At 60.1% G+C, this 57,671-nt stretch carries 49 protein-coding genes and 1 pseudogene (1 of these 50 running past the window's edge); 28 read left to right on the forward strand and 22 right to left on the reverse strand.

The genetic code is table 11. From position 1 onward, the window contains the following. Window positions 1-185: pseudogene (locus AA0535_RS00005) on the reverse strand (hypothetical protein); the annotation flags it as partial. 560 nt (window positions 186-745) lie between these two features. On the opposite strand from AA0535_RS00005, the gene AA0535_RS00010 reads away from it, so the two are divergent. The 5 genes from AA0535_RS00010 (at window position 746) to AA0535_RS00030 (ending at window position 11,155) form a co-directional block, all read left to right on the forward strand. Next, window positions 746-3,559 (forward strand): TonB-dependent receptor plug domain-containing protein, encoded by a 2,814-nt coding sequence (locus tag AA0535_RS00010; RefSeq protein ID WP_264813821.1) that lies wholly within the window; start codon window positions 746-748, stop codon window positions 3,557-3,559. A 55-nt stretch (window positions 3,560-3,614) separates the two neighbouring features. Next, window positions 3,615-6,095: a zinc-dependent metalloprotease gene (locus AA0535_RS00015; RefSeq protein ID WP_264813822.1), complete on the forward strand. Its 2,481-nt coding sequence runs from the start codon at window positions 3,615-3,617 to the stop codon at window positions 6,093-6,095. A 29-nt stretch (window positions 6,096-6,124) separates the two neighbouring features. Then, window positions 6,125-7,921 carry an amidohydrolase family protein gene (locus tag AA0535_RS00020; protein WP_264813823.1) on the forward strand — a complete coding sequence of 599 codons (1,797 nt, stop codon included), beginning with the start codon at window positions 6,125-6,127 and terminating at the stop codon, window positions 7,919-7,921. A 118-nt stretch (window positions 7,922-8,039) separates the two neighbouring features. Further along, window positions 8,040-8,696 (forward strand): SGNH/GDSL hydrolase family protein, encoded by a 657-nt coding sequence (locus AA0535_RS00025; RefSeq protein ID WP_264813824.1) that lies wholly within the window; start codon window positions 8,040-8,042, stop codon window positions 8,694-8,696. 266 nt (window positions 8,697-8,962) lie between these two features. Further along, window positions 8,963-11,155, forward strand: a complete 2,193-nt coding sequence (locus AA0535_RS00030; RefSeq protein ID WP_264813825.1) for a TonB-dependent siderophore receptor — start codon at window positions 8,963-8,965, stop codon at window positions 11,153-11,155. A 99-nt stretch (window positions 11,156-11,254) separates the two neighbouring features. Here the strand turns inward: AA0535_RS00030 and AA0535_RS00035 are convergent, their stop codons facing one another. The 3 genes from AA0535_RS00035 to AA0535_RS00045 all read right to left on the reverse strand — a co-directional run bounded on the left by AA0535_RS00035 (window position 11,255) and on the right by AA0535_RS00045 (window position 14,181). Beyond that, complete coding sequence (locus AA0535_RS00035; protein ID WP_264813826.1) at window positions 11,255-12,199, reverse strand: nucleoside hydrolase; 945 nt, start codon at window positions 12,197-12,199, stop codon at window positions 11,255-11,257. A 21-nt stretch (window positions 12,200-12,220) separates the two neighbouring features. Continuing rightward, complete coding sequence (locus AA0535_RS00040; RefSeq protein WP_127101621.1) at window positions 12,221-12,493, reverse strand: DUF3297 family protein; 273 nt, start codon at window positions 12,491-12,493, stop codon at window positions 12,221-12,223. 191 nt (window positions 12,494-12,684) lie between these two features. Then, window positions 12,685-14,181 (reverse strand): CoA-acylating methylmalonate-semialdehyde dehydrogenase, encoded by a 1,497-nt coding sequence (locus AA0535_RS00045; RefSeq protein WP_264813827.1) that lies wholly within the window; start codon window positions 14,179-14,181, stop codon window positions 12,685-12,687. A gap of 659 nt (window positions 14,182-14,840) precedes the next feature. On the opposite strand from AA0535_RS00045, the gene AA0535_RS00050 reads away from it, so the two are divergent. Next, the gene (locus AA0535_RS00050; RefSeq protein WP_264813828.1) at window positions 14,841-15,992 is read left to right on the forward strand and encodes a lipase family protein; all 1,152 of its coding nucleotides are present in this window, start codon (window positions 14,841-14,843) and stop codon (window positions 15,990-15,992) included. A gap of 84 nt (window positions 15,993-16,076) precedes the next feature. Here the strand turns inward: AA0535_RS00050 and AA0535_RS00055 are convergent, their stop codons facing one another. Beyond that, window positions 16,077-16,571 carry a hypothetical protein gene (locus AA0535_RS00055; RefSeq protein WP_264813829.1) on the reverse strand — a complete coding sequence of 165 codons (495 nt, stop codon included), beginning with the start codon at window positions 16,569-16,571 and terminating at the stop codon, window positions 16,077-16,079. A gap of 313 nt (window positions 16,572-16,884) precedes the next feature. On the opposite strand from AA0535_RS00055, the gene AA0535_RS00060 reads away from it, so the two are divergent. Beyond that, window positions 16,885-17,265, forward strand: coding sequence for a hypothetical protein (locus tag AA0535_RS00060; protein WP_264813830.1), 381 nt, complete (start codon window positions 16,885-16,887; stop codon window positions 17,263-17,265). Continuing rightward, window positions 17,262-17,459, forward strand: coding sequence for a helix-turn-helix transcriptional regulator (locus AA0535_RS00065; protein ID WP_264813831.1), 198 nt, complete (start codon window positions 17,262-17,264; stop codon window positions 17,457-17,459). Before AA0535_RS00060 ends, AA0535_RS00065 begins: the two co-directional genes overlap by 4 nt. On the opposite strand, the gene AA0535_RS00070 is transcribed toward AA0535_RS00065, so the two are convergent. Next, window positions 17,460-18,068: a nucleotidyltransferase family protein gene (locus AA0535_RS00070; protein ID WP_264813832.1), complete on the reverse strand. Its 609-nt coding sequence runs from the start codon at window positions 18,066-18,068 to the stop codon at window positions 17,460-17,462. It lies immediately after the preceding gene. Then, window positions 18,065-19,000: an XdhC family protein gene (locus AA0535_RS00075; protein ID WP_264813833.1), complete on the reverse strand. Its 936-nt coding sequence runs from the start codon at window positions 18,998-19,000 to the stop codon at window positions 18,065-18,067. The genes AA0535_RS00070 and AA0535_RS00075 overlap by 4 nt, the downstream gene beginning before the upstream one ends. Before the next feature lie 551 nt (window positions 19,001-19,551). On the opposite strand from AA0535_RS00075, the gene AA0535_RS00080 reads away from it, so the two are divergent. Genes AA0535_RS00080 through AA0535_RS00090 form a run of 3 tightly spaced genes read left to right on the forward strand, consistent with a single transcriptional unit; the run spans window position 19,552 to window position 22,179 of the window. Then, complete coding sequence (locus tag AA0535_RS00080; RefSeq protein WP_264813952.1) at window positions 19,552-21,120, forward strand: TonB-dependent receptor; 1,569 nt, start codon at window positions 19,552-19,554, stop codon at window positions 21,118-21,120. After that, window positions 21,027-21,548: a DUF3237 domain-containing protein gene (locus AA0535_RS00085; protein ID WP_264813835.1), complete on the forward strand. Its 522-nt coding sequence runs from the start codon at window positions 21,027-21,029 to the stop codon at window positions 21,546-21,548. Before AA0535_RS00080 ends, AA0535_RS00085 begins: the two co-directional genes overlap by 94 nt. A 46-nt stretch (window positions 21,549-21,594) precedes the next feature. Further along, window positions 21,595-22,179, forward strand: coding sequence for a cupin domain-containing protein (locus AA0535_RS00090; RefSeq protein ID WP_264813836.1), 585 nt, complete (start codon window positions 21,595-21,597; stop codon window positions 22,177-22,179). A 55-nt stretch (window positions 22,180-22,234) separates the two neighbouring features. Here AA0535_RS00090 and AA0535_RS00095 read toward each other — a convergent pair whose 3' ends face one another. Genes AA0535_RS00095 through AA0535_RS00105 form a run of 3 tightly spaced genes read right to left on the reverse strand, consistent with a single transcriptional unit; the run spans window position 22,235 to window position 26,155 of the window. Continuing rightward, window positions 22,235-23,515, reverse strand: coding sequence for a cytochrome c (locus tag AA0535_RS00095; protein WP_264813838.1), 1,281 nt, complete (start codon window positions 23,513-23,515; stop codon window positions 22,235-22,237). 8 nt (window positions 23,516-23,523) lie between these two features. Next, window positions 23,524-25,707 carry a xanthine dehydrogenase family protein molybdopterin-binding subunit gene (locus AA0535_RS00100; protein ID WP_264813839.1) on the reverse strand — a complete coding sequence of 728 codons (2,184 nt, stop codon included), beginning with the start codon at window positions 25,705-25,707 and terminating at the stop codon, window positions 23,524-23,526. Then, the gene (locus tag AA0535_RS00105; protein ID WP_264813840.1) at window positions 25,700-26,155 is read right to left on the reverse strand and encodes a (2Fe-2S)-binding protein; all 456 of its coding nucleotides are present in this window, start codon (window positions 26,153-26,155) and stop codon (window positions 25,700-25,702) included. Before AA0535_RS00105 ends, AA0535_RS00100 begins: the two co-directional genes overlap by 8 nt. Window positions 26,156-26,323: 168 nt before the next feature. Here AA0535_RS00105 and petA point away from each other — a divergent pair, with 168 nt between their 5' ends. Genes petA through AA0535_RS00125 form a run of 4 tightly spaced genes read left to right on the forward strand, consistent with a single transcriptional unit; the run spans window position 26,324 to window position 29,501 of the window. Continuing rightward, on the forward strand, window positions 26,324-26,980 hold the full coding sequence (petA, locus tag AA0535_RS00110) for a ubiquinol-cytochrome c reductase iron-sulfur subunit (RefSeq protein WP_264813841.1): 657 nt from the start codon (window positions 26,324-26,326) through the stop codon (window positions 26,978-26,980). 9 nt (window positions 26,981-26,989) lie between these two features. Next, complete coding sequence (locus AA0535_RS00115; RefSeq protein ID WP_264813842.1) at window positions 26,990-28,189, forward strand: cytochrome b; 1,200 nt, start codon at window positions 26,990-26,992, stop codon at window positions 28,187-28,189. Further along, a complete protein-coding gene (locus AA0535_RS00120) occupies window positions 28,186-28,899 on the forward strand; it encodes a cytochrome c1 (protein ID WP_264813843.1) in 714 nt (237 codons plus the stop codon). Before AA0535_RS00115 ends, AA0535_RS00120 begins: the two co-directional genes overlap by 4 nt. Then, complete coding sequence (locus AA0535_RS00125) at window positions 28,896-29,501, forward strand: thioredoxin domain-containing protein (RefSeq protein WP_264813844.1); 606 nt, start codon at window positions 28,896-28,898, stop codon at window positions 29,499-29,501. Before AA0535_RS00120 ends, AA0535_RS00125 begins: the two co-directional genes overlap by 4 nt. Window positions 29,502-29,680: 179 nt before the next feature. Here AA0535_RS00125 and AA0535_RS00130 read toward each other — a convergent pair whose 3' ends face one another. The 8 genes from AA0535_RS00130 to AA0535_RS00165 all read right to left on the reverse strand — a co-directional run bounded on the left by AA0535_RS00130 (window position 29,681) and on the right by AA0535_RS00165 (window position 37,717). Further along, entirely contained in the window at window positions 29,681-30,139 is a 459-nt protein-coding gene (locus AA0535_RS00130; RefSeq protein WP_264813845.1) for a c-type cytochrome, read from the reverse strand. Continuing rightward, on the reverse strand, window positions 30,117-30,581 hold the full coding sequence (locus AA0535_RS00135; protein ID WP_264813846.1) for a c-type cytochrome: 465 nt from the start codon (window positions 30,579-30,581) through the stop codon (window positions 30,117-30,119). The genes AA0535_RS00130 and AA0535_RS00135 overlap by 23 nt, the downstream gene beginning before the upstream one ends. Then, window positions 30,578-31,198: a methylamine dehydrogenase (amicyanin) small subunit gene (gene mauA, locus AA0535_RS00140; RefSeq protein ID WP_264813847.1), complete on the reverse strand. Its 621-nt coding sequence runs from the start codon at window positions 31,196-31,198 to the stop codon at window positions 30,578-30,580. Before mauA ends, AA0535_RS00135 begins: the two co-directional genes overlap by 4 nt. Further along, a complete protein-coding gene (locus tag AA0535_RS00145; RefSeq protein ID WP_264813848.1) occupies window positions 31,185-31,784 on the reverse strand; it encodes a thioredoxin domain-containing protein in 600 nt (199 codons plus the stop codon). Before AA0535_RS00145 ends, mauA begins: the two co-directional genes overlap by 14 nt. Next, complete coding sequence (locus AA0535_RS00150; protein WP_264813849.1) at window positions 31,781-32,299, reverse strand: MauE/DoxX family redox-associated membrane protein; 519 nt, start codon at window positions 32,297-32,299, stop codon at window positions 31,781-31,783. The genes AA0535_RS00145 and AA0535_RS00150 overlap by 4 nt, the downstream gene beginning before the upstream one ends. Continuing rightward, window positions 32,299-33,492 (reverse strand): amine dehydrogenase large subunit, encoded by a 1,194-nt coding sequence (locus AA0535_RS00155; protein ID WP_264813850.1) that lies wholly within the window; start codon window positions 33,490-33,492, stop codon window positions 32,299-32,301. The genes AA0535_RS00150 and AA0535_RS00155 overlap by 1 nt, the downstream gene beginning before the upstream one ends. A gap of 109 nt (window positions 33,493-33,601) precedes the next feature. Next, entirely contained in the window at window positions 33,602-35,785 is a 2,184-nt protein-coding gene (locus AA0535_RS00160; RefSeq protein ID WP_264813851.1) for a TonB-dependent receptor, read from the reverse strand. Between the two features lie 510 nt (window positions 35,786-36,295). Beyond that, complete coding sequence (locus AA0535_RS00165; protein WP_264813852.1) at window positions 36,296-37,717, reverse strand: aminotransferase-like domain-containing protein; 1,422 nt, start codon at window positions 37,715-37,717, stop codon at window positions 36,296-36,298. Window positions 37,718-37,945: 228 nt separating this feature from the next. Here AA0535_RS00165 and AA0535_RS00170 point away from each other — a divergent pair, with 228 nt between their 5' ends. From AA0535_RS00170 to AA0535_RS00190, 5 genes are read left to right on the forward strand one after another with little or no spacing between them, the layout of a single operon-like run. Further along, a complete protein-coding gene (locus tag AA0535_RS00170; RefSeq protein ID WP_264813953.1) occupies window positions 37,946-39,298 on the forward strand; it encodes an aspartate aminotransferase family protein in 1,353 nt (450 codons plus the stop codon). A 37-nt stretch (window positions 39,299-39,335) separates the two neighbouring features. Next, window positions 39,336-39,743, forward strand: a complete 408-nt coding sequence (locus AA0535_RS00175; protein ID WP_264813853.1) for a tautomerase family protein — start codon at window positions 39,336-39,338, stop codon at window positions 39,741-39,743. 36 nt (window positions 39,744-39,779) lie between these two features. Further along, window positions 39,780-41,108: an amino acid permease gene (locus AA0535_RS00180; RefSeq protein WP_264813854.1), complete on the forward strand. Its 1,329-nt coding sequence runs from the start codon at window positions 39,780-39,782 to the stop codon at window positions 41,106-41,108. A gap of 42 nt (window positions 41,109-41,150) precedes the next feature. Then, entirely contained in the window at window positions 41,151-42,578 is a 1,428-nt protein-coding gene (locus AA0535_RS00185; RefSeq protein WP_264813855.1) for an aldehyde dehydrogenase family protein, read from the forward strand. A 22-nt stretch (window positions 42,579-42,600) separates the two neighbouring features. Then, complete coding sequence (locus AA0535_RS00190) at window positions 42,601-43,857, forward strand: NAD(P)/FAD-dependent oxidoreductase (protein WP_264813856.1); 1,257 nt, start codon at window positions 42,601-42,603, stop codon at window positions 43,855-43,857. Between the two features lie 30 nt (window positions 43,858-43,887). Here the strand turns inward: AA0535_RS00190 and serB are convergent, their stop codons facing one another. Beyond that, complete coding sequence (gene serB / locus AA0535_RS00195; RefSeq protein WP_264813857.1) at window positions 43,888-44,778, reverse strand: phosphoserine phosphatase SerB; 891 nt, start codon at window positions 44,776-44,778, stop codon at window positions 43,888-43,890. Between the two features lie 41 nt (window positions 44,779-44,819). Here serB and miaA point away from each other — a divergent pair, with 41 nt between their 5' ends. Genes miaA through ilvC form a run of 4 tightly spaced genes read left to right on the forward strand, consistent with a single transcriptional unit; the run spans window position 44,820 to window position 49,193 of the window. Next, window positions 44,820-45,818, forward strand: a complete 999-nt coding sequence (gene miaA / locus AA0535_RS00200; protein WP_264813858.1) for a tRNA (adenosine(37)-N6)-dimethylallyltransferase MiaA — start codon at window positions 44,820-44,822, stop codon at window positions 45,816-45,818. Window positions 45,819-45,850: 32 nt separating this feature from the next. Then, window positions 45,851-47,647: a biosynthetic-type acetolactate synthase large subunit gene (ilvB, locus tag AA0535_RS00205; protein WP_264813859.1), complete on the forward strand. Its 1,797-nt coding sequence runs from the start codon at window positions 45,851-45,853 to the stop codon at window positions 47,645-47,647. Beyond that, window positions 47,647-48,174, forward strand: a complete 528-nt coding sequence (ilvN, locus tag AA0535_RS00210; protein ID WP_264813860.1) for an acetolactate synthase small subunit — start codon at window positions 47,647-47,649, stop codon at window positions 48,172-48,174. The genes ilvB and ilvN overlap by 1 nt, the downstream gene beginning before the upstream one ends. Then, window positions 48,174-49,193, forward strand: coding sequence for a ketol-acid reductoisomerase (gene ilvC / locus AA0535_RS00215; protein WP_264813861.1), 1,020 nt, complete (start codon window positions 48,174-48,176; stop codon window positions 49,191-49,193). The genes ilvN and ilvC overlap by 1 nt, the downstream gene beginning before the upstream one ends. Before the next feature lie 247 nt (window positions 49,194-49,440). On the opposite strand, the gene AA0535_RS00220 is transcribed toward ilvC, so the two are convergent. From AA0535_RS00220 to AA0535_RS00230, 3 genes are all read right to left on the reverse strand, one after another. Then, window positions 49,441-49,887 (reverse strand): DMT family transporter, encoded by a 447-nt coding sequence (locus AA0535_RS00220; protein ID WP_264813862.1) that lies wholly within the window; start codon window positions 49,885-49,887, stop codon window positions 49,441-49,443. 159 nt (window positions 49,888-50,046) lie between these two features. Continuing rightward, the gene (locus tag AA0535_RS00225) at window positions 50,047-51,234 is read right to left on the reverse strand and encodes an aspartyl protease family protein (RefSeq protein ID WP_264813863.1); all 1,188 of its coding nucleotides are present in this window, start codon (window positions 51,232-51,234) and stop codon (window positions 50,047-50,049) included. A 376-nt stretch (window positions 51,235-51,610) separates the two neighbouring features. Then, window positions 51,611-52,327: an SDR family oxidoreductase gene (locus AA0535_RS00230; RefSeq protein ID WP_264813864.1), complete on the reverse strand. Its 717-nt coding sequence runs from the start codon at window positions 52,325-52,327 to the stop codon at window positions 51,611-51,613. 139 nt (window positions 52,328-52,466) lie between these two features. Between AA0535_RS00230 and AA0535_RS00235 the strand changes: the two genes are divergently transcribed. From AA0535_RS00235 to AA0535_RS00250, 4 genes are all read left to right on the forward strand, one after another. Beyond that, a complete protein-coding gene (locus tag AA0535_RS00235; protein WP_264813865.1) occupies window positions 52,467-53,393 on the forward strand; it encodes a LysR family transcriptional regulator in 927 nt (308 codons plus the stop codon). A gap of 199 nt (window positions 53,394-53,592) precedes the next feature. After that, window positions 53,593-55,713: a hypothetical protein gene (locus AA0535_RS00240; RefSeq protein WP_264813866.1), complete on the forward strand. Its 2,121-nt coding sequence runs from the start codon at window positions 53,593-53,595 to the stop codon at window positions 55,711-55,713. Then, the gene (locus tag AA0535_RS00245) at window positions 55,710-56,432 is read left to right on the forward strand and encodes a histidine phosphatase family protein (RefSeq protein ID WP_264813867.1); all 723 of its coding nucleotides are present in this window, start codon (window positions 55,710-55,712) and stop codon (window positions 56,430-56,432) included. The genes AA0535_RS00240 and AA0535_RS00245 overlap by 4 nt, the downstream gene beginning before the upstream one ends. A gap of 403 nt (window positions 56,433-56,835) precedes the next feature. Beyond that, window positions 56,836-57,671 carry the 5' portion of a polysaccharide deacetylase family protein gene (locus AA0535_RS00250; protein ID WP_264813868.1) on the forward strand. It continues 190 nt past the right edge of the window, so only the first 836 of its 1,026 coding nucleotides appear in the window; the start codon lies at window positions 56,836-56,838; the stop codon falls past the right edge of the window.

Raw genomic sequence — 57,671 nt, forward strand, 5'->3', positions numbered from 1 at the left:
GCTGTGATCCCGCCCTCGATCAGCCCTGTGAGGACGATATCCTGCAGCCACGGGCTCTGGGCCGATTTGAACACGGCAATCTGGGCATGGGCAGGTTTCTGCATCGCCGTCGTGGCTAAAAGTGACAGGGCGCCAACCGCAACTGTTTTGCGAAGTCGACGCGAGGCGTGGCGAAGCAGGTTCATGACCGATCCCTATCTCAAGGCCCACAGGGCAATGGCGATAACAACAGGTCCAACTTATTTTGGAACGATAATTGTATCAAGAAGGCAACATAATTCAATTATTGCTGTGTCTTTTCGATGACATATCCACATCGATACCAGTCAAATTGGATTTGTAACGCGCCATTTCCAACCGATATGACAAACTATGTCAATAATGGGGCAGGCATCGCGTTGGCGCTTCTGTCCGCCTGTTACTCGCCCGGCATTGCGGGGAAATAAGGAATTTCATGCGCGCTGTATTGTTATTTATTCGGAACGATAATACGTTTCGTTAAGATACTGACCGCAACATTATGGAATATGATGAGATGACGCGCCGCAACCTTCTCCGCTCCTGCCCCGTCTGGGTTTTGCTTTGCGGTGTGGCCGGTCAGTGTCTGACGTCATCGCCTGCGCTGTCTGCTGCGCGGCCTGCGTCGCAAGGTGTCGTTCCGGATGACAGGACTGCGCCCAACGGCAATCCATCATACCGTAAGATGCTAGGTTCAGGTGCCGGGGCAGGGAGTGCGCGACCGACTGTGGCCGCATCTGCTGCACAGCGCCGTAAAAAGGCTCTGCGACATGTTGCCGACCAACCAAAGGCCTCACCCGAGCAGATTACGGTCACGGGCAGTCATATCATTCGCAACGGGTTCAGTTCGCCCACACCTGTCACCGTACTTGGCAGCGAGGATATCGCGGCCCAGGTGCCCGCCAACCTGTCTGACCTTGTCAATCAGCTTCCCTCTGTCACTCAGGGCAGTACTTCTGCCACGAGTTCCGGATTTCTCTCCTCCGGTCTGGCGGGGATCAATTCAGTCAATTTGCGCGGGCTCGGAGCTAATCGTACCCTGATCCTGATTGACGGCCAGAGATCGGTCGCATCCTCCATCACGGGACTGGTGGATGTGAACACCATTCCGCAGAATTTGGTAGAGCGTGTCGAGGTGGTGACGGGCGGGGCATCGGCCCAGTATGGTTCCGATGCGGTCGGCGGCGTGATCAACTTCATCCTGAACAAGAAGTTTAACGGCGTTAAGGTGTCGGCCAATACAGGCTTCACCACCTATGCCGACAACCCGAATTACACGCTCAACGCGACGATGGGAAAAACATTCCTCAACCACCGCCTGCATGTGTTGCTCGATGCGCAATACTACCAGCAATTCGGCGTCAACACGATCGACCGCTCCTGGAACGACAGCGGCTATTTCCAGATCAACAACCCGCTCTACACGGCGACCAATGGCCAGCCCCAGCGTCTTGTTGGCTCCAATTTTGCGCCTTCAACCTATACATCAGGTGGATTGATCGGCTCCGGACCGCTGGCTGGCACCTATTTTGGTGCGCCCGGCCAGACCGGGAAGCTCAATTACGGCCAGCGCAGTGCTGCATCGAGCCCCTACATGATTGGCGGTGACACCGCCGAGACATTGCGTGGCCATGTAGGGACGAACTCCCTCACCCCGAGCGAGCAGCGCATCAGCATTTTCGAGCGCACAGCCTATGATATCAGCGACAAGACCGAGATTTTCGGGCAGTTCTCATGGAATAAGTACATAGGGAGCAGCTTCTATCAGCAGACCCCGAGCACGGGTGTGGTGATCAATGCGGATAATGCCTATCTGAATGCGAATTATCCCCAGATCGCGCGGCAGATGGCGGCCTCGGGGCTTCGTTCCTTCACCATGGGCACCAGCAATGGCGGCTTTCCCGTGCCCGGTAGCGATGTCGACCGCGAAGTGTTTCGCTATGTCGGCGGCATGAATGGCAAGTTCAAGTTCTTCACCAATAACTGGCACTGGGGGTGGTACTACCAATATGGTCGTACCCAGGAGAATGTGACGCTCAAGAACACCTGGAACCTGTCGCGCATGGCGCTGGCGCAGGATGCGGTGTTCTCGAACGGGCAGATCGTCTGCCGCTCCTCAATCGCCAATCCCGGCAATGGCTGCGTACCGATCAACCGTCTCGGGACATCGGGGCCGTCTGCGGCGGCGCTCAATTACATCTATGGTGGTCAGGGCGGCCAGCCGAGCCGCGACCAGACCTTGCAGCAGCACGTGGCCTCCATCGATATCGGGGGCGACATGTTCAAGCTGCCGGGGGGCAAGGCCGCCATCGCCATGGGCGGTGACTGGCGCCGTGAATCGGTCAAGGGTGCCGTGGACCCTGCTTATCAGTCCGGCTGGCTCTACGGCAATTATCTGGTCACCAAGGGGGCCTATAACGTCAAGGAAGGCTTTATCGAAATCGATCTGCCCGTTCTCAAGGGCGTCGATATCAACAGTGCCGGACGGTACACGGATTATTCCACGTCGGGCAGCGTCGAGACCTGGAAGACGGGCGCGACCTGGGCCCCGATCGAGGATATCAAGTTCCGCGGTACGTACAGCCACGATATCCGCGCGCCCAATCTCAACGAGCTTTTTGCGGCCGGGACTTCGCTCAACAATACGGTGGTGCTGCCTGCGAATGCCCCGACACCGGGCTCCCAAAGCTTCACCCAGATCCGTACGGGCAACACCAATCTGACGCCCGAAGTCGCCAATACCTGGACCGTAGGGACCATCGTGACACCGCGCTTCGCGCCCGGCTTCAGCGCCTCATTCGACTATTACGATATCGATATCAAGCATGCGATCGGCACGGTCACGGGCCAGAATGCGGTCGATTTCTGTTATTCGGGTGGCACGGTCTGGTGCAATAATATCCATTACGCCAATGGTGTGCTGCAAAGCATCCTGCTCCAGCCGTTCAATTTCGCCAGCCAGAAAGAACGCGGAATCGATATCGAGGCAAGCTATCGCCTGCGTCTGTCGCAACTGTGGAACAGGCTGCCGGGCGTATTCTCAGTTCATGGCGAGATCACCCATTACATCTCGAATGTGGTGAATAACAACGTCTATCCCATCAACTACGCCGGGGTGAATGGTGGCGGGCTGGCGGGCACCTATAATGCGCCGCGCTGGACCTATCGCATCAGTTCTTTCTATCGGGTCGACAACCTGACCTTCAATCTCGTCGCGCGTGGCTTCGGCAATGGTGTGTATGGCAATGACTACGTGCAGTGCACGAGCAATTGCCCGGCTTCGACCCCACAATACCGCACCATCAACAATAATCGCATCAAGGGCGCGGTCTATTTCGACACCTCGATCGCTTATGGCTTTGAGCTTTATCGTCATCCTGCCAAGCTGACATTCGTGATGAACAACATGCTCAATACCAGCCCTGTTCTGGTCGGGAGCGGCCCCGATGGCAACAACGTTCCTGCCTTCGCCCAGACCAATCAGGGGCTCTATGATTATCTGGGGCGCAATTTCCGCCTCGCCTTCAGCACCAGTTTTTGAGCCGGGCAGGGGCGCCAGGCCCTGCCAGAGTACCGACATCCTGCCGGGAGGGATCATGACCCGTCGCTATAGTATGGCCCTACGGGCACTTCTCCTTGCAGGGGGGCTCATGGGTTCTGCGCCCTTGGCCTGTCAGGCCGCGCCGCGGGACGTGGCGTCTTTGTTGCCGGTGCGTGTTGAAACCAGAATCGGCAAGGTATTTCTCACGCTGCCCGCCCCCGATCGTGACGGCGTGATGGGACGATTTCTCTACGCCAGCGCGCTACGAACCGGGGTGGGGTCAGCTAATATCACGCTCGATCATGGCATGGTCGGGCCCACGCGCATTCTGGCTTTTCGACAGATCGGCGGGCGTGTGGCCGTGGTGTTCGAAAATCCCCGCTTCATGTCGCGCGGGGGGGCTGCTGTCGCTGAAGGCGTAAGCCGCAGTTTCCCCTTCAGCGTCATTGCCATGCTCGATACGGTATCGACGACGCCGGGCGGCGGGGCCGTCGTCGATCTCTCGCCATTTTACCTGCATGACACCATGGCCATCGCCACCACGCTCAACGGCGGAGGGATGAAGCTGCCGGACACGCCCGGTGTGGAGTCGAAGGGATTTCGTCAGGTCGGGGAGCTAAGCCGCGTCGACACGGCGAGCGTGAAGGCATTTCCCGATAATATCGAAGCCGAATCGCTTCTGACATTCGCCTCTGACACCCCCGGCAAGGAACTGGCTCTTCTGGCGCCGGATGCGCGCCAGATCGGGTTTATCGTTCACCACTCCCTCGTGCGCCTGCCCGATGCCGGTTACGTGCCGCGTCGTCTCGACATCAGGTCTGGCAGCCATGGCACGGCTGTTTATGATTTCGGCGCGCCTCTGGGCGAGAATGTGCTGATCGAATACGCCAACCGCTTCCGCCTCACCAAGACCGATCCCGCAGCCGCGCGCTCGCGCGTGGTCAAGCCGATTATCTACTACATCGATAATGCAGCCCCCGAACCGGTCCGCTCCGCCTTGGCGGAAGGCGTGGCGTGGTGGAACAGGGCTTTCGAGGCGGCAGGCTATATCGACGCGTTTCAGGTGCGTATCCTGCCAGAGGGCGTCGATCCACAGGACATACGCTACAATATCGTGAACTGGAACGAGCGTCAGACACGCAGCTATTCCTATGGCATTGGCGTGATCGATCCGCGCACGGGTGAGGTGATACGCGGCAATGTCGTGCTCGAAGGGCTGCGGCTGCGTCAGGATATCATCATCTTCGAGGCCCTTGCCGGGGTGAAGGACGAGAATACCGGCAAGCAGGATGATCCGGTCAGGATCTCGCTTGACCGGATCCGCCAGCTTGGCGTGCACGAGGTGGGCCATACTTTGGGTCTCGTGCATAATTTCATGGCCAGCACGCAGGATCGCGCTTCGGTAATGGATTATCCCGGCCCGCGTATCGGGCTCCATGATGGCACACTCGATTTCTCGGACGCCTATGCGAAGGGTGTTGGCGCGTGGGATCGCTATGCCATCGACTGGCTCTATGGGGAACCGAAACCGGGCACGGATCGTGAGGCCGCAGCACGTGACAAGGCGCTCGAGGCGGAGCGTCAGTCAATGCGTTTCGGGACTGATATCGATGGACGCGACCCCGATACGGCGCTTGCAGGCAACAGCATGTGGACCGATGGCGCGGACGAGCCCGATGATCTCAAGCGGATGATGCAGATACGCGCCATCGCCCTCGCTCATTTCGGCCCGGGCGTGCTGCACACGGGCGAGAGATTATCGGATCTGAGGCGTAAATTCGTGCCGCTATGGCTTGTGCACCGCTATGAGGTGGAGGCAGTGGGCAAGCTCCTGGGTGGGTTGGCCTATCGTTACGCTGTGGTTGATGGTCAGAGTCCGGCACCCGTTCCGGTCGCGCCTGAAAGGCAGAAGGCGGCACTCGATGCGCTGATCGATACCTTGTCGGCACAGGCACTCACCATCTCGCCCGCCCTGACACTCATGCTGTCGAGCGGTAGCAACGGCACGGTCGATCCGCAATTCGAGACCGAGATTTTCCGTACGGCCGGGTCGAGCGTTTTCGATCCTCTGAATGCGGCGGAATCGGCGGCGCAGATCACCCTCAACACGCTTCTGGGGCCAAACAGGCTGGAGCGTCTGGTGCTGCAGCATGCCAGCGACCCTGCCCAGCCCGGGCTCGATATCGTGCTCGGACGTCTCGTCATACAGGTGGCAGGGCATCATGACACGGCGCTGGCGCGGCGCATTGCCTATCGTACGGTCATGGCCATGGTGCAGGCGCGCGACAACCCCAAAGCGTCTCCGGATGTGGCTCTTGCCCTCTCCGGCCAGTTGCGCGGGCTTGCTGCGAGCTATGGCGCCGTACAGGGGAATGACGAGGAAGGACACTGGTGCCAGGATATGACGGCATTGCTGCATGATGCACCGCGTCTTGCCCGCGAAGCCGCAAAAGGAACGCGCCCGGCACCCGCCGTTCCGCCGGGCACGCCGATCGGTGGTGAAGGAGGATGGCTGTCCGAGGATTTGCCGTTGTGAAAGGGCAGGAAATGAGCAGGGAGAGTATTTTGAAAAAGCGCCGTTTGAGCCGCATGGCTCGTCAGATCCCGCTCATCATGCTTGGGCTGTCCTTCGTTACGGCCCGGGCAGCCGAGATGACAAAGCCCGATCTCGCGCTGACAGGCGGCATGGTGTTCGACGGAACAGGCGCGCCCGCGCGGGAGGAGACGATCCTGATCGGTGGCGGCAGGATCGTGGCGATCGGGCCTGATGTGACAGTGCCCTCCGGCCTGCGCGTGATTGCCCTGCATGGCGCGGCCGTGACACCGGGGCTCTACGATTTGCACACTCACTGGACGCCCGCGGGGAGTCCTGCCGATATCCCCGGTATTGCACAAGCCTATCTGCGCTCCGGTGTGACCACCGTCAGCGATTTCAATGAGGCGCCAGAGGCTTTTGCGCCCTTGCGCGAATGGCTCTCTCATATTCCTTCACCGCATGTGAATTATGCCGCGCGTATCAGCACACCCGGCGGACATGGCGCGGATTGGGCCGATGAGAACACGACGCGCTGGATCAGCTCTCCGGACAGCGCGCGCGCAGCCCTTGATGCAGTGGCGGCCTATCACCCCGATCTGATCAAGATCTTTACCGATGGCTGGCGTTACGGCCACATGCCCGACAATACCAGCATGAACGAGGCGACGCTCGGCGCCGCCGTGGCGCAGGCGCATCGTCACGGGCTCAAGGTCATGACCCATACGGTCACGATCGAGCGGGGGCTGATTGCCGCGCGTGCCGGGGTGGATGCGCTGGCCCATGGTCTTCAGGACCATGTCCTTACCCCGGATGAGGCACAATTCATCCGGTCACGGAACATGGGCGATATTCCCACCTTATCGGTCTATGACCCCGCACCCTGGGCCCAGAGCGGCGCGAAGAAGGTCGTTTCCGATACGCATCTTTTCGATAACGCGCTTGCCAATGTCGGCATCCTCTATCGGGCCGGGGTCGTGATCGGGGTCGGGACCGATGCCGGTATGCCAGCCACCCCCCATGGCGCTTCGACGCTGCACGAGCTCGAATTGCTGGTGCGCGCCGGGCTGACGCCCGCCGAGGCCCTCGTGGCGGCCACACGATCGAGCGCGTACCTCCTTGCGCAGGATCATGACAGAGGCACGCTCGCCCCGGGCATGCGGGCAGATCTGGCCGTTTTCGACGGGCGACCATGGGAGAAAATCGGCGATATCCATCATCTGCTCATGACCTTCGTGGATGGCCATATGGTTTTTGGGCCGCAGAGCGAGAGCAGCCTCCGCGACTGGATGCCTGTTCCGCCAGCGCGTGCCCTGCCGGCAGGCAGTGTGATCGATGATTTCGAGCGCATCGACGGACGCACTCCGCTCGACACATTGCCCACCGAGGCGATGGATCGTGGGCCGGATCGAAGCGTCGAAGTGTTGTCTGTCATCCCGCGGGAGAGTGGCGAGGGGCATATTCTGGTCATGACGGCCCAGATGGCTGCGCAGAAAGCGCCTTATGCTGGAGTGGTCTTCCCGCTGTCACGCGGTGCAGTGCTGCCGGTGGATGTCGGGGCGGGCAAGGGCATTGCCTTCGAGGCGAGAGGGCGTGACTGCCCTGCCGAGCTCATTGTGACGGGGCTCGCAGGGACAAGCTGGTCGGCGCCGTTCGCGGTGAGAAAAGACTGGTCGACCATCCACGTTGCCTTCACCGACCTTCGTCCAGTGAAGGCAAGGAACAGCCTGGCGTGGTCGGGACGCGACGTGACTGCAGTGGAACTGCGCCAATCCTGCCCGGCGGGGAGCAACGCCTGGCTGTCGCTCGATACGCTTCGCCTCGAATGAATGGCCCGGCGCGCCTCTCATCCTCTTGAGAGGCGGCAGGTCTTTGCAGGTCGATGTTGCAGGTTCATGCTCCGACATTCCCTGTGACACTCCCGCGCTGGCGGGGAGGAGTTCTGCAATGGCCCTTCGGCACATTCTCTGCTTCGGCGATTCTCTCACCTGGGGGTGGAAGCCTGTTCCAGCCGGAACGCCCAGCACACGCTATGACTACGCGCAACGCTGGACCGGGGTAATGGCGCGCGCGCTGGGCGAGGGTTATCGCGTGATCGAGGAAGGGCTGAGTGCCCGTACCACCAGTATCGACGATCCCAATGACCCGCGCCTTGATGGCTCGGCCTATCTGCCAGCCGCCCTGGCCAGTCACATGCCCCTCGATCTTGTGGTCATCATGCTCGGGACGAACGATACCAAGGCTGTCTATCGCCGCACCCCGCATGAAATTGCACGAGGTATGGCCAGGCTGGTTACCCAGGTGGCGAAGAGCGCAGGGGGCGTAGGGACGGCCTATCCGGCACCGGCGCTGCTCATCGTGGCACCCCCCGCGCTCAAACCTATCCCGGGCGCATGGCTCGCCGCCGAGTTCGAGGGAGCGCACCCGAAATCGGAGAAACTGGCGCAGTCCTATCGGGCGCTGGCAGAGGCCACCGGAGCGCATTTCCTCGACGCCGGTGCTCATATCACAACAGAGGGCAGCGATGGCGTCCACTTCACGCCGGAGAATAATCACGTGCTCGGCGAGGCCCTCGCCCGGAAGATTGGCGAGATCTTCGCCTGATCACCGCCGGTGAGGGCGATTTTGTAACGCCCTCACGGAACGGTGATATATCGGCCACACCTGCCGCGCCGATGATGACCGGCGCGTTAACTTAAATTGCGAATGACTCGCAGTATCGCTATGGCTCTGCCGATTTCATCTGGCAGGACAAGATTATGCGCGCGGATTTCACCCGGACGGGTTTGGCGATGTGTGTTTCCCTCATGGCATTAATGGCGGGAAGCGCCCGGGCGCAGGACCAGAAACAGCAGAAAACGGCGCAGACCATGTCTTCTCCGGCGATGGCGGGACGTCAGTCCGTCACGCATGGGAGCCCGGCGTCACAGAGCAAGGCAAGCCCGGGTAGTGCGACCCGTGCCGCTTCGATGCCAGGCCGCAATCAGACGGCCGCCTCGCGCGCAACAGGTCCGACATCCAATGCTGAGATGCTGACCGTGCGTGGCCAGAAAGGAGCGACGATTGCGTCATCGGCCACAAAATCCTCCACCCCGCTGATCGAGACGGCGCAGTCCGTAACGGTTGTCACCCGCAATGAGATGGATATCCGCGGTGTGCTGACACTTAACCAGGCAGTGCGCTATGCGGCGGGTATTACCCCTGACCTGCGCGGGGGGGTCGGCACGCGTTACGATCTGTTCCAGCTGCGTGGCTTCACCATTCCCGAATTCCTTGACGGATTGCGTCTGCAGGACAGCCCGACCGGCTATGCCATTGCGCAGATCGACACGTCACGTCTCGACCGTCTGGAAATCCTGAAAGGCCCGGCTTCTGCGCTTTACGGTCAGTCGAGCCCCGGCGGACTGGTTGCATTGTCGAGCAAATTGCCGACCGATCGCGCCTCTTACGGTTCGGTCAATGCCACGGGCGGCATGTTCGATCTGTACCGTGTCGATGCCGATATGGGCGGTTACGCCACCAGGGACGGGTCGATCCGCTATCGCCTTTACGGGACGATTAACGGTCAGCACACGCAGCTTGTTCGTACGGGCAGCCGCCGCTTTTCCATTAGCCCATCGGTCACCTTTGGCGGTAACGGGCCGGACACTTTCACCCTGCTTGGCAATTATCAGTACGATCCCGAAGCAGGAACCTATGGCGGTGTACCGCTAGAAGGCTCGCTCAAGCCCGCGCCTTTTGGCGGCTATCTGCCCCGCAATTTCTACGATGGCGATGCGCGCTTCGAGAAGTTCAACCGCAAGCATGGCGGCATCACCTATATCTATAACCACCGCTTCAACAGCGACTGGAATTTCTCGACGCGCGGTCGTTATGACGACATCAAGACGCAATATCGCAGTGTCTATGATGCTGGATACTGGGACGCCGACGGCATGCTGCCGCGCTATGGTTTCGGGACCACCGAGCACACGCGCAATCTGGCGTTTGACAGCAATGTTCATGGCAAGCTGCGCACGGGGCCGCTCACGCATATGATCATGGCAGGCTTCGATTATCAGCAGCAATGGGCCAATGAAACGGCGGGGCAGAGCGCGGCCCCCGATCTGAATGTCTTCGCCCCGGATTACGACATGGGCATCGACCCGCTTGAGACCTATGCGCGCTACAAGGTGAATTCGCATCAGATCGGCGTTTACGGTCAGGATGAGATTCATTGGGGCGGTCTGGTGCTGACGGGTAGCATCCGCAATGACTGGTTCCGCTCGCGCCAGATCGAGTATTATTCGGCGTCCAATTCCAAGCAGAGCCCGAGCCAGATCACATGGCGAGCCGGGGGGCTCTATCACTTCAAGTTCGGCCTCGCGCCCTATATCAGCTATGCTACTTCGTTCCAGCCCCAGACTGGCGTGGTGCTTGAGACGAGCGGCGCCACGCATCAGGCCAATCCGTCGATCGGCAAACAGCTAGAGGGCGGTCTGAAATATCAGTTGCCCGGTACGCCCATCCTGTTGACGGCAGCAGGATTCCATATCGAGCAGACCAACGTGCTCGTGTCCATTCCGAATACGATCTACAACACCCAGCAGGGCCTGGTGCATTCTGACGGATTCGAATTCGAGGCGCATATCGATAGCTGGCACAACCTGATGGTCGAGGCCGCAGTGAGCGTACAGCGCGTGCATGACGATTCCACTGGCAAGCCGCTCATCCAGTCGGGCCGCGGCAACGCCTCGCTCTTCGGATTTTACACCATTCCCAAGGGCCGCTTCAAATCACTCGGTCTCGGGGCAGGCATGCGCTATTCCGCCTCGGCCTATGGCGGTGAAGCCAGCTATGGCAGTGTGAAAGTGCCGCAATACGCGCTGTTCGATGCCTCGCTGCGTTACGATCTGGCGAACGTCTCGAAATCGCTCAAGGGCTGGACGGTGGGTGCCAGCGTGCGCAATCTTTTCGACAAGAATTACGTGACCAATTGCCTCGCCTACGCGTCTTACGGGCAGGAATTCTGCTATTACGGCGAACGCCGCAATGCGCAGGGCACAATCGGTTTCGCCTGGTGATGTGAGCGCTCGGGGCTGTCGAGGCCCCGGCCGATCAGGAGAAAAACCCCGTAGCGCCGGTGCGCTACGGGGTTTTCTGTTTCATCCGGGCTTCGAGCTTCAGGGAAGGCGCGACAGGCGTTCCGTCAGCACCTGATAGAACCCGTCTGCATCGACATCGCGCATATAGAGCGCATTGGCAGGCCTGCCGGTCACGCTCCAATAATCCACAACGGTCTGGCCTGCCGAGAGCGGGCTTTGTGTCTCGATCTCCACATTGACGAGGCGCCCCTGAAACAGATCGGGGCGCAGCAGCCACATGATGGTGCAAGGGTCATGCAAGGGCGCACCGGGCCAGCCATATTTCTCGAGGTCGAAACGCTCGGAAAAGCCAAGCATACCGCCCACGCAGCGACCGGCAGCGTTGCCGATGGCGCGTATGCGCCCGAGCCGTGAAGGGGTGGTCAGCACCTGATGGGTGACATCGAGCGGCAAAAGGACCACCGGCACCCCCGAAGCGAGCACAATGGCGGCGGCCTCAGGATCGACATAGGCGTTGAATTCGGCATTGGGGGTGATGTTTCCCCCCTCGAAACAGGCCCCCAGCATGGACACGACGCGATTGATGCGCGGCGCGATATCGGGGGCCTTCTGCAAAGCGGTGGCCAGATTGGTCATCGGGCCCAGCGTCACGATGGTCAGGCTGCCCTCCGGCTCGTGACGCAGCGTCTCGATCAGGAAATCGACCGCGTGGGGAGAGTCGGCCTGTCTGGCGGGGGCGGGCAGGTCCGCACCATCCAGCCCGCTTTCTCCATGCACATGATCGGCGCGCACAGGCGGGCGGGCCAAGGGCAGGTCGCATCCGCTATGCAGCGGGATATCTTCACGTCCAGCCAGTTCCAGAATGGCGGCGGCATTGCGCGTGGTATTGGCGATGCCGCTATTGCCGCCCACAGTGAGGATCGCCTCGACCGTGATATCCTCTGGCGAGGCCAGCGCCAGCAGAATGGCAACGGCGTCGTCCTGTCCGGGGTCGGTATCGATGATGATCCGTGTGGGCGTCATGGAACGGTTCCCTGTCAGAGATTACGCCTTGCCGGCTTCTCCGGCGTCATCCCCTTCAGGGCCCTTGATCCAGGCTTCCACCTTGCCGGATACCTTGATGGTCATGGGGTTGCCCTTGCGGTCGAGTGTCTTGCCCACGGCCAGACGCACCCAGCCTTCGCTGATGCAGTATTCCTGCACATTCGTGCGTTCCTCACCATTGAAGCGGATGCCGATGCCTTTTTCCAGCAGGGCCTCGTCATAGAACGGGCTGCCCGGTGTGGCGCTCAGACGGTCTGGCATGGTGTCGCTCATGGGAATTCCTCCGGTTTGGCGCGTGTTCCAGTTCTTGTCATGGGACATAGCCCGAGTTCCGGCTCGCGCAAAGCGCCGGAACGCAAAACGGGCGCGGGGGTGTGCACCCTCGCGCCCGTTTGGGGCAGTTTTACGGCCTGGGAAGATGATCCCCCCAACCCGGTATGTCCCGGGCCGGTATGCCCCGGGACTTAGCTCAGCGTGGGCATCACGAAATCCGCGCCCTGACGGATGCCTGTCGGCCAGCGTGAGGTGACGGCCTTGTATTTGGTGAAGAAGCGCACGCCCTCGGCCCCGTGCATATGATGATCGCCGAACAGAGAGGCTTTCCACCCGCCGAAGGAGTGGAACGCCATGGGTACCGGAATCGGCACGTTCACGCCGACCATGCCAGCCTGCACGCGATGGGTGAAGGCACGGGCGCTATCGCCATCACGGGTGAAGATGGCGGTGCCATTGCCGAATTCATGGTCGTTGACCAGCTTCAGCGCGGTCTCGAAATCGGGCACGCGCACGACAGCCAGAACGGGGCCAAAGATTTCCTCGCGATAGAGGCGCATCTCCGGTGTCACATGATCGAACAGCGACCCGCCAAGGAAGAAGCCATCCGGGTTCTGCGTCGATTTGAAATCGCGGCCATCGACCAGCAGCCTGGCACCTTCCTCAGCCCCGAGCGTGACGTAGGAGGCCACCTTGTCGCGATGGACTCTGGTGACCAGCGGGCCCATTTCGGTCGCGTCATCCGTGCCATTGCCGATTTTCAGCGCCTTGACCTTGGGGATCAGCTTGTCGACCAGCGCATCGGCCACAGGACCAACGGCCACGGCCACTGAAATGGCCATGCAGCGTTCGCCTGCCGAGCCATAGGCCGCACCCATCAGGGCATCGACGGTCTTGTCGAGGTCGCAATCGGGCATGATGACGGCATGGTTCTTGGCACCGCCCAGAGCCTGAACGCGCTTGCCGTGGGCTACGCCGGTCTCGTGGATGTAGCGGGCGATGGGGGTGGAGCCCACAAAGCTGATCGCCTGCACATCCGGGTGCTTGAGCAGCGCGTCTACAACCAGCTTGTCGCCATGCACAACTTGGAACACGCCATCGGGCAGGCCTGCCTGCTTCAGCAGATCGGCGAGGACGAGCGAGGCCGAAGGGTCGCGCTCGGAGGGTTTGAGGATGAAGCAGTTACCGCAGGCGAGCGCCATCGGTGCCATCCAGAGAGGCACCATGACCGGGAAGTTGAACGGGGTGATGCCCGCAACCACGCCCAGAGGCTGGCGCATCGACCAGGCATCGATGCCGCGTCCGACCTGCTCGGTAAATTCGCCCTTGAGCAGTTCGGGCGCCCCCGTGGCGAATTCCACGACTTCCATCCCACGTGTGACTTCGCCAAGCGCATCGGACAGGACCTTGCCATGCTCCGAGGTGATGACAGCTGCCAGATCATGGGCGTGCTTCTCGATCAGGTCACGAAAACGGAAAAGAACGCGCGCACGGGCGAGCGGCGTGGTCTGGGACCAGCCAGGGAAAGCAGCCTTCGCAGCAGAAACCGCATCATCAACGTCCTTCGTATCGCCAAGGGCGAGCTGGGCCGTCACCTTTCCTGTGGCAGGGTTGAACACATCGCCGCGCTTGCTGCCATGGCCTTCGGTACGTGACCCGTTGATGTAATGCTGAATCAGACTGCTCATGAACGTCTTCCTCTTCCTTGCGGCCTTGCGACGTATCCTCATGGACCGTCACCCTCATTCCGCCTTATAGCATCTGTCCGTGCGCGTGGATTTCAACTCTCGCTGCGGGTCGACGCCTTGCTCTGTGTGGAAATTAATATTCCCTTTTTATCAGCAGAGAAGAAAAATTATTCCATATCGGATGTATCACGGTCACTTTCTGGTGAACGTACTCGGCAGATCGCGAGGGTCTGAGGGGCCTCCGGCCATTGAGATGGGTCATGACCGGCCTCTACTCAATATCCGGCTGTACTCATCTTCCAAGACCGTAGGCTGCGCGGCTTTTCACGCCCTTTTCCCTTGGAAGGGCGAGATTTCCGGGCGCGCTGCACGGCTGATCGTGCTGGGCGAATGGCCGAGTTGCACCCTGAGAGCGCGGCGCCACGAGGATACGGCCCCGTTCAGGCGATTACGGTCAGTGTCCTTGTCCGAACCGGTCATGCCCCGAGGCGTTTGCGGTATTCCCAAACGGGGGCTCCGACCCTTCGGGGCTCATTGCCGGTTTACCCCGTGGCTGAAAATCAGGAGCGATTCCCAGGGAAGCGCGTGGGAGGGGTTGCCCCTGCACGATACTCCTGAGAGTTTCCTGCCATCGTCACTCTCAAGATCGAAGAGGTCTGATGCGTTCTGCTCTTGCCATGATGGCTGTTTCCGCCCTGACCCTGACCGCCTGCGCCATGGATGCCGACGAAGACGCCGAATCGCGCTACGCTCCTGTCGCGGCCGGACAGGCCATCAAGCTCGAGCAGAAAAACGCGCCCATTCCCGGTACGGCCTATCGCATGGCTTATCGTAGCACCGATGCTCATGATCCGACCCATCTTGTTGCGGTCTCGGCCGAGGTCATGATCCCACGCGGCACGCCACCTGCCGGAGGATGGCCGGTCATGGCCTGGGCTCACGGGACAAGCGGCATTGGCCTGACCTGTGCGCCCTCGATCATGGGTATCGGGGGGCCTCAGGCGAGTTTCTACGGAAGCTGGCTGCGTCGCGGCTATGCGGTGGTGGCGACAGACTACCCCGGTCTGGGCGAGCCTGGCGCCGCGCTCTATCTGAACGCAAAATCCGAGGGCATGGCCGTTCTGGATTCTGTGCGTGCGGCGCGACGTCGCTTTTCGGCGCTGAGCGGCCATGTGGTGCTGCTGGGACATGATCAGGGCGCCCAAGCCGTTCTAGCGGCCTCAGCTCTTGCCCGATCCTATGCTCCCAGTCTTCAGGTCAAGGGTACGATCGCGCTCGGCGCACCTTATTTCGACGGGGATTCAGGTCACATCCTGACCCAGTCGCACGGTGCACGCCGCTTCGCACCGGGTGTCGTCTACGGGCTTCTGCTCGGGGCCTCTCTGGGCGCAGCGGATCCTGGTTTCGACCCATCGAGCGCCTTCAAGCCGCGGGCACTGCCTCTCTATCGCAAGGCTAGCGAACTCTGCCGTGGCGATTTTTTCGGCGCCGTGGAACACGCCGGTCTGACCCCCGACAATACGTTCCAGCCCGATGCTGAGAATGCCCTGGCGCCCGCGCTGCAATGGGCCCGCTATCCCTCCCTCAAGCTGACCTCTCCCGTGATGCTGGGGATTGCGACGAACGATACGCAGGTTCCTCCGGCGCAGCAGGAAAAGCTCAAACAAGCCCTTTGTTCAGCCGGGACGAGCGTGAGTGTGCATCACTATCGTGTCGAACATTCCCCTCTGCTCAATGCAGCCGAGAGCGAGGCCCAGACCTTTGCTGATCGCAGCCTCCAGGGTGATGCACTCTCGTCCGATTGTCAGTGAGGCGTCAGGTTATCAGGGCTTTGCCCTGAACCCTGCTATAGTGCGACCGCCCTCGAAAAATCTCTCCGCGACGGCTCAGCGCCTTCAGTAGAGGTCTCGTGAGAGGGATGTCGCGGCGAGTTGTAGGCCGCCGAGCAGGAGACACAGGGTGGAACTCCATATCCAGAAGGAGAAGCTGCCCCCTAGCCCGGCGATGTAGAGCGTTTCCATGTGGACGCCATTCAGGCGCAGCAGGGTCAGTAGAAAAATGCCGATAGCGCCGCGCCCCAGAAGCAGCGCAGTGACCGTGAAAAGAAAAAGCCGCAGAGCGGGCAACGGAAGTCGAGGGAGCAAGCGTGCCCCTGCCAGAGCGCAATAGGCTCCGGCAAGGAGAACAAGACCGATCCCACCGATGATTGCCGCCGGATGCCAGTCCCCCTGCAATGACTTGCGTACCATATCGGGGCCAGCGCCCATGAATCCGTAGGCTGACGGGCCGTAATAGAGCGTAGCCGCGTGAGCGGCAGCGGCGATCGCAAGCAGGAGTCCTGACAGTGTCAGAAGGCCTTTCGAGACGAATGGAGCATATCTGTAAATCATTGAGTTACTGTAGTGTATCGATCGTAGATGCGAAAACAGTATTTGTTTTGTATTTTTTATTGTACCGTTTCTCTCTCGAATTCCATAAGGGCCAGGCTGAAATCCGATGATGTCGGGTATCTCCGGTCAAGCCTCGCCCCATAAAGGATCTCTTATTTGAAAACACGGAATGTGGGACTCGTCTGTTGCCCTCTCCTGTCACTACTCCGGTCATCCCCAAAGACTGCAGTGCTGACGAATTCGTCAACATGTAAAGCTTGCTTTCCAGTGTCAGGTCTCTAATGTGTAAAGCGTGCTTTACATGGAGGGAGACATGTTCAGGTCAGCTCGTTATGGGATCGAACTAGGCGCGGCGATAGCGCTTTATGGAATTCTTCTTTGCGCGGCGAACAGGATTGAATTCCTTTACCATCCGATCGGGCTCTGGCTGTTCGCGCTCAGCATGATGCCAATGATCGGCGCGTTTGCCGGTGCCTGGGCGATTCTGCGAGGAATTCATCGCATGGATGAGTTGCAAAGACGGGTCCAGCTCGACGCGATTGCCATATCGTTTCTCGGCACGGCGCTGATTACCTTCGGCTGGGGTTTCGGCGAGAGCGCGGGTCTGCCTCCCTTGAGGGCTTTTGCGGTGTGGCCGATCATGGGCGGTATTTGGGGCATCAGCCTTATTTTCACGAGCTGGAAATATCGTTGAAAAACCGGATGCGCGATCTGCGTCTGACCAGGGGACTCAGTCAGAACGCTCTCGCGGAGACACTGGGCGTTTCTCGCCAGACCATTAACGCCATCGAGAATGAGCGTTACGATCCGAGCCTGCCTCTGGCTTTCGCCATAGCAAGGGTTTTCAACCTCAGGATCGAGGAAATCTTCATACCTGATTTCTGCTGATCACCGTCTCTCGCCGGGCCGTGCCTGTTGCAGAAATTGCGCATTCGCAGCCGTCACATCGCCCGCGTAGTCGATATCAATCAGTTCCTCCGCCGGTGCGGGGATCAATCTCGCCAGACGCAGCAGGGGGCGTGCCCCGTGATCGCTGTTTGGGTCGAGTGCGCTCAGAGACGAAACCGGGAAAATGGCAGGCGGTCCCCGATAATTAGGCGCGCAGGAGGCGATGATCTGATCGGGCACGGAGTCGCTGGCCTGCCTGAGGGCGAGGATATGAGTGTGCGACACAAACGGCATATCGGCGAGGCAGACGAAAACGCGGGCCGATGCGGAAAGCCCATTTGTGCCGAGAGCCAGCGAGGACCCGAGGCCTCGTTCGGGCAATGGATTGACCAGGAGCTCGAAACCCTGCGCAACATAGGCAGCGTGCCAGTTTCCTACAGTGCGGCAGACTGCGCGTTTTTGGTGCCATGGGAAATGATCGACGGCACTCAATATGTGATGGGCGAGGGGCAGGGAGCCGATCCGCGTCTCCAGCTTGTCTTCTGCCCCGAAGCGACGGCTCAGGCCGCCTCCCAGCACCAGCAGGATCATGTCCGGAAGGCAGGTCACGACGAACCTGTCTTTCGGGCCTCGATCAGGGCGAATAACTCGGCCAGAACGGAGATGGCCACAGACCTTGCCTCGCGTGAAGGACCGAAAAGACCGATAGGGCCATGGATGCGGGCAAGCTGCGCCGCATCATGTCCCTTGTTGCGCAACCTCGAGAGGCGACGTTGCTGGGTCTTCCGACTTCCCAGGCATCCGATGAAGAAGGCGTTCGTCTGAAGCGCTGCTTCCAGAACAGGAATTTCCAGATCCGGATCGTGATGCAGGATGATGATCGCGGTTTCCTGGTCCTTCGCGTGAAGGCAGACGGCCTCGATGTCGTTCCTGATCACCCTGACCTGAGCCGCTTCCGCCAGGGAGACAAGAAATACGCTCTCGAGTCCATCTCCGAACAGGATAATCTGGGGGTCCGGCCGAAATCCCGCCATGAAGACGGGACCCTCCCAGCCGGTTGGGGCATATACAGCCTTGCAAACCAGGCTTTCGGTTCTCGTGTCATAGAAAAGGGTCGCGGCCCGGCGTTGCTCGCGCAGGCCTAGGAAATCCCCGAGGGGGTGGTTGTCTCGCACCACATGGATATGGAGTCCGATGCCTCCGCGGCAGGGCAGGACGATATCGAACCAGGGCGACCCTTTGCCGTAGCGGGATTGGCGATCGCAGCCTTCGTCGATGGCTGAGCAGGCCTCAGTCACCAGACTGGCTTCAACGCAGCCGCCGGAGACGAGTCCGATATAATGGCCGTCCTCGCGTATGGCCATCAATGCGCCCAGTGGCCGGGACGCGCCGTCGATGATGTCGGTCAGAAGAACAAGCGCGCATCGGTAGCCACTGGCAATGCTGGAGCAAAGAAAGCGGATAGCGTCGTCGGGGTGATCACTTGCCATGGCGCGAATGGCCTGGACATGCGTCTTTTCCTGCTCTGTCTGCTCCGCCATGACATCATATTCCGCACCGATACCCAAACCGAGACTACCCTCGTCGCAGAGCGCTGTCCTCCCCGACGTGGCAGTTTTCCCACAGAGAATTGTAACCAAAATTATTTACTTAAGAAAATCGTTGACCGGGTTTTCTGCACATGATCTCATGTTTCGTATTCGGATCGATTTGAGAATTCCTTCGTAAACACGCACCCGAACAATTTGAGGCCGTCAATCTGTCGCCATGAGCAGAGCCGATATCGCGCGTCCAGTCGTTACGATAACGAACCGGAATAGCATAGTCGACGGTTGGTCCCGTTCATGACGCATCGTTGCGCTGTCGGAAGCCGCAGTTTCTCGTTTCGCATCTGGCTTTTTTCTTCTCTTTGCGCCCTGCCTGTCGCGGCGCATGCCCAGAGCGTGAGCGATAAAGCGCGCATACCGAACGTGCACTCAAAACATTACGATATCAAAACGAAAAGGAAGTAGCTCGTCCCGTCGCTCCCCATGGGGCCGGGGTCGAGGAAGTCGTTGTCACGTCCCGGCGGCGCAAGGAGACTGCTCAGCAGATTCCTGAAACAGTTCAGATTTTCACGGGGAAGGACCTGAATCGGCTGGGGGTGCAGGCTCTGCCCGATCTGATCAAATATACGACCAATGCCCAGAACCTCGACTTTTACGGCGGCGCCATGCCGACCTGGGTCATTCATGGCGTCAGCCTTGCGGATTTCAACCCTAACTCAACGCCTGCGGCACCGGTCTTCCTGAATGACGCCTATCAGCCGAGCACTGTCATGGGCACGGGTAGCCTGTTCGATATTGCTCGCGTAGAGGTGCTGAAAGGACCGCGAAGCGGTCTTTATGGGCGCAATACGATCGGCGGCGCCGTGCGCGTGCTGACAAACAAGCCGAATTTCGGGAGGGCGAGCGGCTCTATAGGCGTCTCTTACGGGCGATGGGGCGATGGTCATGTCAACGCCGCCTATGATGCCCCGATCACGCGCAATATGGCATTTTGTATTGCCGAGACATCCGATCAGGGTTGGAGCGGATGGCAGACCTCATTGCAGAATGGGGGCGTGCAGTTCAGCGCGGTGGGCGATCTGGGCGATCTGGGCGGTCTGGAGCTGACCTCTATCACCTCGCTCGACTATTTCGACTATGGTCTCAATTATAATGACGCGGCGACCGGTCCGGTCTATGCGACCCAGGTCGAGCACACGCCCATGCGCATGGCTCAGGAAAACCTGCGTCTGGGTTCCGGAAAGCCAAAGCGCCTGGACTGGCTGCTGGGTCTCGACGTGGCCTATGAGGATCTGGAGGAAAACAAGCAGTTCCAGCTTTTCGATGATGCGCTCGAGACGCTTTATACCGGTCTGTCGGGCGCTGCGAATGAAGGGATCCTGAGCTACACGCAGAAGACACAGTCCTATAGCGGCTATGGTCAGCTCACCTATCACATCCTGCCCAAACTCTTGCTCGATTTTGGCGCAAGAAGTACCTGGGAATACAAGACTTACCACGGGGCTTTCCAGCAATCGCCGGGCTATTACATGGCATCCAATGTGACGCGCCAGTATCAGCTAAAGGATCATGTGACCGGCAAGGCTGTGCTTCGTTACCAGTTCGATCCTCTAAACATGGTCTACGCTTCAGTAGCGCGTGGCTATAAATCCGGCGGGTTTTACGGGGGCTTTCCAATCGCGAGCACTGCACAGATCGATCCTTATCGTGAGGAGCAGGTCTGGGCGGTCGAAGCCGGGTTCAAGGCGCAGACGAAAGACCGCAAGCTGATCGTCGATGGCGCCGCGTTCTATTATCGCACCTATAATTATCAGAATTTCACGACGGAATATTCTGCGGTCAGCAAGACGATCACCTCGACCCTGACCAATCTGGGAACAGCGGTGAATCAGGGGCTGGAGGGCAATATTGTCTGGAAACCGGTGCCGACTCTGACCCTCAATCTCGGCGCAGCCTATAACGACGCAAAAATCGTCAAATCCTCGCAGTACCAGCTCGATTATGCCGGCAATCTGGTGGCATGGCAGGGGCAGCCCAGGCTGCCCCGGAAGCGTCCTTCAGCCCGAAAGCCTATGACCCGGTCAAGACCGAGCTCGTACTCAATCTGGTCGTGACCTGCACCGATCCGGTAAGGCCCGGTCCGGAAGGCGCGAGCAAGGACGGCGAACGGACTGAAATCTGGCCGATCATCGGCGGTCGCTTCGATGGCCCGAATATCCATGGCACAGTTGAAGCGGGTGGGGCCGATCTGCCGGTTCTGTGTCCCGATGGCGTCGGGGTTGTCGATGCCTTCTACCGGCTCCGAACGGATGACGGGCAGATCATCGCCATCCACAACAAGGGTCTGGCGTACCCGATCAATGGTGGCAGGGACTACAAATATCGCCTCAGCCCCGAGTTCATAGCCCCCAAGGGTCGATATGACTGGTTGAATAAAAGCATTTTTGTTGCCACTCTCGTCTATCCGGTGCCTAAAGGGATGGAGCTCGCGAAGGGCCCTCATCAGAATGACCGGTCGATTCAGGTTCTCCGACTCAACTGAAATTCCTATCGATATTTTTCCGGGATCTGGCTTGCACGAAATGTCCTTGAACGAACCTGTCGCCGTGACCTCGAACATCGACCGTACTCTGGGCAATACCATCCGCGAGAGAAGAAAGCAGATCGGTTATCTGCTCAAGGACGTCGCATCGCGTGTCGGTATCTCGCTGAGCCATCTGAGTCAGATCGAGCGCGGGGCGTCATCACCAAGTATCCGCGATCTCATGAAGATTTCCGACGTGCTCGAACTCGACATGTCGAATTTCTTCGGCTCGATCAAGGGGCAGTCCCATGACAATCCGGCGTTCTACACGCGTATCGAGGATCATGGGCTTCTGAGCTTCGGGGAGGGCATTACCAAGGTCATGCTCAATTCGCAGAGCCCGGATCTGCTACGTACCTATCTGATGATCATCGAGCCCAACGGCCACTCAGGTGCCAAGATCCTGACCCATAGCGGGTTCGAATCCGGCCTCGTTCTGCAGGGATGCCTGCATCTTCAGGTAGGGGGGCAGGACTGCATCCTGCGCGAGGGGGACTCGTTCTCTTTCCCCAGTGAGACACCGCATCGTTACAGCAACGGGTCGTCGCAGGTCACACGCGTGGTCTGGGCGAATGTTGACACGCCCTGAACATCGCGTGCGCAGAATGCGGTGCCGTCTGCCTCTGAGGCGGACGGCTTAGCGGTCATGGCCTGAATTTTTTGGGGTCGATGGTCGCCTGTACGCCGCCAAAATGCCTGAGCATCCAGCCGGAAAGCGCCGAGAGCTCTTTCGGCGTGTAGACGGCGGTGAAACCCTGCATGCTCATCCTGCCATGATCGGTTTGCAGGGAGGTCCCTTCCCTGAGCACTGCAACGAGGTTGGTGGCTGAAGGGTCGCTGAGGGAGTGACTGCCACCCAGCGCACCCCAGTCCGATTGTCGGCCTGTACCATTTTCCAGATGACATCCGGCGCAGGCCTGCTGGAAAACATGACGCCCCTCAGAGAATCCGCTGTCCGGCTCCAGCGCACCCTCATGATGTGCGGGGCCATCCGCGCGGGCCGGAACGCTACGCAGATAGACGATCATATCGCGGATATCCTGTGCCGGAAGCCGGCTCAGACTATGCTCGATTGCCTCGGCCATCGGTCCTGAGGCGGGGCCATGATTTCTGGCCTGTCCGGCGGAAAGATAGCTGAACAGAGCGTCGTCGCTCCATCCGCCAAGCCCGTGCTCGCGATCGGATGTCAGGTTATAGGCGGTCCAGCCAACCTGGACTGCCCCGGCATAGGCCCGGTGACTCAGGCCGAACATGAAATTGCGCGGTGTATGACACTGGCCGCAATGACCAAGGGCTTCGGTCAGATAGGCCCCCCTGTTCCAGGCTGCGGATCGCGCCGGGTCAGGTGTCATCCTGCGATTGGGGTTATTGAACCAGTTCCAGAAAATCATGGTCCAGCGCTGGTTGAACGGAAAGGACAGCGCATTCATGGGCGGTGTCGCACGCAGGGGCGGCAGGGTGAAAAGATAGGCCTTGATGGCCAGGGCATCCTCGTCACTCAGCAGCGTGTAGGAGGTATACGGCATGACGGGATAAAGATGCTTGCCGTTTCTGCCGACACCCTTGCGCAGCATGGCGAGCCAGTCACTGTCGCTGTAGGCCCCGATACCGGTATCGCGGTCAGGGGTGATATTGACGGCATGAATCGTCCCGAAAGGCAGGGTGAAGGCCCGGCCGCCCGTAAGAGCGCGACCATCTGCCGAAAGGTGACACGCCGCGCAATCGGCGGCGATGAACAAGGCCTGCCCCCTGGAGACCTGGTCGTTCCCGTCGCGTTGCCCGTCGGGAGGACTCGTGTCACCGGAGGGGGAAGTTTCGGCACGGGCACCTCTTCCTGCGTCCAGCGCTCCCAATGTGAGCAGGGTCGAGCCCAGACAGATCGCTCTGAGGAAACGGGTGCCGGGGGCAGGGACGTTGCGTCGCATCGCGCCTCTCATGCTTTCTTCTCCCCGGTCGGGTTCATGGCCAGTTGAGGCGCAAAGGGGATACGGCGCAGGCGTCGGCCGGTGGCCGCGAAGATTGCGTTGGCCAGAACCGGAGCCGCTGCCACCGTGCCGACCTCTCCGATACCGCCAATCTCGGCGTCCGGGTCCGAGACAAGGTGAACGCGGATATCGGGGGCCTCATTGAGCCGCATCATGCGATAATTATGGAAGTTGCTCTGTTCTGCCTGACCGTTGCGGAAGGTGATTTCGTTATAGAGCGCCATGGTCAGACCGAAGATCAATCCGCCCTGAATCTGCGCGCGCACCGCATCGGGGAAAACCACGGGGCCGCAATCGACAGCGGTATCGGCCCTTATGAGACGGATCTCGCCGCCGCCCCCGACCTCGACTTCCAGCACTGTCGCGGCCCAGCACTGGAAGGAATAATGCAGGGCAATGCCCAGCCCGTGACCCTTCGGGAGGGGACGCCCCCACCCCGCCTGACGGGCGGCCTCATCAAGCACCTTGAGCCCGCGCGGCGAATGGGTCAGGTGGCGCCTGCGGAAACTGAGCGGGTCGGTGCCGCTGGCATGAGCGAGTTCGTCGATCATGCCTTCAACGACGAAGACGTTATGGGTCGGCCCGACACCGCGCCACCACAGGGTGGTTATCCCCTCCGGTTCGCATTGCACGGCCTCGTTTCTCTGGGAGGGGATGGCATAGGGCGTTTCCGTCGCGCCCTCTACAGCATCGGAATCGAGTCCGTTCTGCAAACCTTCCGGCGCCCAGCGCGCCAGAACGAAAGACCCGGTCGTGCGATGGTGCCAGGCCTTGATCAGCCCCTTGTCATCAAGGCCCGCCGTGATGCGATCGTAGTAGAAAGGACGGAACTGGTCCTGACGGATATCCTCTTCACGGGTCCAGAACAGCTTGACCGGGAATGGCACCTGTTTCGCCAGACGCGCGGCCTGACCGATGGAATTGGAATCCAGCCTGCGACCGAAGCCGCCACCAATCAGGTGGTTATGCACGGTGATCCGTTCTGGCGGGAGCCCGGTCGCATCCGCCACCTCCTGCCGTGCACGGAGAGGGACCTGTGTACCGACCCACACATCGGCGGAGTCGGAGCGGATATGGAGCGTGGTATTGATCGGTTCCAGCGCGGCATGAGCAAGGAACGGCGATTCGTAGATTGCGTCGATCCGGACCGGGGAGGAGGCCAGAGCCGCTGTGACGTCGCCCGTATTTTTCGCGACGATACCGGTTTTTTCCGATGCGCTGCGTAAAGCCTGGAGTTGAGTGGCGCTCGACATGCCCGAATGGGGGCCGTAATCCCACTCGGGCCTCGCAGCTTTCATGCCTGAAATAGCCGCCCAGCTATGATCGCCAATCACGGCGATGGCGTCGGGAAGCGTCACGATATCGGTCACACCGGGCGTTTTAAGGGCGGCCTCCCTGTCGAAGCCCTTGAGCCTGCCCCCCTTGACCGGACATGCCATGATCCGGCCCGTTTTCATGCCCTCAACGCGCACGTCCATGCCGAAACATGCGGTGCCATTGCTCTTCGCATGGGTATCCATGCGTTGGGGGCTGGTGCCGATCAGCTGGAATTGTGACGGATTTTTCAGGGGGACGGGGTCGGGTATCTTCTGATGGGCAGCATCGTCTGCCAGCGCGCCGTAATCGAGACGCCGGCTTGACTCAGGATGCAGGACCGCGCCATCGCGGGCCACACAGGTGCTTGCAGGCACTGACCAGCGCGTACTGGCTGCCTGAATGAGCATGATGCGCGCGGCTGCTCCTGCCTGACGCAGAGGCACCCAGCTGTCCCGCGTCGAGGCCGAGCCGCCTGTCACCTCCTCACCCGCTGACTTGTCGATATAGCTGGCATTGGCTGGCGCTGCCTCGAGCCTGACCTTGTCGAGCGACACCTCAAGCTCCTCGGCGAGCAGCATGGCAATGCCGGTATAGATACCCTGACCCATCTCCACGTGACGCATGATGAAAGTGATCGCGCCGTTCCGGTCGATCCGGATGAAGGCGTTAGGCGTGAAAGCGCTGCCGCTCTGTGCGCGTGCACCCGGGAGACCGGGGATCATGCCTGACAACATGAGACCGCCGCCTGTCGCGAGTGCAGCGCGCAATATGGCCCGACGGCTGAGGACCGGGTTGATATCATGGGGTTTACGCATTGCTGGCAGCCTTGTGGATTGCCGCGCGCACGCGCACATAAGTCCCGCAGCGACAGATATTGCCTGACATGGCATCGTCTATATCGTCATCGCTGGGTGAGGGTGTGGTCTGGAGCAGTGCGGCCGCCGCCATGATCTGTCCCGACTGGCAATATCCGCACTGAATGACCTGCTCGTCGAGCCATGCCGCCTGTACACGCTGTCCTGTTTCCGTCTGCCCGATGGCCTCGATTGTCGTGACCGGACGCGTACCGATAAGCGAGACGGGCAACTGGCACGCCCTCGCGGGTTTGCCGTCAACATGCACGGTGCAGGCACCGCATTGTGCAATGCCACAGCCATATTTCGTCCCAGTCAGTCCGAGAACATCCCGCAATACCCAAAGAAGCGGCATGTCATCCGGGACATCGACGTCATGCGATTCACCATTGATAAGAATCGTTCTCATGTCGCTGTTATCTTTCGGTTTTTCGGCTGCGGGTCACCGTGGCAGATTCATCGGTGTCGCCGTCTAATGCAAGGCTGTAATTCATATATGGAGAAAACCGGTTGTTTTGATGTTGACACGTTTTTGTGGCCCCGGGATGATCGTCAGATCCTATTTCAGCAGGACTTCATGACGCAGGACGCAGACCGCCCCACTCCCTTGCCCTCCTGTCCGGTACCCGGGGGAGGGACGAGGCGACGGGATGTGCTGTCGACGGTAATTGTCGGAGCGGGATGCGCAGGAGCCTGCGCCCTGGCCTATCCTTTTCTCGACAGTCTGAACGGCACAAAAAATACCGAGCTCGGCGAAGATGACTTGATCGACGTCGATATCTCCACGCTCCGGCCCGGCCAGCAGCTTGTTGTGACATGGCGCGGCTGGCCTGTATTTATACAGAGACGCACACCCGAAATGCTCGCTTCGCTCAGAATGGTCGATATTACGCAGCGTTTGCGCGACCCGGACTCGAAAATCCTGCAACAGCCCAGAGATGCCGTGAACTGGCATCGCTCGGTCGTGCCGGAAATCGGGGTTCTGATTGGTATCTGCACCCATCTTGGCTGCGTGCCGTCCTATGCAACGCCCTCGCCCAATGATCGGTCGGGCAAATATTCCTGCCCCTGCCACGGATCGCAATTCGACGTGGCGGGTCGCGTCTTCAAGGATGCGCCGGCCCCCTATAATCTGCCTGTGCCGCCCGTTACCATGCTGTCTGCAACGCATGTGCGTATCGGCCAGAGCAAGGGGGACCCCGATTTTTCCATCGCCTCCATCCAGCAGATCTGAGCGGCGACCATGAATGAACCCAATACTCCCCCGACGGGCTGGCTGGAAACACGTCTGCCCATCGTCTCGGCATTTCGCCGCGAATATGTCGATTTCGCCATGCCCCGCAATCTGTCCTATCTGTGGAATTTCGGGGCGTTCGCAACGATCGCGCTCGGATTGCTGATCGTCAGCGGTATTTTTCTCGCCCTGAATTACACACCGAGTCCAACCGAGGCATTCAGCAGCATCGAAACAATCGACCGTCATGTCGCCTCTGGCTGGCTTGTGCGCGCTATCCATATGGGCGGCGTCTCAATGCTGTTTGTCGCACTTTACGTGCATATGGCGCGCAGCCTCTATTATGGATCCTACAAGGCGCCACGCGAACTGCTCTGGCTGACAGGGCTAGGACTCTTCATACTGGTCATGATTGCAGCCTTTGCCGGGTATATTCTCCCCTGGGGGCAGATGTCGTACTGGGGCGCCACCGTGGTCATCAATGCCCTGAACGCGGTACCGCTGATCGGGCCGTCCCTTGCCTCATGGCTGCTTGGTGGCGAGGGTCTGGGTTCTGTCGCGCTGCACCGCATTTACGTCCTGCATTTTGTCACCGCGTTTTCGATTATCGGTGTCATCGTTCTGCATGTGGCCGCTCTGCATGTCACGGGCTCGAACAATCCCACCGGCATTGAGCCGAAAACAGCAGAGGACGTGGTGCCCTTTCACCCGTATTACACCACCAAGGACGGTCTCGGTCTTTGCCTCTTTCTGATGGTCTACGCGGCACTGATTTTCTTCGCTCCCGACCTTCTGACGCTCGCCAATAATTACGCCATGGCCAATCCGCTGGTCACACCCGGTGACATCACGCCTGAGTGGTATTTCGCTCCCTTTTACGCCATTCTACGCGCTGTACCGTCCAAGCTGGGCGGCCTCCTGCTGTCGGCAGGCAGTCTGGCGGTCCTTTTTGCTGTGCCATGGCTCGACCGGTCGCCCATCCGTTCAGCGCGTTACCGCCCTGTTCTGCGCTGGGCTCTGCTGGGCCTTTTTCTCGCTTTCATAGCGCTTGGCGTTGCGGGTATGCATAAACCGACCGGGTTCTGGCTCGGCGTCAGCCGTCTCGGCGTGATTTACTACTATCTCTATTTTCTGGTTTTGCTGCCTTTCCTGCCACGCGTGGAAATTCCGCGCTCCCTGCCTGCCACATTGCGCGGAGAGGGCGCATGAAGCGCATTTTCTTTCCGGCATTCTTGGCTTTTCTCGCGACAGGTATCTGCAAGAATGCTGCCCTCGCGGATACTCCCCAGCAGCGTGGGTTTCAGGTCTATCGTCAGGTATGCAGCACCTGCCACAGCCTCGATCAGGTGCGCTTTGCCGATCTTTCAGGGATCGGCCTGTCGGTTGCGGATATCAAGGCTTATGCCGCGAGCCGTCAGGTTCCTGACGGCGTGGATGATGACGGCGATCCCAAAACCCGACCGGCCCATCTCTCAGATCTCATCGGCTCTCCTTATCCGAATGAGGCCATGGCCCGCATGGCCAATCATGGGGATTTACCCCCTGATTTTTCCCGCCTTGCCATGACGGAGGAGGGCGGGGCCGCCCGGATAGAAACTATCCTGCGCAGCTATGCGCCCAAGCCGGCCGATCTTGTTCTGCCGCCAGGCTCTTATTACAATACAGCCTTCGCCCAGAACCATATCGGCATGCCGCCGCCTCTGCATGACGGTCAGGTCAAATATGTCGATGGAACAGCGGCGACGCTGCCGCAGATGGCTCAGGATGTGAGTGCCTATCTGGACTGGGTTGCGCATCCGCATTCAATGGAACGGACCCATATAGGACTGGGTGTTCTGGCCTATCTGGCGGTATTGACCGTCCTTCTGGCAATCATGAAACGGCGCGTCTGGAAGCGTGTGAAGGGAACGGGATCATGAGCGAGACCACAACCCTGCTTTATATGCAGGTCATGATATGGGTGATTGTGCTAGGTCTTTGCGCGGTCCTGGTCATGATGGTGCGTCGTGTCAGAGGGTTTTATCGCCGCATCGCTCCCCTGGGGGCGCTTGCCCCAAGCGGGAGCGCGATCGACCATCTTCCGGCAACAACGCTGCCGACGCTGGCCGGTCAGAAGGTGACGCTGGGTGGCACCCGAGCTGATGGCGGCTCTCAGCTTCTGGTTTTCGTCTCCGGTGCCTGCCCGGTTTCCCGCAAGATGGTGCCGATCGTCGATGAATTTGCGCGGCGTGAAGGGCTTGCCCTGACCTATTGCGGCGATGAAACGAAGGACATGGCGCTGCCCATGCTGGCCACTCTGGGATTGGCCGCGTCACGTTTCGTGAATGATGCCGCTATCGGGCGTCTTCTGGGCGTGGACAGGGTGCCTTTCGCCGTGCTGCTGGACGAACAGGGCAGGGTGCAGGCGCGCGGGCTGGTCAATAATCTTGAGCATCTGGAGAGTCTGCTTGGTGTGCAGGAAACGGGATATCGCTCGCTTCAGGGCTTCATGACGGCCCATCCCCAGGCTCTTGCCGGGTAGGATAACGCCCACCGGTCAGGCTTCCACACCGGTCTGACCGCGCTGGCCGTCGCCCGAGGTCGGTGCCCTGTTGCAGCATCATGCCACGACACGGGACAATGCTTTCTCAGCGCCCCGATTTCTCAAGACACATAAGGCGGATACTGCCGGGCAGTGCCTTTGTCTTGACGAAGGCGGACTCAGTGCGGGCAGGCCGCACGTGCGCGACTGAGGACCTCTGCCCTGAGAGCCATGAGATCGTCGGTCTGGAGCGGTTTGGCGCGCAACACATGTACCTCCTGCGCTGTGAACGGCTTCGTCCCTTGCGGTGTACTGATGCCCCCCAAGCGGAAAAGTACGAAATTGAGTACATCCGCCAGTTCCTGATCATCGCGTATCAGAGACATGGAAATGCCGGGCACACGGACCAGATAATCGCGTCCTTCGGGCGAGCAGGCGAACCAGCCGACCTGATCGCGCAATGTCGGAACGAATGTCTTGCCGGAAATGCCCTCGATGCCGTGGCAGCCACCGCAATGGGTCAGATAATTCGTGACCGTATGAGACTGGATCGCCGCCCGGGCAGGACCCGGGAAGGCGACGCCCAGCAGGGCGAGGGCCGCTGCAAGGCAGAAATCAGGGAAGCGGATGCGCGTCATTCAGAGCCTTTCTCTCCGCAAGGATTTCCTTGGCTTTCTTGGGCGTGGCACGCGCGGCCTTGACCTCGTCAGCCCTAAAGGCGGGAGCGCCAGGCGTGTCGATGCTGCTGATATAGGTCAGGACAGCAGCAAGCTGATCATCGGTAAGAGCCTTGAATGAGGGCATGAACCCCATATAACTCGAGCCAGCGGCATCGATGGTGCCATGGACACCGTTAAGCAGCACGTCGGCCACATAGGTCTTGCCCTCGGCTGTAGCCGCGATCTTGCCGATGCGCCCGGCAAGGGGGGGAAACTGCCCCGGCGATCCTGCGCCTGCCGCCTGATGGCATACGCTGCAATTGCTGTTGTAGACGGCCTGCCCATCTTCGGCATGGGCCGTGGATGCTATGAGAGCGGGCAGAACCAGAAGCCCTGCCAGAGGAAGAAAGCGTCTGGTCATGAGGCATTCCCGACGATGACGGATGTTGAGCAGTTATAGACGAGCGCACCTGTGCCGAAGCACCAGATGATGTCGTTATTCGCCTGAGGGCGATAGCTGGGCTGGTCGCCATCCGTGCCCAGGCATGGCGGCTGGCTGCAGGCGTCCTGACCGCAGCAATCGCGATAGGCCACGAGGTAGGACTGCCCGTCCTGCGGGTTGAAGCATGTGCCGATCCACGAGGTGGGGGAAGGGCGTGTCCCCGGTGGGCAGCTATGGACGCCACCGCCGCATGAAGCGCACAGGAACCCATCGATGGCGCAGTAGCGCCAGTAATCGCAGGCTGTTGGATCGGTTGTCTGTGCTTTTGCGGCAAAGGGTGAGGGAGCCTTGACGTGCGACTGCGCGGCAGGGGCGGCCTTACCGGTGCCGGGTGGGGTCGCTGCCGAGGCACGCTCGACTGGCAGGAGCGGAACAAGCGCGCCGAAAGTGGCCCAGGCCCCCAGACGGCCGAGCACGCTTCGGCGTGAGCTGTAGCTGGCGACATGCCGGATCAGCCGTTCTGTAATTCGGTCGAGAGGGCTGGACGGGGCACCGTCCTGGATCGCGCGGCCCGAAATCAGCTCAGACTGCGTCATGGAGGAACTCCTTGGTCTCTGGCGAGGATGAAGAGGAAGCAGGAAGCGTCGCGATCAGCGCTTCGACCTGCTGTCGGGTATTGGCGACATCACGCGCGGTGATCACGCCATCCGGGTTGAGGGTCACGAGGGTGGGAAGCCTGCCTATCTGAAGCAGGAGAAGCAGTTCCTGGCTGGTGACGAAGGGCGTCGCCCCAAGCCTGATGGTTGAGGCCATGGCGTGCAGGGCGGTGACATCCCCTTCGCCTGCGAGGACGAGATCGAGATCGTGGATCGCGGCCTGGGCCTGCACGATGGGGAGCACGCGCTTGCAGACCGGGCAATCGGGCGAGACGAACAAGATCAGACTCGACCGCCCACGGTCATGACGTCCGCCCATGGAAAATCGCGTATCGTCCAGCGTCCGGGCAGTGACGCGCGGCAGGGCCTGGCCGGCCTGCAGTCCGGCAAGAACAGGCTGCTGCCCGATCGGGGCAATACGCTCGTGCAAGACGCCGATCTGACGGGCGAGAACGAGGACGGCAAGCGTGAGAACGCAGCATAATGCGGCGAGCAGTAACGTCGAGATCAGCAATAGCGTCATCATGCGGCGTCTCCTGCATTGCGAAGCTGGAGAAAGGCGAGGGTGAGCAGGATCAAGCTGATGCCGCCCATGAGTGTCGCGAGGGAGAGCAGGGTCCCGTCCGGGCGGCCGGTTTCGGCAGCTCCCAGCATCAGGACAGCCAGCATGATCGTCCGGAGAACGGCTCCGCGTGAGAGGGGCATATCCTGCCCCGGCAGGCAACCGCAGGAGAGGCCAGTGCGACCGCGCGCGACGTTGATCCCCATCGCAAGGGCAAAAGCCGTCAGCAGGATTGCGGCTGTGAGACAGGCTTCACGAGGAAACATGCCGGAACACAGCCACGCTCCCAGAACGAGCTGCACACCGGTCAGAACCCGGGCCACAGGAAAGGCCATCCCGAGCGGAAAGAGCCTGTAGGCAGCAATGAGCGATGCAAAGCCGGACTGGTCCAGGGCTTTGGACAGGGCTGTCCCGATGAACAGCGCCCCCATTGCGTTCACGCCAACCGCGCCGATCATCTGCAGAGCGAGCGTGCTCATCAATCCCCCAGAGCGGTCGTGAAATACAGATCGTCGCCAAGATGCTTCATGGTATGGGCGATCTTCCCGGTCTTCAGATCCCAGATGAAGAAATCACCCGCCTCATCATTGGTGAACAGCTGGGGAGAGGCGTCCTGTGTGACGCCGACCATAGAACTCGGCCTGGGGAGCTTGATCCGGCGGAGCAGCTTGTGCTTTGCCACATCCAGCTCCCAGATTTCCGTGCCCGATACCTTGTGGGTCCAGAACGTGCCCTGATGCATGGCCACGTAAAGACGGCCGCTCGCATGATGCATCGCTGCCAACTGCCATCCACCGGGGCGCCATGTGACCGTGAACGGGCTGTCCGCATTGGTCGCGGCTTTCATGCCTGCGGCTTCCTGTATCGACCATGGCTTGTCGATCGTGGTGGTAGCCGACAGGGTCGCCGGGTAGACAAGGCCGCTATAGGAAATGAACCAGGTCTTGCCATCGGCACTGCGAGACGGGCTATGTTCGAAGACCGCATCCTTTTCAGGGTCGAAAAAGGGTTTGGTATGGGTGATATCGGCTTTCTCAGCGCCAATGCTGACATTGGCCAGGCTGCCATCGGCGCAGATCGAGGTGAACCCGTCCTTGCCCCAGGGATAGGTCAGCGCACAGCCGGGAAGACCGACATTCATCGCGACCTTGTGCGTGGTCGTATCGACGACATGAACCGCGTTGGTTGGCACCATGTCATACACGTAGATCCTGCTGCCATCGCTGCTGATCGTCAGATCGTTCTTTTTGGGCGTGACGAGGGCGCGGCCAGGCAGAACCTCATCATTCGTGATTTCGAGGGTTTGCGGGTCGTAAGTGGCGAGAAGGTCCGCCCGGTCGCCACGATTGCCGCGCGACCAGACGGTTTCGGCAACGTAAAAGGCACGACCCTTGGGGTCCTGAACGACATTGCCGTTATAGGCCGCCTGAACCATGCCCAGCAGCTTGCCCTGATCGGCATCGACCACGTAGACGCGGCCGTCCTTCGCATGATGCCCTACCGGGTCCTGAACCAGAATACGGTGAGGCGTCACAGGAGAGAGCTTGATGATGTCGCTCTCTTCCGTTTGCAGTACCGGCTCATCCGCAAGGGCCATGCCGCAGGGTGCCAGTGCCGCGCCAGCCAGCAGGAACGCCGTCATGCCGGCCAGTTTTCGGGAGGTGAGACGCATTGGAGATCGGTCCTTGCGGAGAAGCGGAGACAGGGTTGAAAGGCACGCGAAACGCGATGGTGAGGGGAGTGATCCAGAGGCGACCCCGCCGGAGCCGCCCGTCCATAGGTCAGAACTCGGTACTGACAGTTCCGAAGAACTGCTTGGGAGATCCGCGTTCGAGAGACTGGTAATCACCGGATATCGGGTTGCCGTTCTCTCCCATCATCGAGATATATTTGGAATTCAGAAGATTATAGACGTTGAAGTCGATCGTGATGTTTTTGGCGAAGCCGTAATTGCCCACATTGTATCTGGCCCCCGCACTGGTGAGCCAGTAGCCCGGCACTGAGGTATCATTCGTATAGCTGAAATACCGTTTTGAATAGTAATGGACGTCGAAATGCGTTTCGAGTCCCTTCCAGCGATAGGACAGATTCGCTTTGTACATGAACTGAGGATAGTTCACGACCTTCTTGCCTTTGGTGAAATAGACACCATCGGCGGTGGTGATGTTCCCCCCATAGGTCGAATGATTGTAACTGACGCTGTTGTACAGGGCGAGGCCCTTGATGGGCGTCAGCGTTACGGCGGCATCCACTCCATTCGTATGGACGCTGGTCTGGGCCACGCTCGATACGGGGTTTGTGATTGTGCCTTCCGTCGCTGCCTGCAAGCGATGATTGGCATCGGCGTGATACCCTGCGAGGCTCGCCTGCACATATTTGTCGGTGTAGCGATATCCGACGGCATAAACCCAGTCGCGCTCGGGTTTGACGGTCTGACGAAGTTGCTGGAACGTGGCCTGGTCCTGCACTGACCACAGCGCGTTACCCACGCCGTTGGGGAGCACCTGATAGCTGCGCATGTTCTCGGCGAGATCGAAGTAGAATTCGTGATGCGGCAGAAAATGCCAGCTGCCGCCGACATGAGGCAGGAACGCCGAGGAGGCGGTCATGCTGCCATTAGGGAGGGCATCGGCGCCGGTATAATCCGGATTATTGTAATTCGCCCCGCCAGCCGTGGTCGACAGCATCGATTTGAATCCGGCCGTCAGACGCAGATTATCGAGCGGGCGCCACGTATCCTCGAGATGATAGGTGAAGGTGTTGGTATGCCAGACAAATCCGTAGCCCTGCAGGAAAGCCGGACCGTAAGTGTCGTAGGGCCCGACTGTCTTGAGCGGCGAACCCGTTCCGAGGAGCGGTTCGTTGTACCAGAACAGATCGGCCTGCTGGTTGTTGTTTTCGAACCAGACTCCCGTGTCGATCGTATGCCTGGCGATCCGGTAATTCAGAGCTGTTGTGAATCCGTAACGTTCCTGCCGGGTCTGCCAGACTTCCTCGGAAAAGGGAGCCCCTGTGCCCGCCGACGGTGTGCTGTAATCGGAATAGGTGTAGTAGCCCGTCTGGCTGGTGCCATAGAGCGTGGATTTCCAGCGCAGATGATCGGTGAGGGCCAGATCCATGTTGAGGCCACCGGTGTAATCCACCTCGGCCTGACCGCCGTCATAGAGATAGGGCTCATCACCATTGGCGATAATGGCGTCCGAAGTGGGCAGGGAAACCGCACCTGAGGCATAGGCCGTCGCCAGAGCGTAATTCGGATAGAGATGCGGCACCCGCCATCCCAGCGTGTTCAGCATGGCCAGCGACGTATCCTGATAGCCCCATTCCTGAAGATCGCTCCAGTTGAAGAAAGCCTTGATCACACTGTCATGGCCGACAGGCTGAACGACTTTAGCGTCGACCTGCTGCTGGAACTGGGTGCCCCCACCCATCCATTTACCTTCCTCGCTGCGCGAATAGGCCACGAAGGCCTTCGTGCCACTCGGGTTGAGCACACCCGAATCCCCGCGAATATAGGTGCGGTAGGAGCTGTACGTGCCGAAGCCCTGTGAAATCTTGCCCCCCATTTTATCCTTGGGGTCCGTCGTTTCGAATTCCAGCGTTCCCCCCAGCGTGGAGGTTGAGGGGACATTGACCCCGCCCGGCCCTTCGGAGAGCACCGAGCGTTCGATATCGTCGGAAATCGATGCCTGGATGACATTCAGGCCATTATTGCTTTCATAGGTCTGGTCGTTCAGCGGAATGCCATCCAGTGTCACGCCGAGCTGATCCATGAAAAAGCCGCGCACATAGATGCTCGATCCCCAGGTATCGATGCCGAGAGGATCCGTGGAACTGAAGCTCACACCGGGCAGACGATCGACAGCCTTGAGGACGCTGGTTCCCGGGGTGAACTGTGCCATGACGGCTTTGGAAATCACGTTGTCCGCGCCGCGTGAGGCAACGCGGCTGGCACTGATCGTCATGGTCTCGTTACCTCCTGAGCGGGAGGCACGCGCCGGATTGCGTTTTCCGGGAGATGTGCGGGGCGAGGCGGGGTGCGCCCGATGGGAAGAAATCTTTTGGCCGTAATGCGCAGCACCCTGAGGAGCGGCAACACCGGGACGCGGGAAAACGGCCAGAAGCGCCGAAGCACAGAGCAGGATGCGAAGGGAGACGGGCTGACCGCAACATCGCGAACCAAATCGGGTGGGGCGGGTTATTTTGACCATTTCCGTTCCATTTTGTTTGGCGTTCGTAACAATCCGAGCGTATCCGCTCCAGCCAGCCTCCGAACGGGTGTTACAGAAAGGCCGCGCATGTCAGAGCACATTGATCTTGAAGATGCGGACAGGACCGGCGGCGTGCAGAAAACACCGTCCGGACATGCCGTCATCCTTTGTCAAACTCTATGTGCATAAAATCGCAGACGCAACGTTTTTGTGGAAATAATGGGCGAGGGAGCGATGCCCGATGAAATTCGGGCATTAACGATGTCATGCAGGGGCTGATCGGGGTGAATTCTGTGCGGCCCATTGCGTGAGGAAATCGAAAACTTCGGGCCTGTCGCAATGGGTTATGTTGAACCTCAGCCACGGCGACGGCGTGCTGTCGGGCGAAAAATACCCCCCGGGAGCGAGGAGGAGATTGGCGCGCGCCGCATCGCGGGTAAGTTGATGCACATCGCGATCCTGGGCGAATCGCATCCACAGGAACATACCGCCATCTGGTTTGCAGAACGGTGTCAGCCCGCTGCGCGCAAAGCGCCTGAGCGTTCTGGCTTGCAGGAGGGAAAGCTTTTCCCGGAGCCGTGCAAGATGCAGGCGATAACGGCCATCGGCGAGAATGTGATGCACGATTGCTTCGGAGATATGGGCGCTCGTAAGGCTGCTTGCCATTTTGAGCTTGAGGATATGACGCGCCGTCGCGGCACCGGTGGCGACATATCCCACACGCAATCCGGGCGATATGGTTTTTGAGAAACTGCTGATCCGGATGACATGATCGAGCTGGCCCAGATAGGCCAGCGTCGGGCTGGTATCGGGTGCCAGATCGCCAAAGATATCATCCTCGATCAACAGGATTCCATGGGCCTCGGCGATGCGGAGTAATTTATGCAGGACAGGCGCCGAGCAGGAAGTCCCGGTCGGATTATGGAGCCGCGTGTTGAGCACGAAGGCTTTCGGCTGTTTTTCGCGCAACAATCTCTCGAAGCTTTCGAGGCAGGGACCGTCTTTCAGCCGGGGAACCCCATGAAGCGTCAGGCCCAGCGCCCTCAGAGCAGGAAAGAGATTGCAGTAGCCAGGATCCTCCACAAGAATGGTATCTCCGGGGCGGGTCAGGCTGCGAATTGAGAGTTCCAGAGCCTGACTGGCTCCATGGGTGAGAATTATTCCGCTGCGCGGGCAGTTTATTCCCTGACGCGCAAGGCTGAGTGCGATTTGTTCGCGCAGCCCGTCATGACCATAGGGATTGCCATAACCCATACCCGGTATGTCTGCGTGGCGGCCCAGGCTGTTGAGCGCCTGACGAATGCCCGAGCCCATAAGGCAGGGTTCCGGCAGCCAGCCGCAACCTGCCTGGATTGTCCGGGCGTCGCCCTCATAGGCACGCTGTAACAGCCATAATGAATCGACTGAAGGAAGAGGGCTCACTGCCTCCTTCCGGGTCTCTTCCACACGCGGTTCATGGGTGACGAAATAGCCACTGGCGCGACGGGCCTGTAAGAGCCCTTCTGCGACGAGCCGGTTATACGCATTCGAGACGGTGAGGGGGCTAGTGGCACTTTGCGTCGCTAATTTTCTGATGGAGGGCAGTTTCGTGCCATCCGGCCATGTGCCTCCTAGAATGCGTTCGCGTATCTGATCGACAATCTGCGCGACAAGTGGCTGCGCTGAGGCGTGGTCGAGCCTGATCATCAAACGTCGCTTCCGTCTGAAAAATGCCGGGGGTATTTCGGCAGGGACTACAAAATCTCTCTGACAGCCCGGGAGTGTATCGCTCCGTGCAGCAATACGGATCCGTTTGGCCAGAACCGAACTGTATATAGACAACGTCATTTCGCAATTGGAATAGTGTGGGCATCACGGAATTCTCGCATGACGGCTTTGGCTTGCCGAAGCGTCGCGACACAGGAAAGCCGCATCATGGGATCCTCTCCCTCGGAATTCGACCCGGCGCGCAGCCTGGCCACGGGCACGTACTGGATGCCGTTCACGGCCAATCGGCGCGTCAGGAAAGACCCGCAATCGCGCCTTATTGTTTCGGCCAAAGGCAGTTACTGCCACACGCAGGATGGCAGTGCGCTGTTCGATACTCTCTCGGGCCTGTGGTGCACGCCGCTCGGTCACGGCCATCCACGGATTGTGGCAGCCCTGCAGGAACAGGCGCAGACGCTGGATTACTGTACGGGGTTCCAGATGACCAACCCGGCGACAGTCCGGCTGGCCGACCGGATCGCTGCCCTGGCGCCCGAGGAGCTCGATCATGTGTTCTTCACCAATTCCGGGTCGGAAGCGGTCGATACGGCACTCAAGATCGCGCTGGGCTATCATCGTCTGCGCGGCGAGGCTGGCAGGTTCCGTATGATCGGGCGCGAGCGGGGCTATCACGGTGTTGGTTTCGGTGGCTTGTCCGTCGGGGGGATTGTTCCCAACCGCAAGATGTTCGCTGCAGGAATGCTCAATGGCGTTGACCATTTGCGGCACACCCACGATCCGGCCGGGGCTGCCTTTTCGCGGGGACAGCCAGCGGAAGGGGCCGACAGGGCCGATGATCTGGAGAGGCTCGTGGGCCTTCACGATGCCGGCACGATCGGCGCGGTGATTGTCGAGCCCGTGCAGGGATCGACCGGTGTCATCGTGCCGCCGCTCGGTTATCTGCACCGCCTGCGCGACATCTGCACAAGGCACGGCATCCTGCTGATTTTCGATGAGGTGATCACGGGATTCGGTCGTCTTGGCGCCCCCTTTGCTGCCCAGCGCTTCGGCGTTGTGCCGGACATGATCACCTTTGCCAAAGCCGTGACCAATGGTGTCGTGCCGATGGGAGGTGTGCTGGTTCGCCATGATATTTATGAGACGTTCATGACCGGTCCGGAAAACGCCATCGAGTTTGCTCATGGCTATACCTATTCCGGTCATCCTCTCGCCGCGGCAGTAGGCAATGCCGTGCTCGATATCGTCGAGGATGAGGATCTCTTTACGCGTGCTCTTTCTCTGGAGCCGGTGCTGGAGGAGGCAGTGCATCATCTGGATCGCGCACCGGGTATCCTCGATATCCGCAATATCGGTCTTGCGGCGGCCATCGACATTGAGCCTGATCCTCGCGCCCCCGGCGCGCGGGGTCTGGAGATTTTTGATCTGGGGTTGAAGAACAATCTGCTCCTGCGATGCACAGGCGACACGGTCTCGCTTGCCCCTCCGTTCATCTCAACGCCTCAGGAACTGCGCGACATGGTCGGCATTCTGGGGCGTCTGATCGCGACAGTCACACGCTGATCTTCCTGCACGCTGTTCATTTATCAAGGAATTCGTCATGCCACTGCTCCATTTTCACCTGATCGAAGGACGCTCCCCGGGCCAGATCAGGGAATTGCTGGATTCGGCGCACGAGGCGATGCTCGAGGCCTTTGAGGTTCCGCGCAGAGATCGTTATCAAATTGTAACGGAACACAAGCCGTCTCATCTGATCATGGAAGATACCGGTCTGGATATTCCACGCACGAAATCCATGATTCTCGTGCAGATGTTCAGTCGCCCCCGTGGAGAGCAGGCTGTCGAGCATTTTTATCGTCTGCTCACAGCGCGTCTCGAGAGGGATTGTGGCATCCTCCCATCCGATGTCATGATTTCAGTGGTTGAAAACGGGGATGCCCACTGGTCGTTCGGCTTCGGTCGAGCCCAGTTTCTGACCGGAGAGCTCCCGCTTCCGGTAGAAGTCTGACCGAATCCGGAACATTCCGGACATGAAGGATCGTGCATGACAGAAAACGCGCTCGCCCGCAGTCTGCGCCTACGCCATATCGCCATGATCTCGATAGGAGGTGTTGTCGGTGCCGGTTTCTTCATAGGGGCCTCGACGCCGATCTCGGTTGCAGGACCGGGAGCGCTCCTGTCCTACGCTCTGGCCGGGTTGATGACCTTTCTGGTCAATCTGATGCTGCGCGACATAGCGCTGCGCGCCCCCGGACATGGGTCGTTCGTCAACCAAATCCGCCATGCGCTCGGTGGGCATGCCGGTTTCATGACCGGGTGGACCTACTGGCTTGTCTGGGTCACGACTCTTGCCATCGAGATCATGGCCGCGGCTGCCTTGCTGGCCCCATTGGTCCATCTGCCCTTCGGTGCGGTGGAGGTCATCATTCTCACGACCATGACGGCGGCCAATCTCATGGCGGTCCAGGCCTATGGCGAGATGGAATACTGGTTTGCGATGCTCAAGATCGCGGCTATTGCGCTTTTCATCATGATCGGGCTTGCAGCTGTTTTTCATGGTGACGGGGCAATCCATCAGAGTTTCGCAAGCCCCGCAGGTCTTGTCCCACATGGCTGGATGGCCCTGCTCGCAGTTATTCCTGCCATCGTGTTCTCGATGTCCGGCAGCGAGGTCGTGACGATTGCCGCGCTCGAATCCGATGCCCCCGATCGCAATATCGCCAAGGCGACACGGGCCGTCGCCCTGCGGGTCGTCGGCTTCTACCTCTGTTCCGTGGCGCTCATTCTCTGTCTTGTGCCCTGGTCGCAGATTGTGCCGGGTGAGTCGCCTTTCCTGCTCGTGCTCAACCGTCTGCATGTCCCCTTCGCAAGTGCCGCCATGGAGGTCGTGATCGTTTCGGCCATGCTCTCCACGCTCAATTCAGGGCTCTATGCAACGTCGCGCGTCTTATTCGAATTGGCGGATGTCGATGACGCGCCGGCACAGTTCATGCGTCTTGACCCCAGAACACAGGCGCCACGCATTGCCGTGCTGTTCAGCGCGGCGGCGGCGCTCGCCATTTCTGCCATCGCCATTGCCTCGCCCAATACTGTTTTTGCCTTTCTGCTCAGCGCAACCGGCGCGCTGATCATTTTCCATAATGCCCTGATCGTTCTGACACGGATCCGTTTATGCGGAATGGGGGCGACGCCTCTCCTGACCCTTGTCCTGCTGATGGGGGCACTCGTTGCGATGGCGATGGTCGCCCATACGCGACATGAACTCGCTCTCAGCACGGTCACGATGATGCTGACGGGATGCGTCGCACTGCTGCGTCATCTCATGGGCAGGGCCCCAAGGCGTGTCTGTTCCCTGTCCCGACCGGGACGTTGATTTCTCCCATCGCTCTCACCGCTTGCAGGATTGTCGTTTTCCATGTCCCACGCTCTCGAATTCTACATCAATGGTCACTGGGTCGCTCCGCATGGCGCAACCCGCATTGATGTGATCAATCCCGCAAACGAGCAGCCCTGTGCCAGAATTGCCCTGGGCGATGACATCGATGTCGAGCGTGCCGTCTCTGCGGCCAAGGCGGCTTTCGCCGCATGGTCGGGTTCATCCCGTGAGGAGCGTCTGACTGTGCTCGAGCGTATCCTCGCCGTGTACAAGCGACGCAGCGAGAACATGGCGCAGGCGATCTCGCTTGAAATGGGGTCGCCAATTGCGCGGGCGCGTGACAGCCAGAGCTGGGCAGGGCTCGCGCATCTGGAAGAAATGATCAAGGTCCTGCGCGACTTCTCCTTCGAGGGGCCGGAGGGGGATGTCTACATCACGCGAGAGGCGGTAGGGGTGTGCGGCCTGATCACGCCGTGGAACTGGCCGATGAACCAGATCATGTGCAAGGTGGCTCCGGCGCTGGCAGCGGGCTGCACCATGGTGCTGAAGCCAAGCGAAGTGGCGCCCCTCAGTGCGCTGGTCTTTGCCGAGATCCTGCACGAAGCCGGGGTACCGGCTGGTGTCTTCAATCTCGTCAATGGAGACGGGCCGGGCGTCGGGGCCACACTGGCGGCGCATCCCGATATAGCCATGATCTCGATCACGGGGTCGACCCGAGCCGGGTCGGCTGTTGCAAAGCTCGCCGCCGATACGGTCAAGCGTGTGCATCAGGAACTGGGCGGTAAATCCGCCAATATCATCCTGCCCGATGCAGACCTGGCCGAGGCTGTGCAGCGTGGGGTGCGTGGCTGCCTGAGCAATTCCGGACAGTCCTGCGATGCACCGACCCGCATGCTTGTGCCGCGCGCACAAATGAAGGAAGCCATGGCGCTGGCCGCCCAGACGGTGTCCTCCCTGCGCATGGGCTCTCCCGCTGACGAGGATACCCAGCTGGGGCCGGTTGTCAGCAAGATCCAGTATGACCGCATCCAGGCCCTGATCGCCAGAGGGATCGATGACGGTGCGACGCTGGTGATCGGGGGACTGGGCAAACCGGAGGGGCTTGAAACCGGTTACTATGTCCGACCGACGGTCTTCGGGGAGGTCTCGCCCGATATGGCCATTGCACGTGAAGAGATCTTCGGGCCTGTGCTGTCGATCATCGCCTATGACGACGAGGAAGAGGCCGTCCATATCGCCAATGACACGGTGTATGGTCTGGCAGCCTATGTTCAGTCAGGCGATCTGGCCCATGCAAGAAAAGTGGCTCGCCGTCTGCGTGCGGGCAACGTGAACATCAACGGAGCGGACTGGACCGTTGCGGCGCCCTTTGGCGGCTTCGGCCAATCGGGAAATGGACGTGAATGCTCAATCTGGGGGCTGCACGATTTTCTCGAGATACGCGCGCTGATCGGTTATGGCGGCTGAGCCAGTCATGGGAGGGGCGAACATGAACCCCAGTCTCTATGCGGTCAGACCCGGTACACTGGGGCTCACGTCTCTCAACGGTGCGACAAGGGCCTCGGTGGCGGTTATCGGGGCGGGTCTGACAGGCATTTCTGCGGCCCTGCATCTGGCCGAATCAGGGCATGATGTCGTGGTTCTCGATGCTCATGAGGTGGGATGGGGGGCATCGGGTCGTAATGGCGGCCAGATCAACCCCGGTCTCAAGACCACGCCAGAGCAGGTCATGCAGGATTTCGGCCCCGAGCGTGGTGATGTGCTCGTCCGACGCGCCTGGGGCGCTCCGGATCTGGTTTTCGACCTCGCGGCGCGTCACGAGATTGCCTGCAACGCGGTACGGGGGGGAACGATACGGGCGGCGACGGCTGAGAGCCAGATGGCTCCGCTCGAGGCGCTCGCCCGGCAATGTCAGGCTCTCGGCAATCCGGCCACGGTCCTCTCGAGAGAGGCAATCGCCCTGCGGAGCGGCACGACGCTCTACCACGGCGGTATGATCGATCCGATGGGTGGTCAGCTCGATCCGCTGGCTTATACGCGCGGTCTGGCCCGCGCGGCATTGAAGGCTGGAGCGACGATATATGAGCATTCAGCAGTCACTGCCCTTGAACGCGATGGGGAGGAATGGCGCCTGAGCACGCCGGGCGGCACGGTCAGAGCCAGGCAGGTCATCTGCGCGACGAATGGCTATTCCGGACATGTCACGGGCAGGCTTCGTCGTTCGATCATTCCGGTCTTCAGTGCCATCGTGGCCAGCGCTCCCCTTCCTCAGAATCTGCGTGAAACCCTGCTGACCCGGCGTGAGTCGCTTTACGAGCTGGGAGAAATCACCACCTATTATCGGGTCGATGCTGAAGGACGGCTGCTGATGGGCGGGCGTTCGGCCTCGCATGAACTGCGAGGCGCTGCGGCTTTTCCCTATCTGATTGCCCGCGCAGAGAAACTCTGGCCTGCCATTGCCGGACAGAAGTGGGAAGCCGGGTGGAATGGCCAGCTTGCCCTGACGATGGACCATTACCCCCATCTGCATCGGCCTGAGCCGGGGCTGATTGCCTGTCTGGGCTATAATGGCCGTGGCGTGGCAATGGCCACGCTTATGGGGCTCAATCTTGCAGAGATGGCGCAGGGTGGGGCGTCGCTCTTCCCGGAGACCCGCATCAGGCCGATCCCGTTCCATTTCGCCTGGAAAGCGGGCGTGCTGGCCGGTATCGCCAAAGGGCGGATCAGGGACAGGCTGCGCCGTTAGCGGCGCAGCCCGCCATGACCCCTGATGAACTCAGGATACGAAAACGCTTGCCGGGTACCCTTGGGCAAAAAGATGCGCGCGCAGGGTCGAATGATTGACCTGCATATCGATCATCTGACGCACTTTCGGCTTGCCCTTATAGGCAATGCCCAGACCGGCCACGGCGAGCATGGGCAGATCATTGGTCCCATCGCCCGTGGTGAGAGCGGCTGAGGCTTTCACACCACGCTCCTCGAGAAGGCGGTTGAGATGCTCTTCCTTGCTGTCGGGGCCCAGAACGGGGGCAGCCAGCTTGCCGGTGAAGATACCGTCCACAATCTCGAATTCATTGCCGTAATGCTCGGCAAAACCGCATTGTTCGGCCACGCGACTCGTGAAATAGGTGAAGCCCCCCGAAACGAGCGCCGTGCGCGCGTTATGCGCATTCATGGTCTGGACCAGTGTGCGTGCGCCCGTGTTCAGGGTCGAGTTCTGCCATACCTCCTCAAGGCAGGCGGCAGATTTACCTTCGAGGAGAGCCACACGGGTACGCAGGGAGTCCTCGAAATCCAGCTTTCCGTTCATCGTATCGAGGGTGAGTTGGGCGACATCGTCACCTACGCCCAGCAGAGAGGCGACCTCATCGAGGGTCTCACCGTTCAGGATAGTGCTGTCCATATCGGCCACCAGCACGGCCTTGCGGCGACCGCGTGTCTTGACCAGCAGGGCATCCACCTTATGACGGGCCAGTGTTGCGCGGATGGTGGCAATGGTGGGTGCGCCGGGTGCAGGAGCAGGGCAGGGAATCTCGACGGCTTCGCCCGAGGAGAGAACGACAGGATTCTTGCCCTTGACCATGTTCCGCGCAATGTCGATGGCATCTTTGGACAGGGTGCCCTGTGCAGGGTCGGCAACGAGAACGAGAACGTAAGGTAAGGTCATCTTGGCCCATCAGGTAGAAACGCTTGGGACAACAAGACAGAATGGCTGACGCTCCGATTGCCCTGGCCCCTATGGCCCTTATTGTGGCGGGACCGACCTGTTCCGGCAAGTCGGCGCTGGCGCTGGGTCTGGCCGAGCGCTTTCGTGGCACCGTGATCAATGCCGATTCCATGCAGGTCTATGCCGATCTGCATGTGCTGACAGCACGCCCCGATGCACAGGACGAGGCACGCGCGCCGCATCGACTCTATGGCGTGCTCGACGCTGCACAGCCGGGCAGTGTGGCCTGGTGGCGCGAGGTTGCGTTGCAGGAAATGGAAGCGGCTCGTGCCCAAGGGCGACTCCCAATCCTGTGTGGCGGCACGGGGATGTATCTGCGCGCGCTGCTGGAGGGGCTGGTCGAGGTCCCTGATCCCGGCGACGCCGCGCGCGACTGGGCGCGCGCGCTCGTGGGTGAACAGGGCAGCGAGTCCGCTCATGCGCTTCTGATGCGCGATGACCCGGAGACGGCATGCACGTTGAAACCCGGCGACGGACAGCGCGTGGCGCGTGCGCTGGAGGTGCTGCACGGCACCGGGCACGGGCTGTTGTACTGGCGTACCCGGCCCGGGCTGCCACCGGCCTCGTTTCGCTTTGTCTCCGTCAGGCTTCATCCGCCGCGCGAGGCATTGCGCGAGGCGATCGCAGAGCGGTTCTCACGCATGATGGCGCTTGGAGCAATGGACGAGGTCAAACGCCTTGTGGCGCGGGACCTTTCACCGTCTCTTCCTGCCATGCGTGCCCATGGTGTGCCCGAACTGAGCGCCGTTCTTGCCGGAACCATGTCAGAGGCAGAAGCGATACGCCGTGCGGTCATTGCCACGGGGCAGTACACACGACGCCAGGCGACGTGGTTCAACCACCATGCGCTGGGCGCAGAGCAGGATTGCATGATTTCCTTGCAAAGATATAACGAGAGTACGCAATTTTCGAAAAGAGAATTCGAAAATATCGCAACTTTCATACAATCCGCCATTGACGAATCCTCGCCACCGTCATAAACCCGCCCGCTCAATGAAAGGGGTGCGCTCACATGAACGCGTCAACACAGCAGACCGGAAAAACTTCGACAGCGCCGCTCAATGGTGCCGAGGTGCTCCTGCGCGTGCTTGTGGAGCAGGGTGTCGAGGTCATTTTCGGCTATCCCGGCGGCGCGGTGCTGCCCATCTATGATGCGCTGTTCAAGCAGGATCATATCCGCCACGTTCTGGTGCGCCATGAGCAGGCCGCCGTTCATGCGGCAGAGGCCTATGCGCGCTCGACCGGTAAGGTGGGCGTGGTGCTGGTCACCAGCGGCCCTGGAGCCACCAATGCTGTGACCGGTCTGGTCGACGCGCTCATGGATTCCATCCCGCTCATCTGCCTGTGCGGTCAGGTGCCGACGGCGCTGATTGGTAATGACGCGTTTCAGGAAGCCGATACGACGGGCATCACGCGTCCTGCCACCAAGCACAACTACCTTGTGCGTCGCGGACAGGATCTGGCGCCGATCGTGCGTGAGGCGTTCGAGGTGGCTGCTGGCGGTCGCCCTGGCCCCGTTCTGATCGATCTGCCCAAGGATATTTCGGTCGGCAACGCGCCTTTGCCCGCACCGGGTGAGGGCCGCCTGCATCGCCCCTATCGTCCGAATCTCGATGCGGATGGCGAGGCGATCCGTCAGACCATTGCGGCCATGAAGCGCGCCAAGCGCCCGCTTCTCTATACGGGCGGCGGCGTGATCAATGCGGGCCCCAAGGCTGCGGAAGGTCTGCGGGAGCTGGCGCGCCGTACCAATTTCCCGGTCACGTCGACGCTGATGGGTCTGGGCGCTTTCCCGACGACCGACCGTCAGTTTCTGGGCATGCTGGGTATGCACGGCAGTTACGAGGCCAATCTGGCCACGCATGGCTGCGACCTGCTGATCGCGCTCGGCTCGCGCTTTGATGACCGCGTGACCGGGCGTGTGGATGCGTTCTCGCCCAATTCGTTCAAGGTCCATGCCGATATCGACCCCTCGCAGATCAACAAGATTATTCGCGTGGATGTGCCGCTGGTTGGTGATGTCGGCCGCACGATCGAGGCGCTTCTGGCCGCCTGGGATGGCGAAGGGCAGGATCTGAGCCCCTGGTGGGCGCAGATCGAGGGCTGGCGCGCGCTGGATTCTTTCGGCTTTGTGCAGGATCAGGCCCCGAGCGCCATCATCCGCCCGCAATATGCCATTCGCCGTCTCTATGAAGCCACGCAGGCTCTGGGTCGCGACACATTCGTGAGCACGGAAGTCGGCCAGCACCAGATGTGGGCGGCGCAGCACTTCCAGTTCGACAAGCCCAATCGCTGGCTGACCTCTGGCGGTCTCGGCACCATGGGCTACGGCCTGCCTGCGGCGGTCGGCGCCCAGGTGGCGCATCCCGATGCGCTGGTGATCGATATTGCCGGTGAAGCGTCGACGCTCATGAATATTCAGGAGCTCGGCACGATGGCGCAGTATCGCCTGCCGGTGAAGCTGTTCATCCTGAACAACCGCTATATGGGCATGGTGCGTCAGTGGCAGGAATTGCTGCATGGCTCGCGCTACTCACAATCCTATAGCGAGGCGCTACCTGATTTCATTCGTCTGGCGGAAGCGTTTCACGGCAAGGGGCTGCGCGCCACCTGCGTGGGTGAGCTGGATGGCGTGATTGACGAGATGCTGCGCCATAACGGCCCGGTCGTGGCGGATATCTGTGTGGCGCAGGATGAAAACTGCTTCCCGATGATTCCGTCGGGCGCCCCGCATAACGAGATGCTGCTTGGCCCCGATCAGGAGTCCAATGCAGCCCGGATTACACAAGAAGGCATGATGCTGGTCTGATGGCACAGGATATCCAGAGAGCCGTCATTGCGGTTCTGATCGAAAACGAGAGCGGTGCCCTGGCCCGCGTCGTCGGTCTGTTTTCAGGACGTGGCTATAATATCGAAAGCCTTACCGTCTCTGCCATCGATGCCTCGCGCAATCTGTCGCGCATCACCATCGTGACGTCTGGCACCGAGATGGTGATCGCCCAGATCAAGGCGCAGCTCGATCGTCTCATCCCGGTGCATGGGGTGCGCGATCTGACCGAGAGCGGTCCGCATGTGGCGCGCGAGCTGGCCCTGATCAAGGTGGTCAGCAAGGGCGAGATGCGTACCGAGGGTATGCGTATTGCCCAGGCGTTCCGCGCCCATGCTGTCGATACGACGGCAGGGTCTTTCGTTTTTGAACTGACGGGAAGTGCCGAGAAAATCGATGCTTTCGTCGAATTGATGCAACCGCTTGGTCTTGCGGAAGTGTCCCGGACCGGAATCGCCGCTATAGGCCGTGGTACCGAAGTCTTTCAATCCATCGAGGAGTCTTTCTGATGCGCGTCTATTACGATCGTGACTGTGATCTGGGCCTGATCAAGGGCAAGAAAGTTGCCATCATCGGTTACGGCAGCCAGGGCCATGCCCATGCCAACAACCTGAAGGATAGCGGCGTGACCGATATGGTCATCGGCCTGCGTCCTGAGTCCTCGGCTGTTGCCAAGGCAGAAGGCGCTGGCTTCAAGGTCATGAACCCCGCCGATGCCGCTGCATGGGCCGATGTCGTGATGGTCCTGACGCCTGACGAAGGCCAGGGCGCGCTTTACAAGGACTCGCTCGAGAAGAACCTGAAGCATGGCGCGGCGCTCGTCTTCGCTCACGGTCTGTCGATCCATTTCCGCATCATCGAAGCCCGCCCCGATCTGGACGTGTTCCTTGTGGCACCGAAGGGCCCCGGTCACACGGTCCGCTCCGAGTACCAGAAGGGTGGCGGCGTGCCGTCGCTCGTGGCTGTTGCCCAGAACGCAACAGGTCAGGCGCTTGAAATCGCCCTGTCCTACGCTTCGGCCAATGGCGGCGGCCGCGCAGGCATCATCGAGACCAGCTTCAAGGAAGAGGTCGAAACCGATCTGTTCGGTGAGCAGGCTGTGCTTTGCGGTGGTCTCGTGGAGCTGATCCGCGCCGGTTTCGAAACGCTCGTCGAGGGCGGCTATGCGCCTGAAATGGCGTATTTCGAGTGCCTGCACGAAATGAAGCTAATCGTGGATCTGATCTACGAAGGCGGCATTGCGAACATGAACTACTCGATCTCGAACACGGCTGAATACGGTGAATATGTCACCGGCCCGCGTATCGTGACGGCTGAAACCAAGGCCGAGATGAAGCGCGTTCTGACCGATATTCAGGACGGCACCTTCGTGCGTAACTTCATTCTGGAAAACCAGTCGGGCGGCGTCGGCTTCAAGGCTATCCGCGCGCGCAACGACGTTCACCAGATCGAAAAGACCGGCGAAAAACTGCGTGGCATGATGCCCTGGATTGCCAAGGGCAAGCTGGTCGACAAGGCCAAGAACTGAGTTCTTTTCCCTTTCGGAAGAAAGCACAGGAAAAGGGGGCCTTGGCCCCCTTTTTTATTACCTGGCGGGAATATGCGTCGCAGAAGCTCAGATAATGCCTGGCTATCGCAACGCCGTCGTACGGCGTTCGATGTGGGGATCATGTTCTGCTGAAACCGTGGACGTCCCGGCGTTGAGCAAATAGTGTTTTGTGGTGAGCCAGGGTTTGAGCATCGCGTTAGTCCTGCCCTTATCCTCCCCGGACCATTCAGAAACGCGCGATCAGCGCGACGCCAGCGATCATCAGCACGGCACCTGCGATACGATAGGGGTTGAGGCTGTGCACCTCCATGCGCAGCAGCCCGAAATGATCGATCAGCAGGCTGGTCACGAGATTGGCCGTAATCGTCAGGCCGTTGACCGGGCCCGCCCCCAGTTTCTGAATCAGGAGCAGCCCTGCGAAAACAGCCACGGCCCCCGTAATGCCCCCAAGCGGCGCCCACCAGGGCATTGCGGCAAGATCACCCGCGCTGGGAAGCGGGCGCGGCATGCAGGCAAACAGGGCGATGGAGAGAAACAGCACCAGCAGGAACGAGACCGACGTCGCAAGCCACGGATTGACGAGGGATTTCGCCAATGCCCCGTTCATGGTGGCGCCCAGCGCCTGAAGCGCACCGGCAACGAGGATGAAAGGAAGAGCCCAGCCGTTCGACATGCACACGGTCCTCCAGCGACGCCGGAATGATTGTTTCTCAGGGATAAGGGCGCTCCTCCAGGGAGAACGTCACAACAATCCCGACCGCTAACGTTACCCGCGAGAAAAGGCTGCCTCTTCTCGCGAATATCTATTGAGACGAATCATCAGGCAGGGCTCTCAGTGTCTGGCGGTAAAACATGCTGTGCTCGAGGCGAAATCGTAAGAGACGTTCCCATAGAGCAGCAGGTTGGCTGTAAGGGACATTTTGGAGTCGGCGCGAGCATAGGGTGCCAGGATTTTCTGCACCTTATCGTGTAGCCTTACCCCGTAGAGCGATGTATCGATCGGGGTCTCGACTGCTCGGTAGAAACCCAGACCGTGCGTCGTATCGCCAGCCGTTGGGCCTGATTGTGCCAACTCTGCAGGGGTGAAATGGGGCGTGACCGTGAAAAACGCTGTTCCACCCTGTAAGCCCGTAGAGAAGGCACTCCACTGCGGGCTATGATGTGAGACAAGCGGAAAGACGAGGCTTAGGGCCGTACCGTCCATGTTCATCGATAGATGGATGGGGGTTGTACAGCGATAGGGTGCGCTGCCGCCAAAATCCAGGGCATTTCGCGAAAGCGTCGCGTGCGGGAGTTGCCTCAGGAACCCCATACCCAACGTCAGGAAATCGGATTTTGTGACCTTGAAGATGACGTTATGGAAAGTGCTTTTATCGAGAGTGATCGTATCGGCCATGACATAGCGTGCGGCTGTCTTTCGACCCATCGTATCGACTGAAGTGTCGATGTGACCTATCTCGCGATAATGGCCAGCATTGAACATTTCCATGGGCATGGCACCAATGAAACTGCCTGTTCCTAATTGAAAGTTCATCGGCGCTCCGTTGAGCGTGCCTTTGATATGGGGATAGACGCCTGGTTGCCCGACGAATCTGGACGGAGTACTGAACTCTACATGGTTTTCGGGAGCGATATCGGCCGATTGCTCGGGGATGTCTGCAACCGGAATGCTCGGTTCAAGAACATCCAGATCGCTGAATACCAGACCGGGTATGTTGAGCGCCTGCCGAACAGGAACGACGTAGTGATTACGCACCGAGTCGATGGCTCTGATCCAGCCGGTCATGTCGCCCTCAAGGATTTTGTTCCCTGCTTCAAGGACATCGGCAAAATAGGCCAGTGTCTCGACGTCATACGGAACACCCATGTCTCGTACAGACTTTTTGAGTAATTCGGTGTCAGAAACAGCATCGCGAACACTGCCTGTCATTCTGTCTACGACGATCAGGGCCAGTAGTCCGAAAAAGGGGCTACCTTTCTTTAAGGCAGCGCGGGGCGCTGACTGATCGCCGGTAGCCATGCCTTCGATGATACCATTGCTGTCACCAAGTCCAATCGACGCTGTACCGTTGCTGTGCTCAACCAGGAGGTTCTTGAAATATGGTGAAACTCGTTGCGTCTGTGCGCTCGCGGAGTGAGTAGACAGAGTGAGGAGTATGGTAGAGATGCTCGATATGTATCTCAAGCGCGACGAGAGGTGCATGGTTTTCCATTTTCTTTCGAGGTAGAGCTGACACGTTTGGGAAGAAAGCTCTGCTCGTGCAACTATATCAGCGAGATTATTATCTTTCACAGTTTAATGAGTATTTAATTTTTATTTCTTAAAGTGAATAGAGACTCAAATGGCACGCAGGCTGCATCGGTCTTCCGCGTCACCCTTATGCTGAGTGTATCCATCACCATGCAACATCACGGCCTTTGAAATCGCGGTAGATGAGTCCACTACCGGCTTGATGGGCGCTCAGGACGTCCACCACACCAGGAATCGTTTCCTCGATCGAGAAGCGTGCCTGCGCGCCACCCAGTGACGTACGCACCCAGCCCGGAGCAATGAGGGCGAGGGGGCGTGACCGGCCGATACGCGCGTCGTAACAGCGCATGAATTGGTTCAGTGCCGCCTTGCTGCCACGATAGAGTTCGCGCTGCCCGCCATTGTTATTGGTGACACTGCCCTGTCCCGAGGACATCACCCCTATCAGTCCTTGCGGGCTGACGAGACAATCCAGCGTCTCGATCACCCGCATGGGGGCAAGGGCATTGGTCAGCATGATCTGCATGAAATCCGAGGTGCTGACCTGACCGATGGGCTGATCGGGCTGGGCATTGGTTGTCCCCGCATTGATGAACAGCATGTCGAAGCGCTCGTCGGTGAGCGTCTGTCTGAGCGCTGCGATCTGGGTGTCGCAGGTGATGTCGAGCTTCTCAGTCACCAGGCAGTCAGGAAATCGCGTGGCCAGCTCGGCCAGCCCATCTTCGGGTGTACCGCGTCGTGTGGCGGTAACGCGCCAGCCGCGCATGAGAAAGGCCTCGGCCAGGGCAAGGCCAAGTCCACGAGACGCTCCCACGAGAAGCAGATGCGGGGGAGGCGGTGCAGACAGGGGTGTTTTCGTCATGGCGTGGTCCTTTGCCGAAGCAGGAAAAGCATGGACTTCAAGAGTGGAGGCTGGTCCATGATGGCGCCAGATGCATGAATTGCAGCATATCAATGCATCAAACGCTCTTCGTGGCGCTTGGCCAAAAAGGAGGGGGGTCATGATCCCGAAAGATCTCAATCTGCTCGTTGCTCTTGAGGCGCTGCTGAGAGAGGAGAGTGTGCTTGAGGCGGCTAAAGCGCTTGATCTGAGTCCGTCTGCCATGAGCCGGACCTTGGCCCGACTGCGAGTGGCGACAGGCGACGCGCTTCTGGTGCGGGCGGGGCGCAGCCTTGTGCCGACACCCCATGCCCTTCTGCTGCGTGATCAGGTGCGCGAGGTCACGGCTCGGGCCTCTGTGCTTCTCTCCCCCGCCGAGGAAACCTTCGCGCCCGAGACACTTGAGCGCGTCTTCATCCTGCGCACCAATGACGGATTTCTCGAAGCTTATGGAACAATCCTGACCGAAGCTTTGCTGGCAGAAGCGCCCTCGGTGACACTCGTTTTCCTGCCTCGTCGTGACAAGGGGGCTACTGCCCTGCGTGAGGGCAGGGTCGATCTGGAAATCGGGGTGATCGGGCCGGATGACTTCGGGCCGGAGATGCGTATGAAGCCGCTTTTTCATGATCGCTTTGCGGCCGTGGTGCGTGACGATCATCCTGTAGTCGCGGCGCCCCTCACACCAGAGCGTTTCGCAGCCTGTCGGCATGTCGTGACCTCCAGGCGTGGCGCTTTGCGGGGTCCTGTGGATGAGGCTCTTGAGGCCCTTGGGCTGCACCGTCGGGTCGCGGTTGTTGTGCCAGGCTTCGATGACGCTCTGCGCCTCGCGCAAGGGGGGGCGCTGGTGGCTTTGGTTCCGCGGTCCTGCCTGACGCGAGCTGGAACGAGTGGGCTGCGCGCTTTCGACCCGCCGGTTGAAACACCAGGAATCACTGTTAGCGCGCTGTGGCATCCGCGCCTGAATGCCGATCCCGCCCATCGGTGGTTGAGGGATAGGATCATCGCTCTGGTGCGCCAGAAAGCTGGTCCGGATGCCCTCCGATCATGACTGCCGCTTTCGCTGCAATGGCGTTGGGAGGCGGCGCCTTGAGCGCCAGGCCTTCTCGCTTATCTGCCAGGAAGGATTGCTCATGTTTCCGTGCCCGGACGGCATGAGATCACGGCCGATCCATGTCTGGCCAATGCGGGTAAGGGACCGCGACAGGACAGGTGAGGACCGGTTCGATTGATTTGGGGTTCCCCCGCCCATGGTCTATAACGCCTGCTTCTTCACATCGGGATGGCGTCGCGTGCTTGCAGAAAAAGTGACGGATGATTTGTTCTCGGCGCTCGATCGCCCGGACCTGCAAAGCCTGTCGGATAAGAGTGTCTTCAATCTCTCCCCGCGTCTGACCCAGGCTTTCACCGTTTCTGCCGACTCCATCACCCTGGGCGCTCTGGCCTTCGAGCGCCCGGATATGGCACCGACCCTTCTCCGTTACGCCCTTGAGTGGAGCTTCCTGCTGCAGGAACTGCCCGTGCGCGACAGACCGCTTGCGGCGATTGTCGCTGCCCGGGTGGCGGCGCGATTCCATCTCCTCGATTGTGAAACGCTCGCGCTCCCCGTCGAGCTGAGCTGGCTCGCGGAATTTTCTGGAGAACATCCGCCCTGCGCAGAGCGCGTCACCGCGCTCTGGCCTTTTCTCACGCAGTTCTGCTCCCAGGCATCGCTTTCTCCCGTCGAGCCTGCGCTGTTGCTCGCGCGGCTCGAGCCGCTCTGGCCGTGGCTTGCTCCCTCTGAGGAGCTGATGGCCGATGGTGGAGATGAGCGTCTTGTCATCGATCCCGCAACCGGGCTCAATCGGTACGGATGTTCGCACCGCCCGCGCCCATGGGCGGTGACCTTTTCTTCCTCTACAGCGTCGTCGCTTTCCGAACGCGGCTATCTGGGGGCGGAAACGGCACGACGGAAATTCCTGATCGAGGCGTTGAAAGGGGCATCGGCGCAGCAGGCCTGCGAGAGCGCCTGTCTCTCTGTGCGTGATGGTCTGGCGGCGCTATACGGGCTCGAAGGCCGCGATCATGTTGTGCTTGCTGCATCAGGGACGGATTGCGAACTGGCCGTACTGGCGATCGGGCTCAGGCGCGCTTGCGGAGCGCCGGTGGTCAATATTCTCATCGCGCCCGATGAGACAGGAAGTGGCGTGCCTCTGGCGGCCCAGGGGCGTCACTTCGCTTCTGGCACCGCGCTCGGTACACAGGCTGACAAGGCGGAGTTCCTGGCAGGCTTTCCCACGGCCACCCGGCTTGTGGGGATCGACATCCGCCACCCGGATGGCACACCACGCGATGAGTCGGAGCGCGATGATGCGATACGATGTTGCGTGTTGCAGGAACTCGCCCTCGGGCATCACGTCATTCTTCATCAACTCGATATGTCCAAAACCGGTCTCGTCGGCCCCCGTGCCGAACTGATAGACAGCCTCATGAAGGCTTATCCGGATCAGATCACAATCGTGGTCGATGCCTGTCAGGCCCGCCTCGCCCCCGAGCGCATCAACGCCCTCGTCCACAAGGGCATGCTTGTCATGACCACGGGCTCCAAGTTCCTGACCGGGCCTCCATTTTGCGGCGCGGTTCTCCTGCCGCGAACTGAACCCGCTGCCCTGGCCGGTTACACGCTTCCGGGCGGCCTTTCGGCCTATTTCAATCGATGCGACTGGCCCGCAACCCGCCTTCCCACGCCCCTGCGCCGTGGGGGCAATTTGGGGCTCGCCTTGCGTTGGAAAGCGGCCCTGGCTGAGAGCGCCGCCTTCACCTCTGTGACGCCCAAGCGCATCAGCGACATCCTGCGGCGCTTCGAGACCAATGCGCGTGACGTGATCGACCTCCACCCCGCCCTGACCCTGCTTCCGGTGCCGGCTCTTGAACGTTCAAATCTGGGCGGGCAGGAAGTCTGGGATGTGATTCCGACCGTTTTCTCCTTCCTCGTGCAGGATCCAAAAACGCCGGAAAAGCCACTGGCACTGGAAAAGGCGCGCGCACTGCATCGTTGGTTGAATAGCGACCTGTCACCCTGGATCGCGGCATCTCCGCTCGCTGAATTGCTCTGCCATCTGGGGCAGCCCGTGCCCGTGCCGCACCCGGCTCTGGGGGGCGAAAATGCCGGGGCGCTGCGTCTCTGCGCCGGGGCGCGACTGGTTTCGGGTGAGCCCTCCCATGCCGGCATGACCGACAAGGTGCGTCTCGCGCGGGAATTTGCCGATATGCGTCGCGTTTTCGACAAGCTTTCTCTCATCCTGCGGCACTGGGACCTGCTCGAAGCGGCTGGCCCTGTCCCGCGCTATGCGCCTCACTCTCATTTCTCGCGAAAGTCTCTGGTATCATGACCCAGCCGAATACGCCCCAATTCAATGATATCGGGGCGACCGCGCCCAAGGCGCACGGTCATTTCCTCGATTCCATGCAGTTACCCTCGGGTGTCACGCGGTTCTGGCTTATTCGTCATGCCATTGTGGAGGCAACCGCCCGGCTACGTGTCTACGGGTCTCTGGATGTCGAACTCTGTTCCGAGCATCTGGCTCTGCAGGTGCCCTATTACACGGCGCTCGGGCGCAGGCTTCCGGATGAAGCGAATTGGGTGGTCTCGCCCCTCAAGCGCGCGCAGGATACGGCAAAGGCTATTTTCGCAGCCGGGTACGGTGCCCGCACGTTGACCATCGAACCGCGCCTGACCGAGCAATCCATGGGGGAGTGGCATAACCTTCCTCATGAGGAACTGCCGATGAAGCTGCGTCAGACCGCCCATAATTTCTGGTCTCTCTCGGCATCGGAGCAGCCTCCGGGTGGGGAGAGCATGCTGGATGTGTGTGCGCGTGTCGGCCATGCGCTGGATGAAATGGCCGACCATCATGCGGGGCAGGATACGGTGGTGGTCAGCCATGGCGGGGCCATTCGCGCGGCGCTTTCGCATGCCTTGAATGTCCATCCTGATACAGGACTGCGCTTCTCCATCCAGAATCTGTCGCTTTCGATCATTGAGCGTATTAATGGTGTCTGGCGTGTGGTGACGGTCAATGAGCTTCCGACCGCGCCAAGCGTGGAATAAACGACAAGACCCCCGGGCGGGCAATTAGGAGGCAGGCCGTGACAAGGCGGCCAGCACTCTGTGACTTTTGCTTGTCGCACGCATCGACGGTGTAGGCCTTTTGGTGACGGTCAATGAGCTTCCGACCGCGCCAAGCGTAGAATAAGCGACAAGACTTCCGGGCGGGTAATTAGGAGACGGGTATGTACTGGGAGCGATTTGTGGGGGGCATGCCGGGGGCGCTGCACCATGCAAGGAGGGCCTGGCCGTCTATCGGTGATGGCAGGCCATAGGTGCCCCCTGGCGACGCGATTTCCGCCCAGGAACAGTCATTACATTGACGTTACAAAGCCATGATCTTGCCTGCTTCTACTTCTAACCGGGGATTGCCCGCACTTGACCCCGGTGAGGAGCAAAAAAGATCATGCAAAAAATTATGCCTCCCTTTCTGATCCGTTTTTCGTCGCGGGCGTTGCGCGCCTTCGGCCTTCTGTTTTTGGTCCTTCCAATAGCGGAGGCCTGTGCCTCGGAGTATCGGCAGCCTGCCCTTGGAGGCCCCGATGCCCCCGCCCTCCACGCTGTCGCCATGACCTTCGATGACTTGCCTTACGTGATGGCGCCGGGCGCCTCGCCGCAAGCCAATCGTGCGGCGGCTCTCTCAGCCAATGCGGCTATTCTGGATACGCTGCGTCGACATGCCATTCCGGTCACCGCCTTCGTCAATGAAGACAAGGTACAGGCGCTGGGTGCGGAAGGGCCGCGACTTGTTCAGCGCTGGAACGAGGGGGCGTTCGTGCTGGCCAATCACGGGTTTCATCATTTCGACAGCAACACACTCACGCCTGTCCAGGTGGAGCGGGAAATTACGCAGGGGGAGGCGACGATCGGACCGCTTGCGCATCAGGCGGGGCGCACGCTCACGTTTTTCAGGTTTCCGTATAACCATGTCGGAGACACCGAAGCGAAGCGTCTGGCCCTTTCCGATATTGTGCATCGTCATGGGTATCGTCTGGCGGCGACCACGATCGACGTCGAGGATTATCTTTTCAACGACGCTTATGAATGTGCTTTCGCCCATGCGCGAAGCGACGCGATGGGGAAGATCGAGCGCGCTTATCTGGACTATGTTCGGGTCGAGATTCCCTATTATCGTGCGCTCGATACCCGCGTCATGGGGCGTGAAATTCCCTCGATCATGCTCCTGCACAGCAATCGGCTGAACGCAGTGGTACTCCCTGCGATCATCGATATTTTCAGGAA

This window comes from Asaia krungthepensis NRIC 0535 (assembly GCF_025995175.1).
GTDB lineage: Bacteria > Pseudomonadota > Alphaproteobacteria > Acetobacterales > Acetobacteraceae > Asaia > Asaia krungthepensis.

What these genes read in the sequence shown, in the direction of transcription:
- AA0535_RS00220 (WP_264813862.1), bottom strand. Translation starts at nt 49,887, where the DNA reads ATGTCGAACGGCTGGGCTCTTCCTTTCATCCTCGTTGCCGGTGCGCTT.
- AA0535_RS00230 (WP_264813864.1), bottom strand. Translation starts at nt 52,327, where the DNA reads ATGACGAAAACACCCCTGTCTGCACCGCCTCCCCCGCATCTGCTTCTC.
- mauA (WP_264813847.1), bottom strand. Translation starts at nt 31,198, where the DNA reads ATGACGCAGTCTGAGCTGATTTCGGGCCGCGCGATCCAGGACGGTGCC.
- AA0535_RS00130 (WP_264813845.1), bottom strand. Translation starts at nt 30,139, where the DNA reads ATGACGCGCATCCGCTTCCCTGATTTCTGCCTTGCAGCGGCCCTCGCC.
- AA0535_RS00165 (WP_264813852.1), bottom strand. Translation starts at nt 37,717, where the DNA reads ATGATCAGGCTCGACCACGCCTCAGCGCAGCCACTTGTCGCGCAGATT.
- petA (WP_264813841.1), top strand. Translation starts at nt 26,324, where the DNA reads ATGACGCAGGACGCAGACCGCCCCACTCCCTTGCCCTCCTGTCCGGTA.
- AA0535_RS00055 (WP_264813829.1), bottom strand. Translation starts at nt 16,571, where the DNA reads ATGATTTACAGATATGCTCCATTCGTCTCGAAAGGCCTTCTGACACTG.
- AA0535_RS00035 (WP_264813826.1), bottom strand. Translation starts at nt 12,199, where the DNA reads ATGACGCCCACACGGATCATCATCGATACCGACCCCGGACAGGACGAC.
- AA0535_RS00185 (WP_264813855.1), top strand. Translation starts at nt 41,151, where the DNA reads ATGTCCCACGCTCTCGAATTCTACATCAATGGTCACTGGGTCGCTCCG.
- ilvC (WP_264813861.1), top strand. Translation starts at nt 48,174, where the DNA reads ATGCGCGTCTATTACGATCGTGACTGTGATCTGGGCCTGATCAAGGGC.
- AA0535_RS00060 (WP_264813830.1), top strand. Translation starts at nt 16,885, where the DNA reads ATGTTCAGGTCAGCTCGTTATGGGATCGAACTAGGCGCGGCGATAGCG.
- AA0535_RS00120 (WP_264813843.1), top strand. Translation starts at nt 28,186, where the DNA reads ATGAAGCGCATTTTCTTTCCGGCATTCTTGGCTTTTCTCGCGACAGGT.
- AA0535_RS00125 (WP_264813844.1), top strand. Translation starts at nt 28,896, where the DNA reads ATGAGCGAGACCACAACCCTGCTTTATATGCAGGTCATGATATGGGTG.
- miaA (WP_264813858.1), top strand. Translation starts at nt 44,820, where the DNA reads ATGGCTGACGCTCCGATTGCCCTGGCCCCTATGGCCCTTATTGTGGCG.
- serB (WP_264813857.1), bottom strand. Translation starts at nt 44,778, where the DNA reads ATGACCTTACCTTACGTTCTCGTTCTCGTTGCCGACCCTGCACAGGGC.
- AA0535_RS00240 (WP_264813866.1), top strand. Translation starts at nt 53,593, where the DNA reads ATGGTCTATAACGCCTGCTTCTTCACATCGGGATGGCGTCGCGTGCTT.
- AA0535_RS00050 (WP_264813828.1), top strand. Translation starts at nt 14,841, where the DNA reads ATGCGTTCTGCTCTTGCCATGATGGCTGTTTCCGCCCTGACCCTGACC.
- AA0535_RS00100 (WP_264813839.1), bottom strand. Translation starts at nt 25,707, where the DNA reads ATGCGTAAACCCCATGATATCAACCCGGTCCTCAGCCGTCGGGCCATA.
- AA0535_RS00025 (WP_264813824.1), top strand. Translation starts at nt 8,040, where the DNA reads ATGGCCCTTCGGCACATTCTCTGCTTCGGCGATTCTCTCACCTGGGGG.
- AA0535_RS00105 (WP_264813840.1), bottom strand. Translation starts at nt 26,155, where the DNA reads ATGAGAACGATTCTTATCAATGGTGAATCGCATGACGTCGATGTCCCG.
- ilvB (WP_264813859.1), top strand. Translation starts at nt 45,851, where the DNA reads ATGAACGCGTCAACACAGCAGACCGGAAAAACTTCGACAGCGCCGCTC.
- AA0535_RS00075 (WP_264813833.1), bottom strand. Translation starts at nt 19,000, where the DNA reads ATGGCGGAGCAGACAGAGCAGGAAAAGACGCATGTCCAGGCCATTCGC.
- AA0535_RS00045 (WP_264813827.1), bottom strand. Translation starts at nt 14,181, where the DNA reads ATGAGCAGTCTGATTCAGCATTACATCAACGGGTCACGTACCGAAGGC.
- AA0535_RS00030 (WP_264813825.1), top strand. Translation starts at nt 8,963, where the DNA reads ATGTCTTCTCCGGCGATGGCGGGACGTCAGTCCGTCACGCATGGGAGC.
- AA0535_RS00135 (WP_264813846.1), bottom strand. Translation starts at nt 30,581, where the DNA reads ATGACCAGACGCTTTCTTCCTCTGGCAGGGCTTCTGGTTCTGCCCGCT.
- AA0535_RS00145 (WP_264813848.1), bottom strand. Translation starts at nt 31,784, where the DNA reads ATGATGACGCTATTGCTGATCTCGACGTTACTGCTCGCCGCATTATGC.
- AA0535_RS00015 (WP_264813822.1), top strand. Translation starts at nt 3,615, where the DNA reads ATGACCCGTCGCTATAGTATGGCCCTACGGGCACTTCTCCTTGCAGGG.
- AA0535_RS00175 (WP_264813853.1), top strand. Translation starts at nt 39,336, where the DNA reads ATGCCACTGCTCCATTTTCACCTGATCGAAGGACGCTCCCCGGGCCAG.
- AA0535_RS00225 (WP_264813863.1), bottom strand. Translation starts at nt 51,234, where the DNA reads ATGGCTACCGGCGATCAGTCAGCGCCCCGCGCTGCCTTAAAGAAAGGT.
- AA0535_RS00170 (WP_264813953.1), top strand. Translation starts at nt 37,946, where the DNA reads ATGGGATCCTCTCCCTCGGAATTCGACCCGGCGCGCAGCCTGGCCACG.
- AA0535_RS00085 (WP_264813835.1), top strand. Translation starts at nt 21,027, where the DNA reads ATGGCAGGGGCAGCCCAGGCTGCCCCGGAAGCGTCCTTCAGCCCGAAA.
- AA0535_RS00155 (WP_264813850.1), bottom strand. Translation starts at nt 33,492, where the DNA reads ATGCGTCTCACCTCCCGAAAACTGGCCGGCATGACGGCGTTCCTGCTG.
- AA0535_RS00095 (WP_264813838.1), bottom strand. Translation starts at nt 23,515, where the DNA reads ATGCGACGCAACGTCCCTGCCCCCGGCACCCGTTTCCTCAGAGCGATC.
- ilvN (WP_264813860.1), top strand. Translation starts at nt 47,647, where the DNA reads ATGGCACAGGATATCCAGAGAGCCGTCATTGCGGTTCTGATCGAAAAC.
- AA0535_RS00190 (WP_264813856.1), top strand. Translation starts at nt 42,601, where the DNA reads ATGAACCCCAGTCTCTATGCGGTCAGACCCGGTACACTGGGGCTCACG.
- AA0535_RS00040 (WP_127101621.1), bottom strand. Translation starts at nt 12,493, where the DNA reads ATGAGCGACACCATGCCAGACCGTCTGAGCGCCACACCGGGCAGCCCG.
- AA0535_RS00160 (WP_264813851.1), bottom strand. Translation starts at nt 35,785, where the DNA reads ATGACGATCAGTGCCAGCCGCGTTGCCTCACGCGGCGCGGACAACGTG.
- AA0535_RS00245 (WP_264813867.1), top strand. Translation starts at nt 55,710, where the DNA reads ATGACCCAGCCGAATACGCCCCAATTCAATGATATCGGGGCGACCGCG.
- AA0535_RS00235 (WP_264813865.1), top strand. Translation starts at nt 52,467, where the DNA reads ATGATCCCGAAAGATCTCAATCTGCTCGTTGCTCTTGAGGCGCTGCTG.
- AA0535_RS00115 (WP_264813842.1), top strand. Translation starts at nt 26,990, where the DNA reads ATGAATGAACCCAATACTCCCCCGACGGGCTGGCTGGAAACACGTCTG.
- AA0535_RS00150 (WP_264813849.1), bottom strand. Translation starts at nt 32,299, where the DNA reads ATGAGCACGCTCGCTCTGCAGATGATCGGCGCGGTTGGCGTGAACGCA.
- AA0535_RS00180 (WP_264813854.1), top strand. Translation starts at nt 39,780, where the DNA reads ATGACAGAAAACGCGCTCGCCCGCAGTCTGCGCCTACGCCATATCGCC.